The organism is Mobiluncus curtisii ATCC 43063, from assembly GCF_000196535.1.
In the GTDB taxonomy this organism is placed as follows: domain Bacteria; phylum Actinomycetota; class Actinomycetes; order Actinomycetales; family Actinomycetaceae; genus Mobiluncus; species Mobiluncus curtisii.
The window spans coordinates 460,404-518,074 of sequence record NC_014246.1 but is presented as its reverse complement, the minus strand read 5'-3'; the positions used below and the strand labels follow the sequence as shown (position 1 = coordinate 518,074).

46 protein-coding genes and 4 tRNA genes (2 of these 50 cut by a window edge) are annotated in these 57,671 nt (G+C 54.9%); 29 read left to right on the top strand and 21 right to left on the bottom strand.

The genetic code is table 11. The features are described 5' to 3' along the window. On the bottom strand, nt 1–656 hold the 5' portion of the coding sequence (locus HMPREF0573_RS02210) for an endonuclease/exonuclease/phosphatase family protein (RefSeq protein WP_013188763.1). It extends 391 nt beyond the left edge of the window; 656 of the gene's 1,047 nt are visible here — the first part of the coding sequence; its start codon is at nt 654–656; its stop codon lies beyond the left edge, outside the window. Beyond that, entirely contained in the window at nt 653–2,212 is a 1,560-nt protein-coding gene (locus tag HMPREF0573_RS02205; protein ID WP_004008453.1) for a mechanosensitive ion channel family protein, read from the bottom strand. Before HMPREF0573_RS02205 ends, HMPREF0573_RS02210 begins: the two co-directional genes overlap by 4 nt. Nucleotides 2,213–2,325: 113 nt before the next feature. Between HMPREF0573_RS02205 and HMPREF0573_RS02200 the strand changes: the two genes are divergently transcribed. The 4 genes from HMPREF0573_RS02200 to HMPREF0573_RS02185 all read left to right on the top strand — a co-directional run bounded on the left by HMPREF0573_RS02200 (nt 2,326) and on the right by HMPREF0573_RS02185 (nt 3,311). Beyond that, nucleotides 2,326–2,398, top strand: a tRNA-Glu gene (locus HMPREF0573_RS02200). Nucleotides 2,399–2,428: 30 nt separating this feature from the next. Next, nucleotides 2,429–2,502: transfer RNA gene (locus HMPREF0573_RS02195), tRNA-Asp, on the top strand. 35 nt (nt 2,503–2,537) lie between these two features. Beyond that, nucleotides 2,538–2,613: transfer RNA gene (locus tag HMPREF0573_RS02190), tRNA-Phe, on the top strand. Between the two features lie 101 nt (nt 2,614–2,714). Further along, nucleotides 2,715–3,311 carry an isochorismatase family protein gene (locus tag HMPREF0573_RS02185; RefSeq protein ID WP_004008452.1) on the top strand — a complete coding sequence of 199 codons (597 nt, stop codon included), beginning with the start codon at nt 2,715–2,717 and terminating at the stop codon, nt 3,309–3,311. Nucleotides 3,312–3,387: 76 nt separating this feature from the next. On the opposite strand, the gene HMPREF0573_RS02180 is transcribed toward HMPREF0573_RS02185, so the two are convergent. Both HMPREF0573_RS02180 and HMPREF0573_RS02175 read right to left on the bottom strand, forming a co-directional pair. After that, nucleotides 3,388–4,401 (bottom strand): DUF5692 family protein, encoded by a 1,014-nt coding sequence (locus tag HMPREF0573_RS02180; RefSeq protein ID WP_004008451.1) that lies wholly within the window; start codon nt 4,399–4,401, stop codon nt 3,388–3,390. Between the two features lie 2 nt (nt 4,402–4,403). Further along, nucleotides 4,404–5,456, bottom strand: coding sequence for a hypothetical protein (locus HMPREF0573_RS02175; protein WP_004008450.1), 1,053 nt, complete (start codon nt 5,454–5,456; stop codon nt 4,404–4,406). 247 nt (nt 5,457–5,703) lie between these two features. Here HMPREF0573_RS02175 and HMPREF0573_RS02170 point away from each other — a divergent pair, with 247 nt between their 5' ends. Next, nucleotides 5,704–7,068, top strand: coding sequence for a DUF5692 family protein (locus tag HMPREF0573_RS02170; RefSeq protein WP_013188762.1), 1,365 nt, complete (start codon nt 5,704–5,706; stop codon nt 7,066–7,068). A gap of 174 nt (nt 7,069–7,242) precedes the next feature. Continuing rightward, complete coding sequence (locus HMPREF0573_RS02165; protein WP_013188761.1) at nt 7,243–10,092, top strand: class I SAM-dependent DNA methyltransferase; 2,850 nt, start codon at nt 7,243–7,245, stop codon at nt 10,090–10,092. A 98-nt stretch (nt 10,093–10,190) separates the two neighbouring features. On the opposite strand, the gene HMPREF0573_RS02160 is transcribed toward HMPREF0573_RS02165, so the two are convergent. Further along, nucleotides 10,191–11,594 carry a sensor histidine kinase gene (locus HMPREF0573_RS02160; protein WP_013188760.1) on the bottom strand — a complete coding sequence of 468 codons (1,404 nt, stop codon included), beginning with the start codon at nt 11,592–11,594 and terminating at the stop codon, nt 10,191–10,193. A gap of 1 nt (nt 11,595) precedes the next feature. Then, complete coding sequence (locus tag HMPREF0573_RS02155) at nt 11,596–12,303, bottom strand: response regulator transcription factor (RefSeq protein WP_041797884.1); 708 nt, start codon at nt 12,301–12,303, stop codon at nt 11,596–11,598. A 206-nt stretch (nt 12,304–12,509) separates the two neighbouring features. On the opposite strand from HMPREF0573_RS02155, the gene HMPREF0573_RS02150 reads away from it, so the two are divergent. The 4 genes from HMPREF0573_RS02150 to HMPREF0573_RS02135 all read left to right on the top strand — a co-directional run bounded on the left by HMPREF0573_RS02150 (nt 12,510) and on the right by HMPREF0573_RS02135 (nt 15,246). Next, nucleotides 12,510–13,292 (top strand): ABC transporter ATP-binding protein, encoded by a 783-nt coding sequence (locus tag HMPREF0573_RS02150; protein ID WP_004008445.1) that lies wholly within the window; start codon nt 12,510–12,512, stop codon nt 13,290–13,292. Beyond that, a complete protein-coding gene (locus HMPREF0573_RS02145) occupies nt 13,289–14,014 on the top strand; it encodes an ABC transporter permease (protein ID WP_004008444.1) in 726 nt (241 codons plus the stop codon). Before HMPREF0573_RS02150 ends, HMPREF0573_RS02145 begins: the two co-directional genes overlap by 4 nt. Nucleotides 14,015–14,025: 11 nt before the next feature. Then, nucleotides 14,026–14,790: an ABC transporter permease gene (locus HMPREF0573_RS02140; RefSeq protein ID WP_013188758.1), complete on the top strand. Its 765-nt coding sequence runs from the start codon at nt 14,026–14,028 to the stop codon at nt 14,788–14,790. Nucleotides 14,791–15,033: 243 nt separating this feature from the next. Then, complete coding sequence (locus HMPREF0573_RS02135; protein ID WP_004008442.1) at nt 15,034–15,246, top strand: TOBE domain-containing protein; 213 nt, start codon at nt 15,034–15,036, stop codon at nt 15,244–15,246. Between the two features lie 196 nt (nt 15,247–15,442). Here the strand turns inward: HMPREF0573_RS02135 and HMPREF0573_RS02130 are convergent. Then, nucleotides 15,443–15,515 (bottom strand) — tRNA-Lys (locus HMPREF0573_RS02130). A 247-nt stretch (nt 15,516–15,762) separates the two neighbouring features. On the opposite strand from HMPREF0573_RS02130, the gene HMPREF0573_RS02125 reads away from it, so the two are divergent. The 3 genes from HMPREF0573_RS02125 (at nt 15,763) to HMPREF0573_RS02115 (ending at nt 19,992) form a co-directional block, all read left to right on the top strand. Further along, nucleotides 15,763–16,398, top strand: coding sequence for a hypothetical protein (locus HMPREF0573_RS02125; RefSeq protein WP_004008441.1), 636 nt, complete (start codon nt 15,763–15,765; stop codon nt 16,396–16,398). Between the two features lie 92 nt (nt 16,399–16,490). Further along, nucleotides 16,491–18,965, top strand: a complete 2,475-nt coding sequence (locus HMPREF0573_RS02120) for an RNA degradosome polyphosphate kinase (protein ID WP_013188757.1) — start codon at nt 16,491–16,493, stop codon at nt 18,963–18,965. 37 nt (nt 18,966–19,002) lie between these two features. Continuing rightward, on the top strand, nt 19,003–19,992 hold the full coding sequence (locus HMPREF0573_RS02115; protein ID WP_211581170.1) for an NUDIX hydrolase: 990 nt from the start codon (nt 19,003–19,005) through the stop codon (nt 19,990–19,992). Between the two features lie 72 nt (nt 19,993–20,064). On the opposite strand, the gene HMPREF0573_RS02110 is transcribed toward HMPREF0573_RS02115, so the two are convergent. Together HMPREF0573_RS02110 and HMPREF0573_RS02105 are read right to left on the bottom strand one after the other, a co-directional pair. Continuing rightward, the gene (locus tag HMPREF0573_RS02110) at nt 20,065–21,099 is read right to left on the bottom strand and encodes an inorganic phosphate transporter (RefSeq protein WP_004008438.1); all 1,035 of its coding nucleotides are present in this window, start codon (nt 21,097–21,099) and stop codon (nt 20,065–20,067) included. Nucleotides 21,100–21,111: 12 nt separating this feature from the next. Continuing rightward, the gene (locus tag HMPREF0573_RS02105) at nt 21,112–21,732 is read right to left on the bottom strand and encodes a DUF47 domain-containing protein (protein WP_004008437.1); all 621 of its coding nucleotides are present in this window, start codon (nt 21,730–21,732) and stop codon (nt 21,112–21,114) included. Between the two features lie 450 nt (nt 21,733–22,182). Here HMPREF0573_RS02105 and HMPREF0573_RS02100 point away from each other — a divergent pair, with 450 nt between their 5' ends. The 8 genes from HMPREF0573_RS02100 to ppdK all read left to right on the top strand — a co-directional run bounded on the left by HMPREF0573_RS02100 (nt 22,183) and on the right by ppdK (nt 33,399). Continuing rightward, nucleotides 22,183–23,133 (top strand): hypothetical protein, encoded by a 951-nt coding sequence (locus HMPREF0573_RS02100; protein WP_004010267.1) that lies wholly within the window; start codon nt 22,183–22,185, stop codon nt 23,131–23,133. Nucleotides 23,134–23,220: 87 nt separating this feature from the next. Beyond that, on the top strand, nt 23,221–24,285 hold the full coding sequence (ygfZ, locus tag HMPREF0573_RS02095; RefSeq protein ID WP_004008435.1) for a CAF17-like 4Fe-4S cluster assembly/insertion protein YgfZ: 1,065 nt from the start codon (nt 23,221–23,223) through the stop codon (nt 24,283–24,285). A gap of 1 nt (nt 24,286) precedes the next feature. Then, nucleotides 24,287–24,643, top strand: coding sequence for a DUF2516 family protein (locus HMPREF0573_RS02090; RefSeq protein ID WP_004008434.1), 357 nt, complete (start codon nt 24,287–24,289; stop codon nt 24,641–24,643). A gap of 50 nt (nt 24,644–24,693) precedes the next feature. Further along, nucleotides 24,694–25,176, top strand: a complete 483-nt coding sequence (gene dtd / locus HMPREF0573_RS02085) for a D-aminoacyl-tRNA deacylase (RefSeq protein WP_036325108.1) — start codon at nt 24,694–24,696, stop codon at nt 25,174–25,176. A 77-nt stretch (nt 25,177–25,253) separates the two neighbouring features. Then, nucleotides 25,254–27,908 carry an ATP-dependent Clp protease ATP-binding subunit gene (locus HMPREF0573_RS02080; RefSeq protein ID WP_004008432.1) on the top strand — a complete coding sequence of 885 codons (2,655 nt, stop codon included), beginning with the start codon at nt 25,254–25,256 and terminating at the stop codon, nt 27,906–27,908. A gap of 173 nt (nt 27,909–28,081) precedes the next feature. Beyond that, the gene (locus HMPREF0573_RS02075) at nt 28,082–28,582 is read left to right on the top strand and encodes an RNA polymerase sigma factor (RefSeq protein WP_004008431.1); all 501 of its coding nucleotides are present in this window, start codon (nt 28,082–28,084) and stop codon (nt 28,580–28,582) included. Nucleotides 28,583–28,738: 156 nt separating this feature from the next. Next, the gene (locus tag HMPREF0573_RS02070; RefSeq protein ID WP_013188755.1) at nt 28,739–30,382 is read left to right on the top strand and encodes a hypothetical protein; all 1,644 of its coding nucleotides are present in this window, start codon (nt 28,739–28,741) and stop codon (nt 30,380–30,382) included. Between the two features lie 284 nt (nt 30,383–30,666). After that, complete coding sequence (gene ppdK, locus HMPREF0573_RS02065; protein ID WP_004008429.1) at nt 30,667–33,399, top strand: pyruvate, phosphate dikinase; 2,733 nt, start codon at nt 30,667–30,669, stop codon at nt 33,397–33,399. A gap of 204 nt (nt 33,400–33,603) precedes the next feature. On the opposite strand, the gene HMPREF0573_RS02060 is transcribed toward ppdK, so the two are convergent. The 6 genes from HMPREF0573_RS02060 to HMPREF0573_RS02035 all read right to left on the bottom strand — a co-directional run bounded on the left by HMPREF0573_RS02060 (nt 33,604) and on the right by HMPREF0573_RS02035 (nt 43,101). Continuing rightward, nucleotides 33,604–35,073 (bottom strand): alpha/beta hydrolase, encoded by a 1,470-nt coding sequence (locus HMPREF0573_RS02060; protein ID WP_004008428.1) that lies wholly within the window; start codon nt 35,071–35,073, stop codon nt 33,604–33,606. Between the two features lie 121 nt (nt 35,074–35,194). Beyond that, a complete protein-coding gene (gene metX / locus HMPREF0573_RS02055) occupies nt 35,195–36,349 on the bottom strand; it encodes a homoserine O-acetyltransferase MetX (protein ID WP_013188754.1) in 1,155 nt (384 codons plus the stop codon). 29 nt (nt 36,350–36,378) lie between these two features. After that, complete coding sequence (gene metE, locus HMPREF0573_RS02050; protein ID WP_004008426.1) at nt 36,379–38,694, bottom strand: 5-methyltetrahydropteroyltriglutamate--homocysteine S-methyltransferase; 2,316 nt, start codon at nt 38,692–38,694, stop codon at nt 36,379–36,381. An 84-nt stretch (nt 38,695–38,778) separates the two neighbouring features. Then, a complete protein-coding gene (locus HMPREF0573_RS02045; protein ID WP_004008425.1) occupies nt 38,779–39,798 on the bottom strand; it encodes a methylenetetrahydrofolate reductase in 1,020 nt (339 codons plus the stop codon). Nucleotides 39,799–39,829: 31 nt separating this feature from the next. Continuing rightward, entirely contained in the window at nt 39,830–41,203 is a 1,374-nt protein-coding gene (locus HMPREF0573_RS02040; RefSeq protein WP_004008424.1) for an O-acetylhomoserine aminocarboxypropyltransferase/cysteine synthase family protein, read from the bottom strand. Between the two features lie 230 nt (nt 41,204–41,433). Continuing rightward, nucleotides 41,434–43,101 carry a D-alanyl-D-alanine carboxypeptidase/D-alanyl-D-alanine-endopeptidase gene (locus HMPREF0573_RS02035; RefSeq protein WP_004008423.1) on the bottom strand — a complete coding sequence of 556 codons (1,668 nt, stop codon included), beginning with the start codon at nt 43,099–43,101 and terminating at the stop codon, nt 41,434–41,436. Nucleotides 43,102–43,272: 171 nt separating this feature from the next. On the opposite strand from HMPREF0573_RS02035, the gene HMPREF0573_RS02030 reads away from it, so the two are divergent. Then, nucleotides 43,273–43,818, top strand: coding sequence for an inorganic diphosphatase (locus HMPREF0573_RS02030; RefSeq protein WP_081439163.1), 546 nt, complete (start codon nt 43,273–43,275; stop codon nt 43,816–43,818). Nucleotides 43,819–43,866: 48 nt separating this feature from the next. On the opposite strand, the gene HMPREF0573_RS02025 is transcribed toward HMPREF0573_RS02030, so the two are convergent. Next, nucleotides 43,867–44,304, bottom strand: coding sequence for a DUF3499 domain-containing protein (locus HMPREF0573_RS02025; RefSeq protein ID WP_081439162.1), 438 nt, complete (start codon nt 44,302–44,304; stop codon nt 43,867–43,869). Between the two features lie 89 nt (nt 44,305–44,393). Between HMPREF0573_RS02025 and HMPREF0573_RS02020 the strand changes: the two genes are divergently transcribed. After that, nucleotides 44,394–44,966: a metallopeptidase family protein gene (locus HMPREF0573_RS02020; RefSeq protein ID WP_004008420.1), complete on the top strand. Its 573-nt coding sequence runs from the start codon at nt 44,394–44,396 to the stop codon at nt 44,964–44,966. Between the two features lie 8 nt (nt 44,967–44,974). Here the strand turns inward: HMPREF0573_RS02020 and HMPREF0573_RS02015 are convergent, their stop codons facing one another. Genes HMPREF0573_RS02015 through HMPREF0573_RS01995 form a run of 5 tightly spaced genes read right to left on the bottom strand, consistent with a single transcriptional unit; the run spans nt 44,975 to nt 50,534 of the window. Next, the gene (locus tag HMPREF0573_RS02015; protein ID WP_004008419.1) at nt 44,975–46,309 is read right to left on the bottom strand and encodes a DUF58 domain-containing protein; all 1,335 of its coding nucleotides are present in this window, start codon (nt 46,307–46,309) and stop codon (nt 44,975–44,977) included. Nucleotides 46,310–46,361: 52 nt separating this feature from the next. Beyond that, on the bottom strand, nt 46,362–47,321 hold the full coding sequence (locus tag HMPREF0573_RS02010; RefSeq protein ID WP_004008418.1) for an AAA family ATPase: 960 nt from the start codon (nt 47,319–47,321) through the stop codon (nt 46,362–46,364). Beyond that, entirely contained in the window at nt 47,322–48,479 is a 1,158-nt protein-coding gene (locus HMPREF0573_RS02005) for a DUF4350 domain-containing protein (RefSeq protein WP_004008417.1), read from the bottom strand. It abuts the gene before it with no gap. Continuing rightward, the gene (locus HMPREF0573_RS02000; protein WP_004008416.1) at nt 48,479–49,216 is read right to left on the bottom strand and encodes a DUF4129 domain-containing protein; all 738 of its coding nucleotides are present in this window, start codon (nt 49,214–49,216) and stop codon (nt 48,479–48,481) included. The genes HMPREF0573_RS02005 and HMPREF0573_RS02000 overlap by 1 nt, the downstream gene beginning before the upstream one ends. Nucleotides 49,217–49,250: 34 nt before the next feature. Further along, nucleotides 49,251–50,534: a membrane protein gene (locus HMPREF0573_RS01995; protein ID WP_013188751.1), complete on the bottom strand. Its 1,284-nt coding sequence runs from the start codon at nt 50,532–50,534 to the stop codon at nt 49,251–49,253. A gap of 138 nt (nt 50,535–50,672) precedes the next feature. Here HMPREF0573_RS01995 and mtrA point away from each other — a divergent pair, with 138 nt between their 5' ends. The 6 genes from mtrA to secA form a co-directional block, all read left to right on the top strand. Then, on the top strand, nt 50,673–51,356 hold the full coding sequence (mtrA, locus tag HMPREF0573_RS01990; RefSeq protein WP_013188750.1) for an MtrAB system response regulator MtrA: 684 nt from the start codon (nt 50,673–50,675) through the stop codon (nt 51,354–51,356). Nucleotides 51,357–51,436: 80 nt separating this feature from the next. Continuing rightward, complete coding sequence (mtrB, locus tag HMPREF0573_RS01985) at nt 51,437–53,104, top strand: MtrAB system histidine kinase MtrB (protein ID WP_004008413.1); 1,668 nt, start codon at nt 51,437–51,439, stop codon at nt 53,102–53,104. After that, the gene (locus HMPREF0573_RS01980) at nt 53,098–54,774 is read left to right on the top strand and encodes an LpqB family beta-propeller domain-containing protein (protein WP_004010281.1); all 1,677 of its coding nucleotides are present in this window, start codon (nt 53,098–53,100) and stop codon (nt 54,772–54,774) included. Before mtrB ends, HMPREF0573_RS01980 begins: the two co-directional genes overlap by 7 nt. An 18-nt stretch (nt 54,775–54,792) precedes the next feature. Continuing rightward, a complete protein-coding gene (locus tag HMPREF0573_RS01975) occupies nt 54,793–55,572 on the top strand; it encodes a ComF family protein (RefSeq protein ID WP_013188748.1) in 780 nt (259 codons plus the stop codon). A 166-nt stretch (nt 55,573–55,738) separates the two neighbouring features. After that, entirely contained in the window at nt 55,739–56,362 is a 624-nt protein-coding gene (gene hpf, locus HMPREF0573_RS01970; protein ID WP_041797882.1) for a ribosome hibernation-promoting factor, HPF/YfiA family, read from the top strand. Nucleotides 56,363–56,610: 248 nt separating this feature from the next. After that, nucleotides 56,611–57,671, top strand: partial view of a preprotein translocase subunit SecA gene (gene secA, locus HMPREF0573_RS01965; RefSeq protein ID WP_041797880.1) — the 5' end (the start) only. The gene runs 1,786 nt beyond the window's last position; the window shows 1,061 of its 2,847 coding nt (coding positions 1–1,061); its start codon is at nt 56,611–56,613; its stop codon lies off the right edge, out of view.

Here is a 57,671-nt window from a genome sequence, read left to right as displayed (position 1 = left end):
CGCATCTGACCAAACCGTACCCCCGTCCCTTTTGCGGCCGCGGGAAGGTCACGTAACCCTTCGAGAAAGCCGTGAGAAAAGCCTTTCCACGGGTCGCTGCCCCAAACTATCCGCGCCCGGACTCTGCCAAGACGTTTAAAGTGCCAAGATTTCGCTGGCCAGCGTGAGAGCAGGGCGATACCGTACCCGCTCTCGGCCTTTAATTCGCTGTCCAAAGGGCGGCGGTGCAGGACTTGGGACTGACCCGCGTAGGACGCTCCGATACGCCAGTAGGGCAGGCGTAGCGCCTCTGCTAACACACGCGCTTGCCGGACGTAGCCGGAACGCCGCTGTCCTTTGTCGACTTCCTGCAGTGCCAAAATATCCGGTTTTAACTGTTGGAGTACCTGGGCGGTCTGTTTTAGGTTTTCTTCAGTCAGCTGGGTGCGGGTGTTGACCGAACCCGATTTGAACAGGCTGCGGCAGCGTTCGCCCAGTCCCCGGATAAACGCTTCCGCCCGCGAATTCGCCTTTTGGACATCAGTCCATCCCTCCGCGGGGGTGCCCCACTGCAGATTGCAGGTAATAACCCGCAAAAAATCCGGATTTGGCAAAGTTTGGGGCGTTGCGTAGCGGCGAGGCGGGGCGGACTTTCGAAAGCGTTTATTTCGGCTCATTTCTGAGTCTCCTCAGAAGACGGGGTGGTGGTGTCCGCGGTCGTGGTGTCGCTGTCAGCAGTTGTTTTTTCCTCAGATTGTTTGGGTCCCGTGACAAGTTTGCGACGTTCCTCTGCATCTGGAGTCCCGGAATAGAGCCGGTCACCAGTTATCGTGGCAGTGGTGCTCAGCACTCTGGTATCTTGCAGAGCGTCTCGGGAAGGGGGCAGCTGTTCCGATTTCTCATTATGAGTTTCATCTAGCCGCCGGGCCTTAAATCTCCAGGAGCGGCGTTTTTCTTGAATCTTCCGGGCATACTGATCCAAAAGTGGCTCCCCATAAGGGCTGGTCGGGGCAGCTTCAGTCGCTTGCTTTTTGGTGGCTGCGGCGTGACGGCTGCTGTTCGTTTTCCGGATGGTCGCGATAGCTAGTTCGCGAGCTTGTTTCTCAATCTCGATTTCATCGACCGGGAGGTGCACTTCTGTAACTTTGTCAGTTTCAACGCGGCGGCGGGGCAGAGCATAGGGAGCTTCCTTTTCAATCCACTCAATCAAGCGTTCCCGCAGGTAGCACTTGAGATCCCACAGATCTCCAGAGTTTGCGGCGCTGGCGACCAACCGCACCAGCATGGTTTCAACGGAACTATCTGTGACCTGCACGCTGGAAGTGCGCCCATCCCACAAGTCTGTTTCCGAGAGCAGTCGGTCGACTTCGTTGCGGAAAGCTGCCAAGGGCAGACGCCAATCCACGCGCAGTTCCACGACCCCTAACAGGTGGGTGTCTCGTTTAGTCCAGTTTTCAAAAGGTTCCTCGGTAAATTTCTTGGACGGTAGGATGAGGCGGCGTTCATCCCACAGATGAATCACTATATACGTCAGCGTAATTTCTTCAATCGTGCCTTGCTGACCTTGGACAACGACGACGTCACCCACTCGAATCGGGTCGGAGAAAGCAATCTGAAGCCCCGCGAACATGTTTGCCAACACCCCTTGGGCAGCAATACCAGCGATTAAAGAAATAATGCCCGCGGACGCCAGCACTGAACCCATGGCGGCACGCGCTTCTGGGAATGTCAATGCAATTGAGATAGCCCCGAACACCCCAAAGAAAACTTGTGAAACCCGGTGCATGACTTGGGCTTGCGTCACCAAACGATTTGGTTTCGACCCGCCCTCTAGCTGTGTCCGGGTCATGTCCTCCAGGACGGCACAGAGTTCAATCAGCCACACCGTCACGGCAATAATCATCAAAATCAGCAAGCCGTGCGAAATTGTGCCGTAACCGGGAACGTTGTGGTCGCGTACAGTCCAGTACCACCCAATCGTCGCCCCTAAGGCGATACAGGTCAAAGACCCACCTACGCGAGAGCGGCGCTCCATGTATTTAATCAGTCGGTGTTTGCGTCCCCAGCGTCGCAACAAAAATCCGATAACTTGGGCGGCTGCCAACAACGCCACGATACAGACCAAACTGGCAGCTAAAACCGCCATAATGTCCAAGGAAGTTTCCAAGACTTCCTTCACTGCTTTGTCTGGGGTTGGATTTGGTTCCGGGGTCGGACTGAACACAAAACTCATGTATCTAGCATAGGTTATCGTGCCTAAACTGGCCGAGGGGAAGCGAGGTTTTGCACTCTGAGCATTTTTCACTTAGACTATTTCAAGTCCTTAGCCCCCTGGGCTTAGGCGACGCTCCTATCGTCTAGCGGCCTAGGACTCCGCCCTTTCACGGCGGCAACACGGGTTCAAATCCCGTTGGGAGTACTGGCAAGCCTTCGGGCTTGCGCCTTGAATGGCCCTGTAGCGCAGTTGGTTAGCGCGCCGCCCTGTCACGGCGGAGGTCGCGGGTTCGAGTCCCGTCAGGGTCGCAGTTCGTCGATGGTCACAAGCTAAGACGAACGTTGGCTCTGTAGCTCAGTTGGCAGAGCGAACGACTGAAAATCGTTAGGTCACCGGATCGACGCCGGTCGGAGCCACCAGATCCTCGCGTCAGGCGGGGATTTTTGGTTTTTACGTGGCGGCTTACAATCGGCTTTTTTGGGTCATAATAGAGGTATCCCCAGAATCATACGGAGGAATTATGGCCGAAATGAAACGTGCATTGTTGATTGTCGATGTCCAACCGACCTTTTGTGAAGGCGGAGCCCTAGGGGTGGTTGGGGGCAACGAGGTTGCCGAGCGGATTGCGGACTTTGTCACTGAGCATGAGGACGAATACGAGATTATTGTCACCACTCAGGATTGGCATATTAACCCGGGAGCGCATTTCTCCGACCATCCAGACTTTATAGACACCTGGCCTCCTCACGGGATAGCGGGCACCGCAGAAGCGGAACTGCACGACGCTATTGCCTCCCTCCCTTTTGATGATTCCGTTAAGAAGGGTCAGTATGCGGCGGCTTATTCCGGCTTTGAAGGGGTGAACAAGTCGGGGGATACTTTGGAAGAGATTTTGCGTCGCGCCGACATTACCGATGTAGATGTGGTCGGTATCGCGGAATCGCACTGTGTGAAAGACACCGCTTTGGATGCCCTGGATTTGGGTTGGCCGACCCGCGTCTTTGAGGACCTCACCGTTCCAGTTTCAGCAGAGCTAGGGGAAGCAGCCCGTGAAGAGATGGCACAGGCTGGGATAGACGAAATTCCCAGCACCGACGCTTTTAAGGCAGTTGACTGAACTTCTGGCTGCCCGGAGGCGTAGATACAAATAACCGGCTCGAGAGAGTCTCCCGAGCCGGTTATTGACAGCCTTGTTAGTCCAGGTACCCCAGTTCTTGAGGAGTCTTTCCTAACCGAGCCGCGATACGAGATTTGACCTCGTCAGTTGCGGTGCGGCGGATAATCTTAACGTTTTGTGGCAAATCCGTGTACAGCTCGGTCTTAAACGGATTGCGCTTGGTTTTGACAATCTTCCACACGTGATAGACCGCCAGTCCCGCGTTGGCTGCCAGCGCCAGGAAAGACAGCAGGAACAGTGCGGCGTGGTTTTGACTCGCCACGTGAGTGAACATGGAGTCTTGGGTGAAGTGCGGGAACGAGAGCACAAACGCTGACCAGAACGTCAGGGTGTAGGCGCGATACTGAATCCAGGCGCCTCTGCCCATCGTCATAAATGCTGGAATCGTACAGGACAACAGCAGCGCTACGCCCGAATACCAGGCCCGATCTGAGAGACAGTTGTAGCAGTACGCCACATTCCACAGGTCGTAGGCAATAATCCAGCCAATCGTGAGGTCAGTCCAGATAATGTGACGGTTCGTTTTTGACACATAGATTCCGGTCCAGCCGGCAATCATCAACAGGTTCAGAATCCCCGCGATACCGTTCATGATGTTCCACGGACCGCCCCAGACCCACATACCGTTATTCACATTTCCGTGCAGGGAATAGCATTGGAAGTCTCGAATTACGGCTTCGAGGATGTTGATTGAGAGAATAATTGGAGGAATCAGCAGGTAGAACCGGTTGCGACGCAGCTTAGGGAAGTACTGCAAAGCGACTAAACACAGCGAGCCGGCTAGCGCCGAGTACTGTTTAGCGATGGCGAACCAGCCCTCACTTTGGGTGCCCGGAATCGAGTGTGGCCACCAGAAAATCGTGAGCAGCACCGGCACTACGATGAACAGCGCGATGGCAGCCCACTTAAAGCGAATAGCGAGCCAGGCGAGGGCGGCTAATACCGCGATGACCAGGAAAAGCATCGCGAAATCCCACCATTGCCCCACCTCAAAAAAGAACAGGTTGGGAGCCTCTGCAGGCATGACCATGATTAGTCACCCGCCTTCGACTGATGCTTACCCCATCCCGGCAGATAGGTACGTTCGCGCTTTTGGCGGATTTGTTCATCCCAGCTGAACTCCGGCTCGCTCCAGTCTACGTAGTAGTCCGGGTCAACAGTGTCTTCCCACGGGTTGCCCGGTTCGGTGGGTGGCCAGTTGGGGTTGTCGGTGACGGGAGGTCGGATTTCAGCCACCGCGGGGCTGCGGCGCCCGTAGCGGAACCATTGCGTATAGGTGTCCTCAAACAGTGGGGTTCCGTCCCAGCGACCTGCCGGGGTCCCGGAGCGGAAGAAGCGTCCACCCAAGGCTCCGCGCATGAATTTGCCGTGCCACTGCTGTTTCTTGCGGAACTCGGCGACTCGCTTGACGTAGATATTTTGCATGTGTGCCATCACGCCGCCGACCAGTTCGATATTAATCCAGTTGATGGCGCGAGTGTAGAGGTTATCTGGCTCGAAACCGACTCGCCAGTGGTTGAGCAGCCGGCACCGTTCGCCCTTGAGAGGAATAACGTAGAAACACCACGCCGCGGCGTAATGCTTCATGAACGGGAAACGGAAAGCATAGCTGCCGGGGGCAGCGGGAGGGTTCTTGGTATCGACCCATTGCACCAGGTATTTGCCGGGCACGACATCCGCCCATTCCATAGACATACCTTGGTAATCAAAACCGGCAATATCGCCGGGTTGAATAGCGTCCGGAGTTTGAAATTCTTCCTGAATTTCATAGTGATTATAAAAGGGAAGACGCGCGAAAGTCCTTTCGAGAAATTCGCTGCTGAATGAGCCTGATTTTTGCACCCCGATTTGTTTCAAAATGCGATAAACCGCATAAGCAGGGGCATCAATATCAATGGCATAAGTCGAGGATTTACCATTCTGGTAGTTCAGGTCAATAATGTCATCGGCGGGGTAGACCCAGTCCTGTTCTGCCCGAGTTGCTTTCCCGCTGAGCTGCGAAAACGCGAACACTCCTCCGAATATGGGAACTGCCGCGAGGCCGGCAAGTTTCCAGAAGCATTTTCCTTTAGGTGACGTAGCCATTGTATTTAACGAGTTCCTAACTCCTCGCGGAGTAATGCCGTGAGGACGAAGCCGATAGATGCAAAAAAGGATTCACTTCAGAATCATCCGAATATAAAACCTATTGACAGGAAACTAACACACTATTGCGAAAAATGGGTGCGTTTGAATCGAGAGATTTATAAAACTCATTTTGGGACTAACGTCCTAATGAAAACAATGATTGGGAGTTCTACACTATAAGGCAATAAGCCGTTACAAAGGAGCAGTGGTGAATACTTTCTTAGGATTGTGGGAAATCGGAACTCCGCGAGTCTATTTGTTCTGGATTGTGGTTTTATTGGCTCAAATTGCAATAGCTGAGATAAACCGTCGCTGGAACTGGACAATTTTTGTTTTGTGGACCGTAGGGGGCATCGCGGTAATGCCTTACGTGATTACCCACGGTATTCCCATGGTGGGATGGTTCCCCTTCGGAAAGTTCACCATCATGATTCTCACCGCCACTATGACCGGATTCTTGCTGTTCTATGGGAAACGCCATCCGCTTAAGGCGCACCGCTATGCTTTCTGGTTTGGTCTGGCGCTCTGGATTGGACTGGCGGTGAACATCATGGAGGCCAATATCCGTGATGTCACCATTTTCTTGCAGGCCAGTGAATACTATTCCTGCGCTGCCGACTGGCAGTGTCTGCAAGCCATCGACCAAGCGCACAGCATTCCCATGATTCCGGGACTGCCCGAGACACGCGGCGTCGCTGCCGCGGTGGGAACCGAGGCATGGTATCAGGCGGTGGCTGCCAACTTTGCGCAAGCCCATGTCGGTATCGATCCTGCAACCGGGTTCCGTACCATCGGGGGATACTGGAACTTGCTTTCAGCGCTGGCAGGAGTGCTGAACATCATCACCATCACCGGTCTGGGAAAGATTGCCATTACTTCCCAGCCGAACCAGAAAGTCAAAGGACTCATCTGGGTGGATATGGTGTGGCCCTGGATTATTGCCTACGACCTGTGGAATCACGCTTTCCTGTACAATTCGCTGGCTGATTACACCTGGTACTGTACGTTTGCCCTGTTGCTGGCGTGTACCATTCCCGCTTTCACGTGGGCGAAAGGTCAGTGGATATGGTTTAGGTGTTTCACCCTCATGTTCTGGATTGCGGCGAACAACATCTTGCCCGAACTGCTGGTGCAACCCTCCGGGATGTTCAACTACGCGACGATGAACCCGGTGGCAAACATTGTCTGTGCCTGGCTGGCGCTGATTTCCAATGTGGCTTTGTTCGGTTACTGGCTGTACAAGATTATCGGGCAGAAACGTAATCCCATCACTGGAGTGCTGTTCTGTGAACTCGGAGCGTTCCGCAAGGTCGTGCTGGCTCACTTCGATAATAAAGACAAGTACTTCATTGTCGATCAAATCCCGCAAACCCCCATGGAACTGGGATTTGAGCCGGATACCTTGGTTCCTCCCGAAGATGGCTGGGTGGGCATCATGCCGTGGTGGCGCCGGGATAAGCGCTACCTGGGCAAGCCGCATACCCCGCTCAGTGCTGATCCGGTTGCACAAGCGCGCCTAGAAAGGAAATCAGGGGATGAACCTAGTGAGAGCGCGAAAGCTGACTCCTGATACTGAGTAAACGGATGAGTCCGGTCGCCCCGGCTCTCACAAGTGTGGTCGGTGGCGGGCGTTTAGCGAGCCTGCGGTTCGTTCTGGTCTGTTTTCGATTTCTCAACTTTTGCTCTCGACGTGGTGGGATACTGAGGTGTTGGCACAAGGAGCGTTGGATAGGTTGGTTTGGTGATGGTTTCGGATTTGGCAGCTGCTCGGGAGTTCGCCGCCCAATGGGCGGGTAAAGGCTACGAGAAGGGCGAGTGCCAGAAGTTCTGGACGCTGCTGCTGCATGACGTTCTGGGATACGAGCGCATGGAATCGGTGCGGTTCGAGCATCGCGTCGCTGGTGGCGGCTTCATCGACGTGTGGATTCGCGACGCCTCCGTGATGGTGGAACAGAAATCTCTGGGGGTGGACTTGGACGCTCCCGAGATGCGGCAGGGGGTGCTAAAGACCCCGTTGGCGCAGGTGTGGGATTATGCCGAGGATTTGCCTCGCACCGAGCAGCCGCGTTTCTTGGTGACGTGTAACTTTGGCGAGTTTCGGGTTTATGACCGGGATCGCGGTGGTCGCCGCGATTTGGAAGGCGCACCGACTTTCGCGTTTACGCTTGCCGAGCTGGGCGAGCACCCCGAGTATCTCGGGTTCATCATTGACCCAATCAACTCGCGCTTAGAGAAAGAAAAACAAGTCTCCATTCAAGCCGGTGAGCTGGTGGGGCGCCTGCACGACGGGCTGCTTGCCCAATATTTGGAGCCGGACGCGCCTGAAACCCGCCACGCCCTAAACGTGCTGTGCGTGCGACTGGTGTTCTGTCTGTACTGCGAGGATGCGGGACTCTTCCAGAAGGATGCGTTCTATCGTTATCTGAAGGGCGTTGCCCCTGCTGATGTGCGTCCGCGCCTGAAACTGCTGTTCCGGGCGTTGGACACACCGGTGGAGCGGCGCGACCCTTATGACACGACGCTGCGGGAGTTCCCTTATGTAAACGGGGGTTTGTTCGCCGGTGATTTTGAGATTCCGAATTTTAGCCCCGAACTGTTGGGACTGTTGTTGGACGAGGTCTCGAGGGCGGTGGACTGGTCCCAGATTTCGCCCACGATTTTCGGGGGGATCTTTGAATCCACCCTGAACCCGGAAACGCGCCGAGCTGGCGGAATGCACTACACCTCCCCGGAAAACATCCACAAGGTCATCGACCCGCTGTTTTTGGATGACCTGAAAGCCGAGCTGCAAGCCATCGGTGACGCGGAGGGGTTGACTCCGCGTCAACGCACTAATCGTTACCGGGCTTTCCACGAGCGGCTGTGCAAGATGCGGTTTCTGGACCCCGCCAGCGGATCAGGAAACTTTTTGACCGAGACGTACCTGCAGCTGCGGCACCTCGAGGATGAAGTGTTGAGCCGGCTCAATGCTGGTCAAACGGCGTTTAGCCTCGCAGAGGTGGGCGCGAGCGTCACCAGGGTGTCCTTGGACCAGTTTTATGGCATCGAAATCAACGATTTCGCGGTGAAAGTTTCCGAGGCGGCATTGTGGATTTCGCGGCTAAAAGCCAACGGTGAGACGGAGATGTTGCTGGCTCTGGGGGATGATGATTTCCCCCTCCGGGAGAGCGCCCACATCGTGCAAGCTAATGCGCTGACTTTGGATTGGAACACGGTGCTGCCGGCGGACCAGTGCAGTTACGTCCTGGGGAACCCGCCGTTTATCGGCTATTCCCGTCTGGATGGGGCGCAAAAGGCCGACCGGCTGGCGATTTTCGGTAAGGTCGGCGGGGTACTCGATTATGTGGCGTGCTGGTATCGAAAAGCTGCCGACTATATGCGGGGTAACCGAGAGATTCAGGCGGCTTTTGTGTCCACTAACTCAATCGTGCAAGGTCAGCAGGTCGCGCCGCTGTGGCGGGGACTGTTTGAGTCGGGCATCGTGTTGAACTTTGCACATCGCACGTTTATTTGGGCAAATGAAGCCTCCGACCAGGCGCACGTGTACTGCGTGATTATCGGGTTTTCCTATACGGAACGGAAAACGAAATACGTGTGGGATTATGCGGTTAAAACTGACGAAGACACGGCGCGCGACGCGACACTGGGACGCGCTAGGCGGGGTGGCGTTGGGGTCCGCCATGAGGTGAACCATTTGAACGGATACCTCGCGGATGCGCCGGATGTGTTCATTGATAAGCGCACTAAACCGCTTTCTGCAATGCCCTCAATGACGTATGGATTTAAACCCGCTGATGGTGGCTTTTTACTCTTAAGTCCAGAAGATCGTGATGAATTTTTGGCGTCTGAGCCGGATGCTGAAAAATGGATATGTCCTTTTGTCACTGCAAAAGAATTTATTTCAGGTAAACAGCGTTATTGTCTTTGGCTGCCAGAGATTACTCCAGATCAGCTCGCAGCTCTACCAAAGGTACGTGCTCGTGTCCAGGCTTGCCGACAGTGGCGTCTAGAGCAGGTGCAAACGGGTGACGCTTATAAGCTGGCTGACAGACCTCACTTACTGCGACCTACAAGTAAGTTTAAAGAGGGAATTTATATCGTTATACCGCGCCATTCAAGCGAGCGCCGCAAATATGTACCTCTGGGCTTTTTAGATTCTCAAACTATCCCCGGAGACAGTGTTTCTATAGTGCCGAATGCAGATATTTATCTGTTTGGTGTTCTAATGTCTCAAACGCATAATGCCTGGATGCGGGCGGTTGCCGGTCGGTTAAAAAGCGATTACCGCTATTCCAGTGACATTGTTTATAACAACTTCGTATGGCCTGACGCTGCCCCCGCCGAGCGCGAGCGCATAGAGCAAAGCGCGCAGGGGATTTTGGAGGCGCGGGCGCACTATCCGGACGCTTCCCTCGCCACGCTCTATGACCCCGACTTAATGCCAGTCGAGCTGCGGGCGGCACACCGCGAAAATGACCGCGCGGTCGAGGCGGCTTACGGCTTGTCGGCTGATAGTGATGAAGCAGGCATCGTCTCGCACCTTTTCGCTCTCTACGCCACCAAAACCTGCAGTACGCCGGGAAAGTGCGGATGAGATGTCTGCTGATTGCACGGTGGGATGGTGAGGGTAGGAACACACAATGAAGCAAAAGCGGGTGCCGAGTAGCGAATAGTGAAAGTAGGGGAGGGGCACTAAATAGTCTGTTGCGGTATTGATAGAGTCACCTTTAAGCCGCCATGTTTGCTGGGGCTTATCGTGACCGTTCCTTTATGGGCGTCGATAATCTGTCGCACGATGAGCAGTCCTAAGCCATGTCGCTGTTCAGTGGTGCTGGTGTCACAAATCATATAATGCAGAGTATGGTTGAGCTTTTCTAATTCTGGAGCGGAAACACCTATTCCATCATCCTCGACGCAGATAATGCAATTATTGTGTTGTACAGAGACGGATACGTATATCGTGCAGCCATTTTCGTTATGGGAGATGCTGTTATAGAGCAGATTTGAGAGGGCTCGTTGCAGTAAATCCTGGTCTACATTGACATTGCAAGAGGCTAGATTTTCGTCAGTGAGCCATTTTATCGAAAATCCATCTGGCAGATCCATATTTATGAAATCTACGACTGTCTGTCGAACGATGGCAACAACATTGTGCGGTTGAATCATCAGTGGTTGCATATTGTAATCGAGCTTGGACGCGAGATTGAGGTCTCGGATCAAGTTCTTCATTCGTTCACTTTGTTTGATAATCATCGTCACTTTTTTACGGTCTGGAACCGAAAGCTGGGGTGAATTTTCTAACTGACCAGCAAAGCCCATAACCATCGAGAGTGGGGTCCGGATATCGTGAGAAACCCCGGCAATCCAGTTCGCCCTAGCGGTTTCTTTCCTTCTCAACTGTTCTTTTTGCTGCTGCAATATGTCAGAAGCAGAGTTGATGTTTGCGGCTAGTTCCGAAAGGACCCCAGTCTCAGGAACAGAGACACTCTCTCCCCTAGAAAGCTGTTGTATGCCCTTGGTGATTGGGTTGACGGACTTGAGGAACTTGGTGTTAGCAGTTAGATAAATTCCGAGGATCAACAGGACGTTGATAGATAATATGCTCAGGAGGATTTGCGGAAAGTTAGAAATTAAACTGTAGTTCCAGCTCGGTTGGGCATGTTTCCAAAAACTATGGTGTGGAAATCCGACTACAACCACGCCATGATTATTTCTGCCGGTATAGGTAGGGTAGCCGTCAAGATACCCGGTGCTCAAATCAGCTATATCTGGCAATGTGTAAGAATTTGGAATGGTCTGAGGAGTGTTTGGGGTTCTCCAGATGACTTTTAATGTCTCGTTATCTATTAAAATCGCCCACGCTCTCGCCTCGGTTAATTTTGTGGACATGCTATCTGATAAGGCATATTCCCCGCGGGGAGAAACCTGTAAGGCTTTTCCAGTCGCCCGGGCGATGGTGTAGGGAGAGGCATCTACACTGGGGGCGTAGTTTGCTACGAGTACGACAAACGCAATAATGTTCAGTAAAATTATCAGTACAGAGCTGAGCAGAAAAATGCTTATGAACCGGTGTATGAGCTTCGGTACGCTTTTCATGCTACTTCTCCTCTAGAATCAGCTTGTAGCCCAGTCCCCTTACCGTGACCAAAGAAACAGGCTGTGAAGGATAGCGTTCTATTTTTTCCCTGATGCGCCGTATGTGCGCCATCAAAGAATTTTCGTACCCAAAGGGATTGGTACCCCAGGCGGCTTCACATAATGCTTCAATCGTTACGATACGACCGGCGTTTCGGTATAGGGCGGAGAGGATGTCATGTTCTTTAGCGGTTAGGGGGATACGTTCATTAGCCTTTATTACTTCAGCCGAGGAAAAATCAATCTGACTATTTCTCAGTGCCACTATGGGATTTTCTCCGCGGTAGCTTCTCCTTAGTATAGCCATGATACGATACGTTAGCTCTTTGGGGTGAAATGGCTTTACGATATAGTCATCTGCGCCTAAACTAAATCCCTTAAACCTATCTTCATCCTCACCACATGCGGTGAGCAGCAAAATAGGGCAGTCGACGTATTGCTTTAATTTGTTCATTAACTCAAAGCCGGTGCCATCGGGAAGCATCACATCGATGATTGCTAATTCGGGTGTCGCCTTTTGAGCCACTTCGAGGGCTTCTTTCACACTTCTTGCCGTCATAATTTGGCGAAAGCCGGATTCTTTGAGAATTGATAAAACCATGTCTAACAGGTCTTGCTCATCATCAACGAGGAGTATGCGCTTGTTCAGTAAATAAGCATCCTGATTCATGGTCACGCCTCCTGGGTACCTATTCTGCATGTCATCGTATCCCTGCCATTTGTGTGGGATACCGGAATCTGGTGGCATTAGCTCCAAGTAAACGATACTCGGCTGTCGAGTTCATGGTGGGGATGTGGGGCGTCTGGATTGAAAAAGTAAGGTAAATGTAAGGTAGGGAGAATTTTGCCGTAAGGACAGGGCACTATGGTAAAACCATGGACGAAAAAATTGCTCATGACTATATTGTTACCACGGAACAGTTAACAAAAAAGTACAAATCATTTGTTGCTGTCGACGCCGTGTCACTGCATATTCGGAAAGGAAGTATTTACGGTTTCCTGGGTCCGAATGGGGCAGGTAAATCTACTACCATGAAGATGCTTTTAGGTCTCACGTCTCCCAGTAGGGGTACCTTTACGATAGATGGAAAACAGTTTCCTGGGGACCGCATATCCATACTGAAAGAAATCGGATCATTTATTGAGTCTCCGTCTTTTTATGCAAATCTGACCGGTAAGGAGAACCTTGAAATTATTCGCCGCATTTTGGGATTACCGAAAAGTGCAGTTGATGATGCGTTAGATTTGGTCGGGCTGTCCGAGTTCGGCGACCGTTTGGCAAAAAAGTATTCCCTGGGCATGAAACAGCGGTTAGGGCTGGCTGGAGCGTTGCTCGGCAGACCCCCGATTTTGATTTTGGATGAGCCGACAAATGGTCTCGATCCGTCGGGAATACACGAGATCCGAAATCTGATTAAGTCGCTGCCAGGTCTATATGCCTGCACAGTCCTGATTTCATCTCATATGCTGTCTGAGATTGAGTTGATGGCGGATGACATCGGAATACTTAACCACGGTCGCTTGCTGTTTGAAGGAAGTCTTGCCGAACTGCGAAAGTATGCCCTGAAATCCGGTTACGCTACAGACAATTTGGAAGAAATGTTCTTGTCCATGATTGAAACCGACAATGAGCACCGGAAGCAGAGGGCAAAACTATGACAGCGCTGGCAATCGAACTTAAGAAATGCAAAAGGACGGGTTTTCTCCCACTCATGCTGGCAGTGGGTATCTTGGGTGCAGCCTACGCGTTTCTAAATTTCACCTTACGCAAAGAAACATTATTGAGTCTGCCCCTCGCCCCGATGGATATCCTGCTGACCCAGCTTTACGGCATGATTATGGTATTAAATATGTTCGGTCTGATTGCTGCAGCCTGCATCATATACAATGTGGAATTTAAAGGAAATGCGGTAAAGAAATTGTATATGCTTCCAGTCAATGTCACTGCAGTATATGTGAGCAAATTTACCATTATGAGCGTCTTGTTCGCGATAGCTGTTTGCCTGCAAAACTGGGCACTTGCAGCTATTGGAGCGGTTGATTTGCCTTCCGGTGCATTCGACATCAGAATCCTGATTTCGTTTGCAGGCTATTCATTTCTCACTTCGTTGCCCGTTCTGTCCTTTATGCTATTTGTTTCGTCAAGAATTAAAAATGTATGGATCACCCTCGGAATTGGGGTGGTGGGATTTCTGAGTGGGATGGCTTTGGCGACTTCAGACATAGTCCTAAGCCTGGTGTCACCCTTTGTGGTCATGCTCAAACCCGCTGTCGCGATGAGCGCCCAACCGGATACCGCGGTAGTGCTCGTATCCCTGATAGAAACCATTCTGTTTTTCGCAGCCGGACTCTGGTGTGTTCGTCATCTGCGCTATGAATAGGGGAAATTACAATGAATTTTTCGGAATTGCTCAAAATCGAATTTTTGAAAACAAAACGCAGCCACATAACCCTTTTACTCTTTATAGCCCCGCTGCTCGTCGTTAGCTCCGGTGTGGCAAGCCTTCGTAGCTACTTATCGCCTGAGTATCCTAACGCTTGGGCAGCGATGTTCATCCAAAGTGCATTAATCTATTCCTATTACCTGCTCCCATTGAGCATGATTGTAGTATGTGTGATGATTGCGGGTCGCGAAACAGACCATAATGGCATACTAAAAATGTTGGCACTTCCCATTAGCCGCTATGCTCTCTCATCTGCAAAATTTTGCGTGTTGCTCGCTTATTTGCTTCTGGAAATGGTCGTGTTCATGGCTTGTTTCGTAATCGCCGGATGGATGGCGACCTTTAGTATGGGAATTCAAGAATCGCTCCCACTCGTGTTTCTATTAAAATGGTGCGGCGCGCTTTTCCTGACCATGATTCCCAGCTTAACGATTATGTGGGCGATTACGGTAGTGTTTGACAAATTGTTTTTATCTATTGGTATAAATATACTCCTGGTCATACCCGGTATCCTCATGGCAAACACACCACTATGGTTGCTCTATCCCTATTGCTACAGCGGGTATCTGGTTTCACTCTCGCTCCACAGCGATAGGATACTCACCATCGGTACAGGATTTACCCTCTGGCCATTTGTGCCCATTGCTGTTCTCATTACTGCAATTATGTGGTTCATTGCTCTCACGCAGTTTGGGAAAAAAGAAATGAGCTGAACGGCAGGTAGGGGTTACGCTCGGGATGCGAGAAATTTTCACCAATACGCGCCGGTAGCTATGTCCCCGACAGATACTTCCTCTCGACAGACCCGCCGAGCAGCACCAGAGGCTTAAAGTCCTTTATTTGCAAGCAAATGCGGATATAGCGCCATGATAGAATCAGATTGATTCGGGAGTGTATTTCCCGGAAATCGATGGCGTCTCGGGTTGGCTGGGACAGAACACAATGAAGAGGTAAAAATGAAAATTTCTGCACGCAACCAGTTCAAAGGCACGGTAAAGAACATTGAACGTGGTGCGGTCAATTCAATCGTTGAAATTGAAGTCGCTCCGGGGGTTTGCTTCGCGGCGTCCATCACCAACACTTCGGTGGACAATTTGGGGCTTTCTGAAGGCTCAGATGCTTACGCCATTGTGAAAGCATCCTCTGTAATGGTGGGTGTAGACGCTTAATCTCTCAGAGAAACTATAAAAAACGGCACTTCGGTGCCGTTTTTTAATGCTTTCGTGCGGTTGTATTGATGGGTCGAGGATTGGGTTGTGGGTAGACCCAGGGGGCTTTTTCTGTTTGGTGCTTCGGCGGCGCAATGCCCACTGGGCAGCGTTAAATGTTTGAGTGGGATGTCCAAAGCTCATCCCACTCAAAAAGTAGGCCCAGGGGGGCTCGAACCCCCGACCCACGGATTAAAAGTCCGCTGCTCTACCAACTGAGCTATAGGCCCGTAGGAAAGATTATAAGTAAAAAATCTCCGTAACGACAACTGAGCACGTGGTCCCCTGCTGAAAATCAGGTCTGCCAGCGGATTGACCGCCATCCTGAGACTATCTGGTGTGGGCGCTGCAGCTCCAGGTGTGCCCCGTCAGAATCCCTCGGATTGGGAACAGCGAGGGAAATGCTCTCTGCATCTCCAAGTTCGCACAAAAACCCGTGTGAACGGGGATAATTAAGGTAAACCGAAGGAGGAAACCATGGAAACCAGGAAACCGCGACGCCCGGCCATCATCGAACCAGAAACTTTGGAATATTTGGAAGGCGAGGAAGACCCGGCACTGTCCAGTGAATCCGCGCACACCTCGGCTCGGATCTTGGTGAAATCCCCCAACGGAGAGTGGTCTGACCCCGAGCCGGAGACCAAGGAACGCCTGCTGGCATTCATGCAAGGGAACGGCGTAGATGAACTCGCCGAGCTGTGGTCGCGTTCCCCAGTCAACACCCTGCCCGGTGTCCTGTGGCGACTGCTGCTGATAGACCAGTGGGTGAAACGCTACCCGGAAGGCGTGAATACGCGCTTCAAACAGGGACTCAATTCCCCGCAGCTTTCGGAATATCTCGATATTGACGGGGCGCATTCCCTGGATTTTCCCGCCTGGAAAAAACAGCTGGAACAAATCCTGAGCGGAAGTTTCGACGATAATTTCGCCGATTTTCTGGATAGGTCCCAGGCGGTGCTGCGAGTCTTGGCAGCCAGTGAATCGGTTTGGATGAAGAAAGATTCCGCGAACCCGCTGGCTAACGAAGTAACCCTGCGAGACAACGCCCTGCTGGTCACCGCCGACGAGCTGCTCGATGCGGCGGCAATGTATCGCGAAGGTCGCTTGGACTGAGGCGCTGCACCACTTGCCGCCCCCGCACGGGACAGCAAACTGCACATAAGCAATACATGAGCAACACTAACCAATAGTTGAGGGGACATAAGGTGTCGGATAACCAGAAGAACAACGCTAAACCGGAAACAAATGGGACAGAAATTCCCGTCCCACCTCCCTTGCCGGGAACAGAAAAGAAATCCCTGTTCGCGGGCGCTACGGCGGAGGAAATGTTTCCGAAAAACGATTTGAATCCCGGTGGTTCCCAAGAATACGACGATGCGGACTTTACGGAACCACAAGCCCCTCGAGAAGAAACCCTGCCCGACCCGGTCGCGATAGCTCGTGCGGACGCCTTAGGCTCAAAACTCAAAAAGAACAAATCCTCAAATAAGATTGACCACAAGCCCCTCACCCTAAAGAAAGAAGACGGGTTGACCCCCGACGGGCTGCCGAAACTGCCCAAGGGGCGTTTCGCCGACCGGGAACTGTCCTGGCTCGCTTTCAACCAGCGCGTCTTTGAACAAGCCCAAGACCCGCGTCTGCAACTGTTGGAACGGGCGTGGTTCCTGACGATTTACTGCTCCAACCTGGACGAGTTCTATATGGTACGGGTCGCGGGTCTGAAGCGCCGTATCGCCGCGGGATTCGCGACAGTTTCCGCATCGGGGTTGACTCCGCGTCAGCTGGAAGGCGAAATCAGCCGACGCTCCCACGAGATGACCGGTAACGTCTATCATTATTTCCAAGACGAGATTCGCCCAGCTCTGGATAAAGCCGGTCTTGTCATCACCGATTGGGATCGTCTGAACGAAACTCACCACGAAATTCTGCACCGATACTTCCGCAATCAGGTGTTCCCCATCCTGTCGCCGCTGGCAGTGGACCCGTCCCACCCCTTCCCTTACATCACTGGGCTGTCACTGAACCTGGCAATAATTGTGCGTAACCCCAACACCGGCAAAGAACACTTTGCGCGTATCAAAGTGCCACCCATCCTGCCGCGCTTCGTAGCCGTGACAGAAAACGGGGTCGAGAATGACCCCTCGAGCGTAATTTTGGCAGGGGAAAAGGTTAACTTCGTCCCCATCGAACAAATAATTTCTGCACATCTCGATCACCTGTTCCCCGGCATGGAAATCAAAGAAGCCCACGAGTTTAGGGTGACTCGTAACGAGGATTTGGAAGTCGAAGAAGACGACGCGGAAAATATTTTGACCGCGATGGAATCTGAGCTCGCGAAACGGCGTTTCGGACCGGCAGTGCGCCTGGAAGTGGCGGAATCTATGCCGGCGTTCCTGTTGGATTTCCTAAAAGAGAACCTCGAAATTGGGACTTCCGACGTGTTCCGACTCCCCGCGCCGCTGGACCTACGCGGTCTTAACGACCTGCACGACTTGGACATTCCCCAGTTGAAGTACCCGCCGTATGTGCCCGTGACCCCAGCAGGACTGGCAGAGAAAGAATCATCGAAACCTGCGGATATTTTCAGCTCAATTCGTGACCATGACGTGCTGATACACCTGCCTTATGATTCTTTCGCCACCTCGGTGCAGCAGTTCATCGTGCAAGCCGCGCAAGATCCGAACGTGCTGGCAATCAAACAGACCCTGTACCGGACCTCGGGTGATTCCCCAATCGTCCAGGCCCTGATTGACGCCGCCCGTGCCGGGAAACAGGTCGTGGCTATCGTCGAGATTAAAGCGCGTTTTGATGAAGAAGCCAACATCGGTTGGGCGCGCAAAATGGAACATGCAGGGGTTCACGTGGTTTACGGTTTGGTGGGGTTGAAAACGCACTGCAAGCTGTGCCTGGTGGTACGTCAAGAACCTGACGGACTGCATCGCTACTGCCACGTCGGTACCGGCAACTACCACCCGAAGACGGCACGTGGGTATGAGGATTTGGGTCTGCTGACCGATGATCGCGAAGTCGCTCAAGACCTGACCCGTTTGTTCAACCAGCTCAGTGGATACGCTCCCCGCTCGACTTTCCACCGACTGCTGGTCGCCCCCCGCTCCATTCGTGATGGCTTGATTGAGCGGATAAACCGCGAAATTGCTAACAAGAAAGCTGGCAAGAAAGCTGGAATCCTGTTCAAAATCAACTCGATTGTCGACGAGCGTATGACGGATGCGCTCTACCGGGCTTCCCAAGCGGGAGTACCGGTGATGGTCCAGGTCCGTGGCATTTGCTCCATCAAGCCGGGTATCCCCGGTCTGAGCGAAAACATTAGAGTGGTGTCTATCCTGGGACGATTCCTGGAGCACTCGCGAGTCTATGCGTTTAAGAACGACGGGGACCCCGAAGTGTGGATTGGTTCCGCGGACCTGATGCACCGCAACTTGGATCGTCGCGTCGAAGCGCTGGTGAAAATCGTGGACCCCGAACAGATTCAATATCTGATTGATTTGGTCAAACACGGCATGGCAGAAACGACTGCATCATGGCGATTGATGCCTGACCAACAGTGGGTGCGAGTCAACCGCAACGATGCCGGGCTGCGTCTAGAGGATATCCAGGAAACCTTGATGAGCCACACCTCCTCGCGGGTGGCAGGACGCGGTGGCGTCTCACGGCATTGAAACGGGTGCTGAGGACGATACCGGAAAGGGGAATCTGATGAGTAAAGTATTAGCTGCCGGCGGGGTGGTTTGGCGTGGCGGGGAACTGCGTCCAGCCCTGGAGGGCGTACCCACCCAAACCCCTTATGAATTTTTAATCGTCCACCGCCCAAAGTACAACGACTGGTCCCTACCAAAAGGAAAAATGGAACCAGGTGAACTGCTACCTGCTTGTGCGGTGCGGGAAATCGCCGAAGAAACGGGGGTGCAAGTGTGCCTGGGACCACAGCTCGGAGTCACGGCATACCCGGTGGAAGGGCGTCAGAAACAGGTGACTTACTGGCTGGCTCAGGTGCGCCACAGTGCGGCGATACTGGCCAGACCCTATGTGGAACCCGCCTCGACACGCGAGATAAACGAGACTCGCTGGGTCGACCAGACGCGAGCACAGGAACTTTTGACTCAAGAATATGACCGTCACCTGATAGCGCACGCGGAGGAATGCCTGCGACAGGGCTGGGGAGACTCGACACCCGTCATGCTCGTGCGGCACGGGAAAGCCAAGAATCGACTGAAATGGAACACCGATGATTCCTTGCGTCCGTTAAAGAAACGCGGCAGACACCAGGCTGAGAATCTCGTTTCAGTCCTGAGCGCTTTTGGAATTTCTCGCATGTTTTGTTCCCCGTGGAAACGCTGCGAGCAAACGATACGCCCCTACTTGAAAGCCAGTGGAATCAGGTGCGAATTTCCGGACGTGTTGAGCGAGGATGGTTACGCTGCCAATCCTTACGCCGGGCGGGAACTGTTGCGCGCACTGCTCCAAGCTGCCCCCGCGGAAGGACCGACCGCCCTGTGCTCCCATGCCCCGGTGCTGATTCCGCTGATGCGGTCTCTGGGCAACGACTTTTTGAGAGAAACCCTGATACCTCTGGAAACTGGAGAATCCCTAATCGTCCACGTAATTCCTGGCGTTGAAGCCGACCCGAAACTGATCGCTGTCGAACGGGCAGAAGCGGAACCACCCGCCGGTTACGCGCGGGATTAGTCAGAAATCCGCACAAGCCCGCTCGACCGGTTTTTGTGTTCGCTCGGCGCGCGGAGGGAGATGGTGCGCTGCCTAGATTCGCAGCAGGAATTCCAACAGGCTGTAGACCGCGGCAGCGACCACGGCAGCAGCGGGAAGAGTCAGCACCCAAGCCACCACGATGTTTCCTGCGGTTCCCCAGCGGACTGCGGAAAGCCTGCGAGTCGCGCCCACTCCCATGATGGCGGTGGTTACGGTATGCGTAGTGGAAATCGGGGCGTGCCAGATAAACGCGGTAAAGTACAGCACACCCGCGGCAACTGTCTCGGAGACAAAACCGTTAGCCGGATTGACATGAATCACCCGAGAACCCAAGGTCTTCATGATGCGAAACCCGCCCACGAAAGTGCCGGCGGCAATGGCGATAGCCGCCGCAAACTTGACCCACAGAGGAATGGGATCATCCAAGTCAACATGACCGGAAGCAACCAGAGCGATGAAAATGACCCCCATGGTCTTTTGTGCATCCTGCAAGCCGTGACCCAGAGCGAGCGCCGCGGAAGAGAACTTTTGACCGACCCGGAATTTGCGCATGGTCCGACGATAAGCCAGGTTCTTCATGAACATCATCACCAAGCTCATCAGCACATACGCGAAAGTGAAACCAATCAGTGGGGAAACCACCATCGGAATCAAAACGTGGGAAGTGATTGTCGACCAATTCACCGTGACTCCCGCTGCCAAGCCAGCCCCTGCCAGACCACCAATCAGTGCGTGCGAGGACGATGACGGCAGCCCAAAGTACCAGGTGATGATGTTCCAACAAATCGCCCCGATGAGACCCCCGAGAATAATCAACAGACCGTGGGCTCTCTCGGCGTGAGAAACAGCCGTGGCATATCCGGACATGTCGATGATTCCGGAACCGATAGTTTTCGCCACCTCAGTCCCCAGCAGAGATCCCACCAGGTTCATGACCGCAGCCATCGCTAGGGCAGTGCGCGGCGCCCAGGCTCGTGTGGAAATTGCGGTGGCAATAGCGTTGGCAGCATCGTGGAAACCATTGGTGAAATCAAAGACAACTGCGATGACAACGACGAGAACGACCAGTAGCAGAGAAATATCCATCGGGGAGCACCCTCAAGATTCCTTTATCGCAATGCCCTCAACCAGAGCAGCTAGATGCTCGAAAGCATCGCAAGCATCCTCAAGCCGTTCGGTGACGTCTTTCAGCTTGATGACCGCTATCGGGTCAGGATTGTGATTCACAATATCGGACAAGCAATGCATATAAATCTGGTCGGCTTGATTCTCTAAGCGGTTGACTTCCACCCAGTATTCGCGCAGTTCATCCAAGGTTTTCAGGCGTGGCATGGCGGAAGCCGTAACCTTGGCGCACTTTTGGAGGATGGCTGCCTGTTTATGCAAGCATTCGGGAATTTCTTGCAGCTGATAGACCACAATGAGATTTCCAGCTTCGTCTACTAAGTCCATGCAATCGTCCAGACGGTAAGCCAATTCGCTGAGATCATCGCGATCCAGAGGCGTGACGAAAGTCTGGTTAATTTTGTTCATGAACTCGTGGGTCAAATCATCAGAAGAATTCTCGACCGCGTGTAAATCGTTGCGCACCCCATCGCGCTGCGCAGTCGGGAGCGACATCAATTTTGCCAAGATATCGGTGCCCTCAATCAGGTTGTTGGCAATTTCGGTGAGCTGCTCGAAAAATCCCTCATCTTTGGCGCGATTGAACAGACCCATTTTTCACCCTTCTTAGTGATGGATTCGGCAAAACCTGACTAGCCTGAGAACCAGTTGCAACAGTTCTAGCGAATCGTGTTATGTCGGTCTCGTTTACTCTATCTGGTTGAGACCTACATTGTAAAAACAGGGTAAGTTTTAGGGCAAAGACAGGTTAATTCGGGTCATTACCAGAAGGTTTGTCAGGTTAAAGGGGAGATTAAAAGTTTTTTTCGTTAAAACCGGAGACAAGGTATCGCAGGTGTGGTAACTTAAATACAAGACATCGATGTCCGTAGAAGCCCCGGGCTCCATATACTGCCGCTACGAGCGGCCTTCGCGCCGACAGGCGCTTTACGGTTTCGGTGTCGTTGAAGGCTCCGCTTGTCGGAGCCTTCAGAGTTTAACCCCAGAGGAACGCCAGAACAGGCGCGTTCCTGGCAGCTCCCAAACTTATGAGAGAATCAGAGCATGACTTCCCAGCCTCACGCGGAAAAGCCGGACCCCTCCCTGACCAATACGGTAAAAATTACGCGTCGCGTGCGTCGGGAGGAACACCAGGCAGAACAGATTGAAAAGCTGCCGAAAGTTCCGGAGTCCCTAATCGGGCGGGTCATCTGTGCGCATCCGGAAATCATCACCGCCCTCGCGGCTTTGGGTATGTCCCTCATTTTTGTGCTCCCTGCGGATTTCTTGACCGTGGCAGGGGTTATCGCGGTAGTGTGTTTCGCCTTCGGCTGGGCGCATTTGGCGCATCTTCCCGCCCCCCGAGCCTCTTTCATTCTGTTGACTACCTTTGGGGTGTTGGCTGTACTGATGGGAAGAATCTTTGGAGATTTCTCGATAGTGGCAGAAGTCGTGGGCTTGGGCGTCATGGGGGCTTTCATCGTTGAAATGCTGCGTCGCCCCCGGACAGATTTGTTGAGCTCAGTGGCGGGCAATGTGACCGGAATACTCATCGTCTCCACCGCGGGGGCTTGGGTCATGCTAGAAGCGGAAACACTGTGGTATTTCCTGCTGGTGCCCGGCGCGGTCACTCTCATCGGGGGATGCATCGGCATGGCGATGAGCGCCAATTGGCAGTTGAAATGGAGAGTCTTTACAGGAATCCTGTTCTCGGTAATTTTTGGTTTGGCAGCCGGGGCAGCCATCCTCGTGATGGAAGGAACTTCGCGGGATCAGATGGTGCTTTTTGCGGGGGGACACCTTCCCAGCTTGACCGTGGCTTTGGTTTCCGGGCTGCTGCTGGGGGTCGTGTTCGGAATTGCGTTCGCGTCACTGACGGTACTTTTTAGTGGCGACCTGGCTCCATCAACAGTTTCGGCCGCGGTCAGCCAAGCTTTCATTCCCGTTCTCGCAGCGGCGGTGCCGCTCTATATTCTGGCGCGGCTTTTAGTGGGGGAGGGTCCTACACTTGCTTGAGGAATGTTCCCAGGTTCGCGCCCAAACTGTAAATAGGGGGTAAAAATGCAAGTCACCTATCCGAGCGTTGACCGAAGTTGGCCGGGGATGGTCACAGACACGGGCTGGAATCACGGGCTGGAACTGCTCGAAGGGCGTGGCTATGTCACGATTCCCTTGGGAGTGCTGAAAGTTTCCGGGACAGATCGCTGGACGTGGCTGAACTCTGTCAGTACCCAAGATTTTTCCAACTGGGAGACTGCCTCGTCACGAGAAGCCCTCATTCTCGACCCCACCGGACATATCGAGTTGAGTTTTTTCGCGGTAGACGATGGCACTAACGTATGGATTCTGACCGAAGAACCGCGAGGTGCCGTCGAGTTTTTCCAGTCGATGCGGTTCCGTTCCCGTGTGGAAATCGCCGACGTGAGCGCAGACTTTACCGTCATAGGCTATCTGAAAACCGGGGACAAGGACTCTTTGGCAGCCCAATTTTGGAGTGAGCAGGCGCGCGTGACCTGGACTGATCCCTGGCCCGGTCCGGTGGGAAACACGACCACATTCACCATTCCCGGCGCGAGCCACCCGGCGGACGACCCTGCCGCACCCCACCGTGAACTGGCGGTAGTTTCGCATCCTGACCTGCCGGCTCTCGAAGCAAAGGCGGCAACGAACGCCCTGATGAAAGCAGACTTAGGCGCTTGGGAAGCCGTAAGAATCTCCCTATGGCACCCCCGCCTGGGGCGCGAGGGCAAACCGGGGACCCTCCCTCATGAATTGGACTGGCTGCGGGTCGCTGTCAGTTTGCAAAAGGGCTGCTATCCCGGTCAAGAAACCGTGGCGAAGCTGACCAATCGGGGTCGTCCCCCGCGCCGCCTCACGTTTTTGGATATAGATGGGTCCCGCGAGGAACTCCCTGCCATAGGTTCTCCTCTCACCTTGGAATCTGACGGCTCCGAAGTCGGGGTGTTGACCTCCGTGGCTTATCACCCCACAGACGGTCAAATCGGTCTGGGCTTGCTCAAACGCCAGGTTAATCCCGCGGAAATACTGCTGGTGGAGGGAACGCGTGCGGCACAAAGCGTCATCGTGGACCCCAGCGGGGACAACCCGCGACGCCTGGACGACAGCAAGCTAAGCGGTTTACTAGGTTTGAGAGCGAGGAAAAAATAAAATGTCGGATATTTTCGCGGCGATAAACTCGGTGCAAACGTTTCTGGTGCTGGGATTGGTCCTGATTGTGGTGGGAATGAGCCTGTATGCCTTGCTCCACACCCTGACTACCCCCGCCCAGGCTTTTCCGACTGAAGGCAAACGGACCCGCAACTTTTGGGCTTTGCTGAACCTGCTGGCACTGGTGATTTCCTTCTTGGGGATAACGCCCAACGGTTACGTAGGTTTATTTGGCGTGATGATGGCTCTGATAATTCCGGCTGTGTACTTGGCAGATGTACGTCCCGCCGTGGCTTCGTGGCGCCGACGCGGCAATAACTCGCGAGGAATGGGGCAACGTCCCCCAACGCCCTGGTGAACCCGGAACAGACAGAACGAGACGGCGACGCAAATCGGAAAGGAAAATCGATGCGAGCAGTAATTCAGCGTGTTAACGGCGCAAAATGTGTAGTTAACGGTGAGGTCACCGGCGAATTTACGGGACCGGGACTGGTGGTCCTGTTAGGGGTAACTCACACGGACGGAGACGCGCAGGTCGAAAAAATGGCGCGCAAGATTGCGAATCTGCGTATTTTTGACGCTCCGGGTGCCTATGATGCGGCTGGGGGGTCTGAGAAACTTTCACAAGCGCGTGGTGCGGAAGCTTCCGCGGTCCAGTTGGGGCTGCCGGTGCTGCTGATTAGCCAATTCACGCTCTATGGAGACGCGCGCAAGGGCAATCGACCTTCGTGGGTGGCGGCAGCACCGGGAGAAGTGGCGCAACCGCTGGTCGACGCGGTGGGAGCCGCGCTGCAGGATCAGGGGATGCGAGTGGAACGCGGAATTTTCGGGGCTGACATGAAAGTGAGCTTCACCAATGACGGACCGTTCACGATTCTGTTGGAAGTGTGAGTTAGCCGGTAGTGAACACAGTCGCGTTTTCACGGCACGGGGGCATAAATTGGTAGCGAGTATTAAAGGGAGTGCGTATGTTTGAAAGATTTACCGACCGAGCCCGCCGGGTGGTGGTGTTAGCCCAAGACGAAGCCCGCCGGCTGAACCAAAACTATATCGGCACCGAACACCTGCTGCTGGGACTAATCCATGAGGGTGATGGCATCGCGGCGCGAGCTTTGGAAACGATGGGTATCTCGCTAGAGGCTGTGCGCGCTCAGGTGATTGAGATTATCGGTGAGGGAGAGCAGCCCACTACCGGTCATATTCCCTTTACCCCGCGAGCCCGCAAGGTGCTGGAATTTTCTATGCGTGAGGCGTTGCAGTTAGGGCATAACTACATCGGTACCGAACACATACTGCTGGGGTTGTTGCGGGAAGGCGACGGGGTCGCCGCCCAAGTCCTCATCAAACTCGGTGCTGACCTGAACAATGTGCGCCAGACCGTTATCGAACTGCTGTCTGGATACCAGGGCGGTCAGTCTCAACAGAGCGGTCGCGATACTGTGGGCGTCGGTGGCGGTCGTGCCGATAACCCCAACGCGGGGGGTAACTCGGCAATCCTGGACCAGTTCGGACGCAACCTCACCCAGGCGGCGCGGGAGTCCAAACTTGACCCGGTCATTGGACGCACCAAGGAAATGGAACGCGTCATGCAAATCTTGTCCCGGCGCACCAAGAACAATCCGGTCTTGGTTGGTGAACCGGGAGTGGGTAAAACCGCCGTGGTGGAAGGTCTGGCCCAGAGTATTGTCCGCGGAGACGTCCCGGAGACTTTGAAAGATAAACAGCTTTATTCTCTGGATATGGGTTCCTTGGTGGCGGGTTCGCGCTACCGTGGTGATTTTGAGGAACGTCTCAAGAAGGTGCTGAAGGAAATCCGCACCCGTGGGGACATCATCTTGTTCATCGACGAGATTCATACCCTGGTCGGTGCGGGCGCAGCGGAGGGCGCGATTGACGCTGCCTCCATTTTGAAACCGATGCTGGCTCGCGGTGAGTTACAGACCATCGGCGCCACCACCATCGAGGAGTACCGCAAGTACATCGAAAAGGACTCGGCTCTGGAACGACGTTTCCAGCCGGTCAAGGTCGAAGAACCCAGCGTGGAAGAAACCGTTGCCATCCTCAAGGGGTTGCGGGACCGTTACGAGTCGCATCACCGAGTCATGATTACTGACGCGGCTCTCGCTGCCGCGGCGCAGCTGGCGGATCGTTACGTATCTGACCGGTTCTTACCGGATAAGGCAATTGACCTGGTTGACGAAGCTGGAGCGCGTTTGCGGATTAAGCGCATGACGGCGCCGCCAGAGCTGAAGGAAGTCGACGAAAAAATCGCCAAGACCCGTCAAGCCAAAGAGGCTGCCATTGATGCCCAAGATTTTGAAAAGGCTGCCCAGCTGCGTGACGAGGAAAAGCATCTGACGGAAGAACGCGCAGCGAAGGAATCCCAGTGGCGCCAGGGCGAAGACACCTCTGAATCGGTGGTTGACGAGGAGCAAATCGCCGAGGTCTTGGCGATGTCCACCGGCATTCCGGTGTTCAAACTCACGCAGGCAGAGTCCTCGAAACTGCTGCGGATGGAAGACGAACTGCACAAGCGCATTATCGGGCAAGACGAAGCGGTCAAGGCAGTGTCCCAGTCCATCCGCCGGACCCGCGCCGGTTTGAAAGACCCGAAGCGACCCGGTGGCTCGTTCGTGTTTGCCGGACCCACCGGGGTGGGCAAGACCGAGCTCGCCAAAGCTCTGGCAGAATTCCTCTTTGGTGACGAAAACGCCCTGGTACAGCTGGATATGTCCGAATTTTCGGAAAAGCATACAGCATCCCGACTGTTCGGCTCGCCTCCGGGCTACGTCGGCTATGACGAGGGCGGTCAGCTCACCGAAAAGGTGCGCCGCAAGCCCTTTAGCGTCGTGCTGTTCGACGAAGTGGAAAAGGCACACCCGGATATCTTTAACAGCCTGTTGCAGGTGTTGGAAGAGGGACACCTCACGGACTCGCAAGGACGCCTGGTCGACTTTAAGAACACCATCATCATCATGACCACGAACCTCGGTACCCGTGAAATCAACAAGGGCGTGCTGACTGGTTTCCAAGCCAGCGGCGAGTTAGCCACGGACTATCAGCGGATGAAGGGCAAGGTTCAGGAAGAACTGAAACAGCACTTCCGTCCCGAGTTCCTCAACCGGGTGGACGAAATCGTGGTGTTCCCGCAGCTTGAAAAGGGCGAAATCCTGCAGATTGTTGACCTGATGATCGCCAAGCTCGATGACCGGATGCTGGATCAGGGCATGGCTTTGCAGATTACTCCCGCGGCGCGAGCTTTGCTGGCGCACAAGGGCTTCGACAAGACGTTGGGAGCTCGCCCGTTGCGTCGGGCGGTGCAGCGCGAAATTGAGGACGTTCTGTCCGAAAAGATTTTGTTCTCTGAGCTGGGCGAAGGACAGACCGTAACGGTAGACGTCGAACCGAGGTTCATCAAGCACGAGTCTGCAGACAAGGTGAATGGGACGGATTGGGAGTTCACTGACGACGCCGAATTCACATTTACCGGCTCGGACGGGCTGCCCGAAGGTCGAGCTCAACAGCGCCGCAAGCTCGAAGACGTGACCGCAGCGACCATTCGTGAAGCCGAATTGGCAGCTCGGGAAGCGGATGATTCTCCGGATAAAGAGCCGGCGGCATAAGCACCATAGACAACTTCGCGGGTCTGCCTTAGCAGACCCGCGAAGAGTTTAACCCCTCTCCGGAAGTCATCCTTTCTGAAACAGAGTCGTTATGGGTTCATGGTTGAGCCCGTTACGGGGTATATTCATAAGAGTCATATTTGTTGCGTCGCGTCAAGGGAGAGGCCGAATCTATGTCCACCGCCAGCCACGATGAACAGTGGTTTGAGCGAGTATTTGCGGAACACGGCACGGCTATAGTGAGATTCCTCTATCGTCGTGGAGCCTACAGTGACGCTGAGGATTTGGCAGCAGAAGTCTTTACCGTGATGTGGAGGAAAAAAGCCGAAGTCCCCGACGGCGCCGAACTGCCCTGGCTGTACAAAACCGCGGGCTTGACCTTGGCTAACTGGTATCGCAAAAAGAAGTCCCTACCGATGGGGGATAACCAAGAAAGCCTGGACTCTACCGATTTTTCCGACCCTGCCCAACTCGTCGTGGAGGACCAGGGCATGCGAGCCGCCCTGCTGAGTCTCAGCGAAAGAGACCGAGAAATCATCCTCGCGGTCGCCTGGGAAGGCTTGAGCGGCAATGCCTTGGCACAATATTTGGGAGTGAGTCGCTCGGCAGCGGATGCAGCCTTATCACGAGCGCGGAAACGGCTGGAGGAAGCGATTGAAAATAATACTTCTTAGGGAAGTGTAAGAAACGCCAGGCAGGTTACATGTATATGTTGCAAGGTCGAAACTGTGCCGGGCCTGAGGACGGTTTCGACCAGCTAAAACTTTTATTGATATGAACGACGAAATTCGGTAATCACAACGATTGCCGTACAGGAGAAGGACCAGGAAGTGGACAACCACAAAGTCGAGATGAGCGGGCTGGAGGCTCTGCGCTCACTCGACCCTGCCTGGAACCTGCCCGTTGATTTAGACTCGTTGCGCGCCAAAGTTTCCGCCCAGATGGAATCTGAAGGTTTGACTTTTGCAGCGCAGCCACCCGCGCATGTGGTTGCGACGGAGACTGCGGATACCCAAACTCCGGTAGCGGAAGTTGTTTCTCTGGCGGTGCGCCGGCACACGCTGGCAGTGCGTCGTAACTGGCTGGTTGGCTTGAGCGCGGCGGCGGCGGCAACAGTGGTCGGTTTTACGGGATGGAGTGCGCTTTCCCCCGATGAACGTGGCGCCGTGCCCATTTCAGACGACGGCGTGGTGATTGCAGACGGACCGCGTATTACTGCCGCGGGCTCCGAGATTGTAGTGCCCGGAGCCAGTGAACGTTTGGAAAATGTCGGCGATGTCGAGTTCGTAGCGGCGGGTCATTTTTCTACCGTTCCAACTAAAGCCCCGATTTTGCGTGTCGGGAAAGGAGCCAGTGTTTCTGCTGATCAAGTCCAGAAAGTCGCGAACTCTTTGGGCATGAGAGGCTCCGTTAAAAAGAACGGCGCCGGATTCACGGTCACGGATACCAAGGGGGCGACCTTGACGGTCACTGTGGGTCAGCTGACTTCTCTGACTTTTGATAACCTCTCGGCGGTGCGGATGGAATGCGTACCGGTGAAACCTGGAGATGGCAACGTAGAACTGCCGAACCCTGACGCGACCAAGAATCCGACCGAGAACTCTGGCGCTAGCTCCAATAGCTCTCCAGCTCCGAGCACTTCGACCGCTCCCGGCTCCACGCCGCTGGAACCTGGTGAACCGACTGAACCGAGCGTGGCGCCGACCCCGAAGTGGACTCCAACCCCGACCGAGACGCCGACGGAAACTGTTCCTCCGGCGGTACGCCCGGAAATTCCAGAACCAAGTCATCCCGCCACCAAGGGAGCTACGCAAAACGTTGACACCGCAGATAACGTTAACGTACCTGGCGCAGTGGTCGAGGTTGGTCAGCTGCAAGTCCTGCTGGTCGTAAACCAAACCACGGATCCTTCCGGGAATTCGCCCATAGAGACCGTTGAACCGCAGGCGACGCAGAACCCGTCTCCGGGACCAACTCCTTGTGTCATGAAAGTGGCAGGAAACGCGCCCTCTCCCCAAAACGCTATCGCCCAAGTTGAGAAAGTTGCGGCTTCTCTGGGAGCTACCGTGATGAGCCGCTCGGCAGGAGCCAGCCAGAAAGATGGTCTGACCACGGTAACTGTTCCGGTGAAGATGCCTGGTCAATCCTCAACCCAAAGCTGGAAAGCTGTAGTTTCGGAAGCTGGGGTGGCTTCGATTCGAGCCAACTTGGGTAAGGAAACGAAGATTGGCGAGTACAAGGTTATTTCTGAGGCTCAGGCAGTGGAGCGTCTCAACAATCCGAAGTACGGTCCTTTGGATGTGCATAACCAGAAGGGTCTGCCCACCAAGATTGATGGTCGAATCGACTTGGTGAGTGCCCGGCTGGTCAGTCAACCAGTCAGACAAAAGGACGGCTCCATCCTGGACATGCCGGTCTATCTGTTGACTGACTCTCAGGGGCGGGTTTGGACAGTCCTGGCAGTGGCGGAGTAAGCCCGCTACAAACTCTCCCACCTCTGTTCCTTTCATATTCAGCAGGTTCCGCGCTCGTTTTTCACGGGGAAGGGGAACCTGCGCTGCGTACCGGAGTTCCCTCCCTTTTGCACCACGAAAGGGGAGACGATTGAACCGTGGAACGTCACGCGGTAAGGGGCTTGAAACCTGGCAAAAACCCGTGAAGTGACGAGAATGCACGGTGTGAGTGAGGGCGGAAATATTGCTAGGATAGTTCTGGCGCGTGGTGCGCAGATAGTTCGAAAAAGTTGGAGGCTTAACACATGCCCAAATTCGTTTACCGTTTTGCAGAAGGCAATAAGGATCAAAAAGACCTGTTGGGTGGCAAGGGTGCAAACCTGGCGGAGATGAGCAACCTCGGGTTGCCGGTTCCCCCCGGATTTACGATTACCACCGATGCTTGCCGGGCTTACCTAAAGGAAGGTAAAGTCCCCGAGGAAACTACCGTGCAGGTCACCAAGGCTTTGCGTGAGGTGGAAGAGACCGTTGGTCGCGAGTTGGGTGCGGCTGAGGATCCATTGTTGGTGTCGGTGCGTTCCGGCGCAAAGTTCTCTATGCCCGGCATGATGGAAACAGTTTTGAACGTCGGTCTAAACGATAAATCCGTAGAAGGTCTGGCTAAGATTGCTGGCAACGACCGTTTCGCTTGGGACTCGTACCGCCGCTTGATTCAAATGTTCGGTAAGACCGTGCAAGACATCGACGGCGACCTGTTCTCTGATGCGCTGGATAACATGAAAAAGAACCGTGGAGCTAAGGCAGACACGGATTTGAATGCCAGTGACCTGAAAGAACTCACCGCGCAGTTCAAAGAAATCGTTAAAGAGCAAACCGGTAAGCCGTTCCCCCAAGATCCGCGCACCCAGATGGACATGGCGATTGAAGCCGTGTTCCGTTCCTGGAACTCGGAACGCGCCCGCATCTACCGTCGCCGGGAACGGATTCCCCACGATTTGGGTACCGCCGTCAATATCGTGACCATGGTGTTTGGCAACATGGGCGCAGATTCCGGCACCGGGGTGTGCTTTACCCGTGACCCCTCCTCGGGTCGTCCGGGGGTGTACGGAGACATTCTGATGAATGCCCAGGGTGAGGACGTCGTGGCGGGTATCCGCAACACCGAAACCCTGAAAGACCTGGAGGGACACGATAAAAAGTCCTATGACGAACTGTTGGGTATCATGCGGAAGCTCGAAACTCACTACGAGGACATGTGTGATATTGAGTTCACCATCGAACGCGGCAAACTGTGGATGCTGCAGGTGCGCGTGGGTAAACGTACCCCGGCAGCGGCTTTCCGAATCGCTACGCAGCTGGTTGATGAAGGCTTGATTACCACCGACGAAGCCCTACTGCGGGTCACCGGCGAACAGCTGCAAAACCTGATGTTCCCGATGTTTGACATGTCTGGCAAACCAGAGGTGTTCACCAAGGGGATGGCAGCATCCCCCGGTGCCGCGGTGGGCAAGATTGTGTTCGATAACGACGCTGCCGAGGCTTCCGCTAACGCTGGGGTGCCGTGTATCCTGGTGCGTCGCGAGACGAACCCCGATGACTTGCGGGGCATGGTCGCAGCGGCAGGCGTGTTGACCAGCCGTGGCGGCAAGACTTCTCACGCCGCAGTGGTGGCTCGCGGCATGGGCAAGACCTGTGTGGTCGGGGCAGAAACCATCGTGGTTGACCAAGCTGCCAAGACCGCGACCGTGGGGGACACCGTCCTGCACGAAGGTGACGAGATTTCCATCGACGGTGGTACTGGCGAGGTATTCCTTGGTGCGGTTCCGGTGCAGGATTCTCCGGTGACCACTTACCTTTCTCACGGTTTGCAGGCCGGTCTGGACGCCTCAGACAGCGAAGATGAAAAGGACTTGATTAGGGCAGTCGACCGCCTGATGACTCATGCGGATGAGGTTCGTCGCCTGGTGGTGCGCACCAACGCGGACACCCCGGCAGACACGCAGCGGGCCTTGGATTTCGGTGCAGAAGGCATCGGTTTGTGCCGTACTGAGCACATGTTCCTGGGCGACCGTCGTCCCCTGGTAGAAAAGCTCATTCTCTCTCCGGAAGGGTCCGATGAACGTCAGCGTGCCCTGGATGCCTTGGAGCCATTGCAAAAGGGCGATTTCAAGGAAATGCTGAAGATCATGGACGGCAAGCATATGACCGTTCGTTTGATTGACCCGCCGCTGCACGAGTTCCTGCCGGACTTGACGACTCTGGAGATTAAGAACGCGGTGGCAAAAGCTCAGGGCGAATCGCTCTCGGAGGAAGACCAGCACATGCTGGAGGCGGTGCGTCGGATGCATGAAGAAAACCCGATGCTGGGTCTGCGCGGGGTTCGCTTGGGCATTTACCTGCCGGGCTTGTTTAAGATGCAGATGAAGGCGCTGGTCTCGGCGGCTTGCGAACTAAAGAAGGACGGCTTGGATCCCCATCCGGAGATTATGGTTCCGTTGATTGGTTCCATCCGCGAGCTCCAGTTGGTCCGCGATGAAGCTGAGGAAATCATTGCTCAGGTTCAAAAGGAATACGGTGTCACCTTTAACGTTCCGGTCGGTTGCATGATTGAGCTGCCGCGTGCCGCCATGACTGCCGAAACCATCGCCAAGGAAGCCGAATTCTTTAGCTTCGGCACCAACGACCTGACTCAAACTACCTGGGGATTCAGCCGTGACGATGTGGAAGGCGTGTTCTTCCCGCAGTATGTAGAAGCCGGAATCTTTGGGGTCTCCCCGTTTGAATCTATCGACACTCACGGGGTGGGTCGCGTTGTCGCCGAGGGCGTAAAGCGCGGACGGTCCACCAAGCCGAATCTGCCGATGGGTATTTGTGGTGAGCACGGTGGTGATCCGACTTCGATTCACTTCTTCCACAAGGTCGGATTGGATTACGTGTCCTGTTCGCCGTTCCGGGTGCCCGTGGCACGTCTCGAGGCGGGTCGTGCCGCTGCAGAACATCTGAAGTGGGACGAGTCCGCAACACAGGGTGTTGAGTAATCCTCAACGTCGCATCTAAATAAAAAGCATTTGGTGCCGGGTTCTATAAAGAGCCCGGCACCAATTTTGCGCCAGGGTCTGGCACACCGGGAAACGTGGACACCAGGAGCGTCCCGCAGCGTCGCCATCGTGGTAGTTGACCTCTCAGACAGCTTTAGAATAAGCGTATCATCGCAGGTAGTAAGCATTTAAAGGAAGATTTGCTTATTTGTTAAGGATGCCAGAATGAGAAATCCAAGCTGCCACTTCCGCGAAAAACTCTGCCCGTTCCAAAGGCTGGGACAGAGTTAAATCATGTAAACCGGACATTTGTCGCAGCGTTAATCCGCTGCCCACTCGACCGTAAAGGGTATTGATTCGATCTGCGATGAGATTTCCATTCAACACCGTGTCAATGTGACGTGCCGCTTCGGTCCAGCCTACCAGCGCAGTTTTATAGGGGTTTTCCATCTCTAAAGCTTTGCTGCTACCGCTAGTTAACCTTGACATGGTTGACAGATATAGCTGATGTTTCAACAGGTTCTGACGGCGCGGTGAAAGCCCAAGAGACTTCCACCTCTGAGCGATGAGCTTGTCAATCCGAGCAATCTCCGGCTGGTAAAAATCATCCGGGTCATGCGCTGCCGTCAAGCAGAGTACAGGTTGGTCAGAAAAACGCGCATAATCGACCAGCCACTGCTGGGTGCTCAGGATAGCGGAAAGCCAACCAAACAAAAGGGGAGTCCCGCTGCTCATGCGCCAACGCGAGTTTGTGGTCCAACCGCACACCGCCGGATCATTGCGAAATGGAACTAGGCGGCGAGGCAGCGGCGAACCAATAGTGCGGTATCCCACCAAAGAGTCTTGGTAAACCGTAGACCCTGGTCCCAGCATGGGGATATGCAGCTTCTTTAGATATTTCGCGATGAAGCTACGGACCGTATTCCCGGCAGGAATTCCGGATATGTCATGTACCACCCAGGGCGAAATAAAGATGAGACCGTCATAGGCATCGTGGTGACGCGAAGCCCACCCGGAAACTACGGCACCCCCATTGGAATGCCCCATCACAACTACCGGCAAATCAGGGTGTTCCTGGCGAGCTGTAGCGATAGCCCAATCTATCTCACAGTCATAAGAGGCGTAATCATCCTCGTAACAGTTAAACGAAACTAAACCGGACCAGGGTGGCATATTCCGACCGTAACGATGCAGGTCAAGACCGTAAAATGCGGCTCCCAGACGCGCCATCATCCGCGCCAGATGAGCTTGATAAAAATAGTCATTCCAGCCGTGAACGTACACGGCGATAAAACGGGGAGCCGACACCGCGTCAAGTTCTGTTTCGACTTGGATTTCGCGCCCTCGCAGCTCTGAGCTGAGGTAATCCTGAAGGTAATCCAGATTTCGGGTTGATGAGCTGTCCCATTGAGCCGATATGTCGGAATTGGAAACGTAGCCCTCGGTATGCTGTTGGGGGCTGGCTGGTGGCGGGAGAATCCGGAAGCTGCCCTGGTTAGGACCCCCACCGGGTTTCACATTTACCGGTACTACTCGATCGGGCAGCTGTGATTTTGGATCCTTCGAGGGAATATAGCGCACCAACGTGGCTGTGCGTGGAGAAATCTGATCGGGTTCCAACTGAAGTTTCGCAGCCTCGAACCCAGGACCCAGTACGTCAGGAAGGTATCGCATCCTTAAATTCTAACGTGTGTGACGATTCGTGACGCAGAAATGACTGAATTTTCAAGGTTTTCCGGGCAGGAATAACAAATTTGAAACCTGTCCCACTCAGGTTCCTGATGGAATCAGTCCCTCAGCAGCCAATGGTGGTGTCCTCGGTGGTGAGGAACTCACCGATTGCCTGACCGACCGCATCATTCTCAATCAAGAAGCCATCATGCCCGGAATCGGAATGAATAATGACCGCCTGGCTGCGCCGGGTCAATCGAGCCAACTGTTGCGTTTGAGAGGGGTAAAAGAGCCGGTCAGAGTCTACTCCCAGTGCCAGAACACGAGCCTGTACCTGGGAAAGTGCAACTTCTAAACCGCCTCGGCCCCGCCCTACGTCGTGCGTCAGCATCGAGCGAGTCAACACCCGATAGGACCCAGCATCGAAGCGTTTTGCCAATTTCACTCCGTGATGGTCCAGATAAGACTGCACCGCCAAGCGACCTCCCGAAAGGGGATCTTCCTGGTATCCCGGATCGCGTCCGAACCGCTCCTGCAGTTCCTTGGGGCAACGGTAGGTAGTATGCGCGACCTCCCGGGCTAAAGCTAACCCACGGAATGGTCCCTGACCAGGAGGATTATCGTAATAGTCGCCGTTGTGAAAATTCGTGTCCAGTTCCAGCACATGCATCTGGACATGGCACCAAGCAGCTTGTTCGGCAGTGGTGGCGCAGCCGGTAGCTACTGCCACCAGCCGCTCCACCTGTTCGGGATAGGTCACTGCCCACTCCAGAGCCCGATGCCCCCCATGGGAGCAACCAATGACGGCAAACCAGTGGGGAATGCCGAGCTGATTCATGAGGATTTTTTCTGCCGCCACCTGATCGCGAGTCGTCAACAGGGGAAAACGCGACCCCCAAGCACGCCCGTTCGGTGCCAAAGTGGCAGGACCGGTCGAACCTTGACACCCTCCTAACACGTTGGGGCAAACCACAAACCATCGGTCCGTATCTACCGCGGCACCAGGCCCGACCACCTCGTTCCACCATCCAGGAGTGACGTGACCCGGCCCGGCTGCGCCGTAGACATGAGAATCTCCGGTGAGCGCGTGATCGATGAGGATAGCGTTGGATTTGTCAGCGTTCAATGTGCCGAAAGTCTCAAAAGCGAGCCGGGCACCCGGCAGAGTCGATCCGCTCTCGAGCTTCAGCATCCCCAGGGCTGCAAACTGACGATTTCCCTTGGGGTCAGTAGGTTTCCAAGCCCCACTGACAGGTAACAACTCATTCGTCTCTGGCATCGCTATCCTCGGCTCTCCGGTGTGCAGGTTCAGGCTTCGAGCTTCGCTCGCACCGCCTTCGCCGCCCCGACCAAGTTCTCTAAGGTGGCGACTGTTTCCGCATAAGCGCGGGTCTTTAACCCGCAGTCCGGGTTGACCCAAACTTGCTGCGGATCCAAAGCGGCAACGGCCTTTTCCAACAGTCCGACTTCCTCATCAAGTTTAGGCACTCGGGGTGAGTGAATGTCCCAAATCCCCGGTCCTAACCCACGCTCGAAACCGTGCTCGTGCACCGCCGGCAAAATGTCCATCTTTGAGCGGCTGGCTTCAATCGAGGTGACGTCCGCATCCAGGTGATCGATTGCATCTACCACCACATTGAACTCGGAATAACACAAGTGGGTGTGGATTTGCAGCTCTTTGGGAGCCCCGCCGGTGGCGAGGCGGAATGCCCCCACCGACCATTGCAAATATTGTTCTCGTCCGGCTGCCCGCAATGGCAACAGTTCGCGAATCGCTGGTTCGTCGACCTGCACGATCTTAATGCCGGCAGCGTTGAGGTCAGCGATTTCGTCTCGCAGCGCCAACCCCAGTTGATCTGCGACCTCCGCCCGAGACTCATCATCACGGACGAAAGACCACGCCATGATGGTGACAGGACCGGTCAGCATTCCTTTCATCGGCTTTGTGGTGAGAGATTGAGCATAGGTAGACCATTCGACCGTAATGGGGTGAGAACGCGTGACATCTCCCCACAGAATCGAAGGGCGAGTGCAACGTGAACCGTAGGACTGCACCCAGCCATGTTCCGTGGTGGCGAAGCCCTCCAAGTTTTCGGCAAAGAACTGCACCATGTCGTTACGTTCAGCTTCTCCGTGTACCAAAACGTCCAAACCGAGATCTTCCTGCAGCTTTACGACCCGAGCAATCTCATTGCGGATTTCCTCGTCATATTGCGCCTCGTCGATTTCGTGGCGGCGGAATGCGGCGCGAGCCTGTCGAATCTCGGTGGTTTGTGGGAAAGAACCAATCGTAGTGGTGGGCAGCAGGGGCAACTGCAGAATCTCCGCTTGTGCCGCCAAACGCTGCGGATACGGGTCACGAGTCCGGTCTGCCACCGTCACGGCCGCGGTAGCCTGACGCACCTCGGCACGCTTTACTCCCGGATGGTTAGCTCGAGAAGCCAAGATTTCGGCATTTTCTGCCAGCTCAGCGGTAATAGAATTGGGATCTGCCAAACCACGCGCCAAGGTCTGTACCTCGGCAATTTTTTGGTCCGCAAAAGCCAACCAGGAACGCACTTGTGGGTCCAGGGACGTCTCTACCGCCGCATCGTGTGGAACATGCTGCAGCGACGTGGAGGTGGACACGCTGAGATTAGGGACGACCTGGTGAATCGCCTGTAAAGTCGCGAGAGCCTGCCGCAAGTCGGTGCGCCACACGTTGCGACCGGACACGATGCCCGCCACCAGGGTCTTGTCGCCGATAGTCTTAAGGTCAGCAGGGCTGGGCACGGGACCGGCTACCAAATCCAGACCAATAGCTTCCACGTCGGTGGCAGTCAGCACGTTCAGTCCATCGAGACCCAGTGGTCCGTACGGAGCGTTAACAAAAATTTGCGGGCGATTGGTCAGTTTGCTCAAAAATTCGTAAGTTTTCCGAGCCACCTCCAGCACTTCCTCGCGGGAAGTGGACCAGGTGTCACACACCAAAGCTGGCTCATCCAGCTGGACCCACGTCACCCCGGCTGCCGCGAACTGGCTGAGGAAAACCTCGAATCCAGCCAACACTGCGTCCAATCGCTGCAAGGGCTGGAAATGGGTCGGGGCGTCCGCGCTCGCTTTTGCACCCAACAGATAGGTAACGGGACCGATGAGGACCGGTCGCAGCGCGCTGCCCCCCACCTTGACTTGTTCCAGCCAGGGGTTAGCCACGGCAGAAATCTGCGTGTAGGGACCGATTTCGGGAACCAGATAGTGATAGTTCGTGTCAAACCATTTGGTCATTTCCAAAGCAGCTTTATCATCGACGCCCCGCGCCAGGGTGAACTCTCCGTCCACATCCAGAGAGCCGTCGGGGCGTACCAAGTTACCAAAACGCTGGGGTACTGCTCCCAGGGCGCAGGTCAGGGTCAATACTTGGTCATAGAGCACAAAGTCTCCGGGATTTGATCCCGGTTCGGTCAGTCCCAAGTCTTTGAGATGGTCGATACGGGTCGTTAACTGCTGGTTTATCTGGGTATCAAAAGTGGCGCGATCGATTTTTTGACCCCAGTAGTGTTCCAGGCTGCGCTTCAGTTCGCGGTTTGCGCCAATCCTCGGGTATCCCGCTACAGTGGCGGCGGGAAAAGTTTGCTTTTCAGTCATTTTCGACAGTCCTTTCCATAGGTCATAATTTGTGATTTTTGATTAAATTCGATTTGTCTCGCTGAGCTTTCTTGGTGAGGAAACTCAGGGAGAGATACGGTGCATGGTGGCATTCATCAGACCGAGCAAGTCTTGGGAGTCCTCCTGATCCACGTGGGTAAAGCCGCGTGAACGGAGATGCTCCACCAAGTCCAAGACCGGTCGGGGGCGGTTAAAGGTATAGAAGTGAATGCCGGGGGCATTGGCTTCAATGAGGTCGTTGACGAAGTTCAGAGTGGCACCTAAGCTCTCCAAGATTCGCTCGGCTGGATCAGAGATATTAGCTATGCTCTTAATCCTTTCCGGAACTGGAACCCCGGTGAGACCTTCGAGTCGTTGGAGGCGGTGCATGTCTGTAAACGGAATTATTCCCGGAACGATGGGTATCGTCACGCCTTGGTACGTTGCTGATTGAACTAGCTCGGCATAGTCCCGAGCCTGGTAAAACACTTGGGTGATGGCAAAGTCGGCGCCAGCCGCTTGCTTTTGCACCAGGGCTTGAACTGCATCCGTGCGAGTCTGGATACTTCCCGCTGGATAAGCTGCCACCGCGATGCTAACGGCGTGGGCATCCCCCAGATAATCAGCGGAAACTTCCCTGATTAACTGCACAAGTTGGAACGCTCGGTCAAATTCGTTTGGCTCGGCTGCTCCTGACGCACTATCGGGAGCTTCATCTCCGCGCAACGCGAGGAAATCACGCACTCCCAAGTCCATCATGTCCTGGATGATTCCCACCAGTTTCGTTCGGGTTTTCCCCAAACAGGTCAGGTGCGCCAGGACAGGGCGTCCCGAACGCTTCAAAGCGTGCCAGAGGACGGATTGTGAAGCATCCGGTGTTGTACCGCTCGTTCCAAAAGTAACGGAGACATAATCGGGACGAGAATCTAGCAGCCGGTCTATTCCTGCCCATGCCTGGGAAGTCAGGCGGGAGTTACGCGGCGGATACAGCTCGTACGATACTCGCAGGTCTCGCCCCGACCCGGTCCGGCGCGAGGTCGCGCCGGACTCGGGGAGAGACGAAACCGCGGGACGCGGAGCCGCATAGAGGTCTTTGATAGTCATCAGTATTCCTAAGTAAGTGAGAATTATTTAACTATGCGACGTTTACCTGCTGTGCCGCGGCCAGACCGCGTTCAATATCTGCCAAAATATCCCGAGGAGCTTCGATACCAATCGACAGTCTGACGGTGCCGGGGGTGATGCCCTGCGCTAACAGCTCGGCTGTAGTCAGCTGAGCGTGCGTGGTGGAGGCAGGGTGAACCGCTAAGGAACGTACGTCTCCGATATTTGCGACATTCGCCAGCAATTCCAGGGAATTGATGAACGCCTTACCGGCTTCCAGACCTCCTGCCAAATCAAAGTTCAACAGGGAACCGCAGCCCTTTGGGGTGTATTTTTGTGCCAGCGCATAGAACGGAGAGGAAGGCAGCGAAGACCACCGCACCGTCTCTACTAAGCCCTTGCCCACTTGGGACTCCAGGAATTCAGCGACCTGACGCGTGTTGGCAATGTGTCGTTCCATCCGTAGGCTCAGCGTATCCACACCCAGTCCTACCGTCCACACCGCGAAAGGTGAGGCTACAAAACCGAGATCCCGCTGACCTTCCACTCGTGCTTTCAAGATAAATGCCAAGTTTGCCCCTAAGGACCCCTGTACACCGAAATCGCGGGCATAAACAACGCCATGATAAGAGGAATCAGGAGAGTTGAAACCGGGGAAACGTGGAGCCGCTTTTTCCGCAGCATAGTCGAACCGACCGGAATCAACCACGACACCGAGCATGGCTGAACCGTGCCCGCCCAGGTACTTGGTGGCGGAATGCACCACGATGTCAGCCCCAAACTCAATGGGACGGCACAGATACGGGGTGGGAACCGTATTGTCGACAACGAGTGGAATCCCGACCGCATGTGCGGCTTGAGCCAAAGGCTCCAGGTCCAGCACATCGCCCTGTGGATTGGGCACCAGCTCCCCATAGTAAGCTGCCGTGTTCGCGTCGGTGCGGGCCGTCCACTGACTAATGTCGCGAGGATCGTCAACAAAACGCACCTCGATACCGAGACGATCCAAAGTATGACCCAACAGGTTAAAGGTGCCCCCATAAATCGAGTTTGAAGCCACCACATTTTGCCCCTTCGAAGCCAAAGTCAAAATGGTCAGCGTAATGGCAGCTTGACCCGAGCCGGTCGCAATCGCCCCAACACCGCCTTCCAGCGCGGCAATCCGAGCTTCCAAAGCATCGTTGGTGGGATTACCCAGTCGAGAATAAATGGGACCCAGCTCCTGCAGAGCAAATCGGGCAGCTGCCGACTCCGCACTCGGAAAATGAAATGCGTTCGTGGCATAAATCGGCACCGTTTGCGTGCCCGTGGTCGGATCGCCGGCATATCCGGCATGAATCTGCAGTGTATCGAAGCCCCATTCAGGGTGGTCGACCCAGTTGGGTCCAATAGTAGTTTTAGACATAGTAGTTTCCTTTGCGTGAGTTGTGGTTGTACAAACTTGTCCCCAAAAGATTTTGGCTCTGACGGGCACGCAGGAACATAAAGATACGAATGCTCAGCACCGGACGCGGCGCGGGACGTTTAGAGGCTGACGTGCACGTCAGCGAGGCATTCGTTTAATCATGCTGTGATTGTAGCAACCTCGCGACCAAAATGCGAAACCGACATTTCAAAGCGCAGGTCAGCGCGGTTTTACTCGGCGGACGCGTCTGGACTCGACGAGGCAGGAGCGCCAGGAGGAGAATCCGGAGGTTGGCTCTTGGGGTCAACTTTCGAGAAAGACGTTTTCGCGCCGAGCAATCCGTTGATGAACATCTGTTTAGCTTCAATACTGGGACCACCTTGAGACTCCGGGTAACCAGAGATGACCAGGGCATAAATAAACTCCTGGTTATCGCGCACGAAAGTTCCTGCCAGCGAATTCGTAATCGCTAACGTGCCGGTTTTGCCACGCACGACTCCTGCAGCCAGAGTTCCCTGATAAGTGTGCTCCAAAGTGCCATCTGCGCCTGCCACGGGGACATTGGCAGTAACCGAGTGCAATTCGGGATGGTCTCGACTCGTCGTCAGCCGTACCACGTCTGCCAAGACTCGCGCCGGAATCCGCGTCTCATAAGCCAGCCCTGAACAGCCCTTCAGCTCGGTTTTGCCCAGGTCCACACCCAACTCTCGCAGTGAATCCATGACCGCTGCTCCCGAGCCTGCAAATGTCGGTTTCGCGTTGCGGTGCAGTGCCACCAGTCGACCGAGACTCTCCGCTAAAGTATTATCCGAAATCTTTAACATTTGCCGTTCCACCTGGGCGAGCGGCGCCCCTTGTGCGTAAGCAATCGGAACGGGACCGTGACTGGCAGAAACCTCGGTACTCACTTTCGGTAAGGGGGAGAGCGGATCAAGGAGCTCTTTTGACGCCAGACCCGATTTACCTACCTCGACTTTGGCTGGTCCAGCCCCACCCAAACGGCTTAAGGCTTGCGCGAAAGCCTGACCCGCGACCCCGGCTGGGTCAGATTGGTACCCCCGGTAAGCATTCGGATCGACCAGCCCAGTGTTAATGGCCATGCCTTGAATGGGGCCAACCCAGCGGTCGTCCCCGTCGCGCCAAGAAGGAGAGGCAGTTTGAGAGCCAAACCAGGAGGTGTCCAGCACCAAAGTGTAGGGCTTTCCATTCAATAGGCTGCCCGCGGGTGATTTGTCCCGAGAAGCCGGTGAGTTCGAGGTCGCAGATTTAGATTTTTTCGCGGAGGAGGGCGGGGGACCTCCGGCAGCCGGTTTAGTGTTTCCCGGAGTTTGGGCAGAAAGCGCCACTATGGTGTCTGCTGCGAGAGTATCCAGACCGGCATAGCCTTTTACGGAACGCGGTGTGTCCGCGCCTGCCCCCAGCAGCATGTCTCCACCGCCGATTAAAAACAGTTTGCGTTTATCGTTATCCCATGCCACGACCGTGCGGGCCCGTGCGTCCGGACCAAATTCGTGCAGCGCCGCTACCGCAGTGAGCAGTTTTGTCGTCGATGCGGCAGTCAGCGCGCTTTGGGGTTCATGAGACGCCAGTTCCACACCGTCGCGGTCGCCTACCCAAAACGATAGCTTTGCGTTGGCGAGGCGGTAATCGGTGGCAAACTCGCGCACCAGGGCTTTATACGTATTGGCGTCGAAATTAGTGGACTTGGCAAAGAGCGGAATCTCGGCTGGCTCGGGACTCAGCGCAGGAGAATCAGGAAAAGGAGCTACTCGCGGCAGCGGTGCTTTGAAGGTCAGAAAACCGGGCACTAGGTCTGCCCCGTCAGCGCCGACGTAAGCACCGCCGAGAACCAGGGCGCCAGCAATTAACGTAGCGCTTACTCGTCCTTTGGTATGCACCGCGACCCCCTGTCACACGGTCCGTATATCTGGAAACAACCCTATCTAGTATAGAAGATGTCGCTCTGGGGTGGGGTGTGGCACAATAGTTTACAGCGATGTTCACCAAAGCAGGTGACGTCGATGCCAAGTAACGCCAATCCGGAGACACCGGTGGCACAAAAAGTAAGGATGCCGAAGAAAATAATGGCTGAGGATTTTTTGACGTTCAATGTGACCATTGAGATTCCGAAGGGGAACCGAAACAAGTACGAAGTCGATCACGAGACGGGGCGTATCGTTTTGGATCGAATGCTGTTCACCTCCACTCGCTACCCTGATGACTACGGTTTCATCGATGATTCTCTTGGTTTGGATGGCGACCCGCTCGATGCCTTAGTCTTGTTGGAAGAGCCAACCTTCCCCGGCTGTGTCATCAAGTGCCGGGCACTGGGGATGTTCCGCATGACTGACGAGCACGGCGGTGACGATAAAGTCTTGTGCGTTCCCGCCACTGACCAGCGAGCGGCGTGGCGTACGGAACTGGAGGATGTTTCGGAGTTTCATCGCCTGGAAGTCCAGCACTTCTTTGAGGTTTACAAAGACCTAGAACCCGGCAAATCCGTAGAGGGAGCTAACTGGGTCGGGCGTGAAGAAGCCGAGAAAGAAATTCATGCCTCGTGGCAGCGTTTCCGCGACAAGGAAGGTCCGGACGCTCATACCTACATTCACCTGTGAAAGACTTACGGCGAGACCGGTCAACAGTTTGGTTGACCGGTCTCTGCTTTAGCTGACTTGTTTCGGGGGCGGTACCAGGGTTAGGTGACCGTGACGTTTCCCGGTGGCGGGAGGCGGTTCGGACGCGGTTGCGTCCGAACCGCTGGATGAGTGAGCGTCTCTTCCTAGGGGACCGCGATACCCTTCGGGATGCACGGCTTGACGGGGGGCAGGATTTTGCGCCGCTGCCTTTACAGCGTTGGCTAAAGCCATTAGTTCTTCATCGTTGGGGGGAGGAGGCGTAAAAGAATTCGTCAAATGTACGACTTCCCAGCCCCGTGGTGCGGTCAGCTTTTCCGCGTGTTCGCGACAAAAGTCGTAGGCTCCTGGATTTCGATGGGCAGAGAGTGGACCAATAATTGCGCTGCGCTCCCGGTAATCAAAAGTCATCGTCGCCACCGCCGGGTTGGGGCAGCTTGGTTTGGAACAACGGCGCGTATAAGTCACCCCTCCAGCATACTGTTACCCCGTCCGGGATACGGTCAGGCTCGCTTGCTAACATCGATTCTGAGCCGAATTCGAGAGAGCTGCGACAAATGCTTAAATCTCGCAGCGATGACTTCTTTCGGACGTCCTCGACCCCGCTGCCGTCACGGGATAAGCTAGAGACGATGAGTGGAAAAACTAGAACCGATCGGGTTCGTGTCTTGGATTTGGGTGGCGAGATTCGCTGGGACGTCAACAGCGGACCACGGCTGCGACGTGCCTATGTCCGTCGCGATCGCCACGGCCGCGGTAACCGTGGAGTCTTGGTTCCAGCGATGTTGCCGCGTTACCGAACCCGTCGGGAAACATTTGACGAACTGGTCATTCAGGAAGTCCGATCCCTGGTGGCAGCCTGCCCGGAACTGGCTGCTATCCAGTACGGGGTAGAGGATGTCCCGCCTTCGGATCCGGCACCCTGGGAGAGCGAGTCTGTGGTCCTAGGCAGGGGCTTCGGCGCCGACCCAGGCAAAAGTTTGCCTGCTCAAGTAGTCGTGTATCGGCGTCCTTTGGAACAGCGCGCTCGCTCCACGGATGATTTGCGTTACCTCATTCACGGGGTGGTGCTGGAGGAATCTTCCCAACTCATCGGCAAGCATCCCGAGGACATTGACCCGCATTGGTAGAACGCGACTCAAATCTGTCCGCGCCGCTTTAACGAAATATAGGCATCTGCCAAATTTGGGGGCAGATTTTCGGGGGTGGCATTTAAGATGTGTCCCCCCAACAGGGGTATCAGATTCCCGGCTTCTTCGTGTTCGTTCAACTCCGCCATCGCAGCTGCCGCCAGGAACGCATCCCGGGGATTGAACCGACCCAGCGACTGCTTAGCATCATTGAGGTTCCATTGGCTGGGAAGTTGAGCCAAGCGTTCCAATTCGGGATCTAAAGAGTTTGCCACCAGGACGTGATGCCGGGAGGACAACGCCTCTATCATCGGCATCAGACCGGAACGTTCCGCCCCACCTTCCAAACCCGTCAGAATCACCACCAGCGAACGCTGCCGCAGCCCGGAAAGCAAAGTGTGGCTGAGCCCTGACCAGTTCGCTTCAGTGAGAGAAACTTGCAGGTCAGCCAGAGCTTGCGCCATCTCAGTTATCAGCCCTGCACCGCGATCCGGTTGGATATGGAAACGAATCTGATTGTCGAAAGCAATGAGATGAACCCGATCTCCGGCACTGCCAGCCAAGGCTCCGAGCAGCAAGGCTGCCTCCATAGAGGCATCCAAACGGGGATATTTATCGAGCCGCACTGCGGCGCTGCGCGAAGAATCTAGGCAGATGATAACGTTGCGGTCGCGTTCTGGGCGCCAAGTCTTGACCACGGGGGTACGCAGTCGCGCGGAAGAATGCCACTCAATATCGCGCACGTCGTCGCCAGGGACATATTCCCGCAAGGAATCAAATTCCGATCCCTGCCCCCGCTGCATCACCAGGGAATTGCCCTCCAAACGTCGTAACGTTTTTAGGCGTGAAGGCAGGTATTTGGCGCTGCGAAACTCGGGTAGAACTTGCACTTGCTGCACGATGGGTGCGGAGAACTGACGAGCCCCCAGTCCCAAGGGTCCATAAGAACGCACGGTGACGGCATCGCTACGCAGAGTGCCTTTGCGTTGGGGGGTGAAGCTGGCTTGTAAAGTGGTCGTGCTCTGCGCGTCCAGCGTCACTCGTTGCCGGCGTGGCAAGGCTTGCAGTGAAGGTGGCCACGCGTCGCGTATCTGGGCATGATATTTGCGTTTGGTGGGATTTTTCACGCTCACGGTGTAGGGCGTTTCGGCACGTTGACGCAACGTGTGGGGCAGAGAACGGGTTATCGCCAGATGTCGGGGACTGGGGGCAGCGATGACATCAAACAGCCACACCAGCAGGCACACCAACAACCAAAAAAAGGCGCCAGTTTTCCAGTGAGTCAGCAGCACCAGTGGAATACCCAGCGCTATCAAAAACGCTAGGCGTTTGGAAACTGCCATGTTTTCGCCTCTCCTCTATCTTTGCAGCTTGAAAACCCGGATTGCGTCGCGTTTAGCGAGGCACCGGGGTGGTGGCCAGGACACTATCCAAGACGGTCTTGGCGTTGACCCCTTCCATTTCAGATTCGGGACGCAGCCGGAGACGGTGTCGGAACGTGGGCAAGACCAGGGACTTTACGTCGTCCGGGGTGACGTAGTCGCGTCCGGACAGCCATGCCCAAGCCCGTGAAGTTGATAGCAGGGCCGTCGCGCCACGGGGTGACACCCCCAACTCGACCTGGGGTAAAGAGCGAGTGGCGCGCACCAAGTCGACGATATAGCCCAACACTTCACTGCTGGCTTTAACGTCCTTGACGGCGTGACGAGCCGCTGCGATGTCCGCTGCGTTGGCAGCTACGTTCACTCCCGCTGCATCGAGGTCACGAGTGTTGAAACCGCTCAAATGTAGCTGCAATACCTCCAGCTCAGTTTCCCGCGTCGGCAGAGGAACATCGAGTTTCAGCAAGAATCGGTCGAGCTGAGCTTCAGGCAGGGGATAGGTACCTTCGTATTCCACCGGGTTCTGGGTCGCGATTACCGTGAAAGGTTTAGGCAGCGGACGACTCACTCCGTCAGCGGTGACTTGGTGTTCCTCCATAGCTTCCAACAAGGCAGCTTGAGTTTTCGGAGGGGTGCGGTTAATCTCATCCGCCAGCAGCAAGTTCGTAAACACGGGACCTTCCCGGAAGGTGAACGATGACTCTTTGGCATTAAAAATCAGCGAACCGGTCAAATCGCCCGGCATCAAATCCGGAGTGAATTGCACCCGTTTGTGGCTCAGGTCCAGCGATTTCGCCAAAGCTCGCACCAGCAGGGTCTTGGCAACACCGGGGACACCTTCCAGGAGCACATGCCCTTCCGCCAACAACGCGATTACCAGCCCGGTTACCACCGCATCCTGGCCTTTCACCACCTTGTTGATTTCGGTACGCAACGCGATGAGCTTGCGCAAAGTCGGATCTTGCATATCCATTTAGCTTTCCTTTCGCGGATTTAATTTAGTCAGGAGATAAAGGTCGTGCATTAGGTTCCCCAACCCGCGGGCGGTAGTGGGAACCTCGCCATAGAGCAGTTCGTGAATCTGTGACTCGGCAATTCCGGTGTAGCGAGACACTTCCCGCACCATTACCGGGGGAGTCGTCGGGGTCGGAATGTGTAGAGCTGAGCCTATGCGTCGAGCCGTGTATTCCCGCGCCTTGTGGGCAGCCGCCGCTACCGCTCCAGACTTTTCGTAGAGATGCCCCCGACCGTAAACCGCCTCGGCACCGTGCACCACCACCGGTAACTCTTCGGGAACCACGCGACCCAAGCGACGCCCTTGTGCCAACGTAAACACGAAAGCCGCCACGAATAAATACACTAGGGCAATGAGGAAGAAATCGGGTAACAGAGGCTGATCCTTACCGTTTTGGTCAGAACCCTGCTGGAATGTGGTGCCGTTGACCCAACCAACCTGGGGACTGGAACCCAACAGATTCAACAGCAAAGCGGCATTACCGGCAGAGGCGATAGTGTCGTTGCGTGCCAGGCTGTCCTCAGACAGCAAAGCTAAGTGGAATCCCTCAGGACGCTTAAACGATACGTAGGCAAAAGCGTTATCTTGTACCGGAAAACATGCAGCTTCGGGCTGGCGCAAAGGGCGCAGCGAACCGCGGGTAGAGGAAATCGTCTGGGCTGCTTTCGCGCCGGGGAAATCGCATTGAGCCTCGATTCCGTCGGGAGTTCCTGCCGGTACGGATTGCACATAGGGATCGAAACGTTTACCTTGCGCCAAAGTTCCTATAATCAACAGGTTCGTGGGAGTGTGCAGAATCTCTCGCAGGGCGACGTCGTCAATCTCATTGGTGTTGGTGATTACGACGGTGTCTTTGGAAGTGAAGTTATCCAAGTCTCGCATTGAATAGACGTCTTTGACCATGACTCCCCGGTGGCGCAGCACTTCAGCCAGAGCCATCGCCCCGCTGCCTTTCGGGTTGCGGATGGACAAATCGACATCATCAGTGGGGGCACGCAGCACCGCGCTGAGGAAAGAAAAAACTGCCAACAATATCAGACCGCCGATAACCCAACGACTCCGAAAAATCGCTTCCGAGATACGTGGAGTGGCAGTAGGCGGGGTCGCGCTGCTCATCAGGCAGTACCTCCCGCCGTTACCAGGGCTTCCTGCGGTGTATCGGTGGCGTCACCGCGGACGTGGGAACGATTTGAAACGAAAGACTCCAGCCGAGAATCTAGGGAAATAAGCCTTTGTACTTGGGCAGTGTCCGATTTTCGACGCCCATACCGCAAGGCATTAAATACGTTGGCTGCCCAAGCCAATTCTTCTGATTCTGCAGGAACTGCCTGACTGAGGGCGGTGCTGCCTTCACCGGCGGTGAGTCCGGGAGTGATTACCAGCAGTTCATTGGCTTCGCAAAGACGCAACAGGTGACGGAATTGCTCCAGGAAAGCCGTGGAGTAGTCCCCGCGGGCGAGGGCATTTTGTGCTGCCGCCAAGTATTGCACCGCGCTGCGGTTATCCTCGAAAACCGCAGCCTCGTCGGCGAGAGTGGGCTTGATTTGCTCCCCGAACTTCCAGTTTCCAGTGAACAAAATCATGATGATGATGACCAGCAGCGCCACTACCAAAGCGGCAATTAGCCACAGCCAGGAAGGCAGGACGGGATTGACGCTGGTGGAAGAAAAAGTGTCGGCAAACCACTCTAGGATTTTTTTCAGAAGGGAGGGGCGTTCCTGGTAAACCGGTTTGGACAGTTCCTCTTCGAGCGTGTCGCGCCCCTCCCGGTCTGATACGTCCGCCAAAACTAGGCTGGACAAATCAACATGATGGAGCCACAAGCTCCCCAGTTGCGTTGAAATGTTCAGCATCCCTACCCGAAAGTCCTTTCCGCAGTGTCGTTAATTAGCCCTGTTGAGCCGCCTGGAGCAGGCTTACCGCCAGACCCTCGCGACGCATTCGCGTATCAATGTAGAGCAGACCTAAAACTGCCCCATAGAACGGCATCGCCAGTCCAGTAATGATGGTGCTTAAGACGGCGGAGAGAGTCATTAGTGCCGAGAAATTCTGACTGACCATCATTGACGCGGAGATAATCAGGCTGATTACAACATTCAATCCGTTGGCTAGGAATGAAACGATCAGGGAAGTGAGCAAGATGACGCCAAAAATCTTCCAGAAGCTGCCTTTGGTCAGCTTCCAAGAGCGCTTCAATGCCGGGATGATGCCAATATCTTCCATGACGGCAGTGGGGATAGCGAAAACTAGCTTGATATAGAGCCAGGCGGAAAATACAGCGACGGCTATGAGAGTGAGAAAAGTCAGACCCAGTAAGCCCAGAGATGCCCCGACATCTTTGATGTTAATCAGGAAAAACCCACCCAGCGGGAGCAGACCCAGCCCCAGCAACACGACTGACCCCAAGATGAGCAACAGAGAATAGCCAACGATGCCCCAGACGTGACCTTTCAAAGTTTGCCACACATCAGCTACCGAGGGGCGGCGTCCCAAAACCAACGGCCCCAGTCCAGCCACGCAAATCCCCAAGGTCATAAAGACGATAAACATCTGGAGCAGGCTGGTGATGACGCCTATGAGCATCGTTGATTCCGTAAATTCCAGCAAACCGTCCATCGGGGCGTCCGTGCTGTCAAGATTGAAGTCGTTAGCCATGTAGGTATTGAGGTCGGGAGTGAGGAGATGAAGCAGCGCTCCCGTCAACCCTCCGAGCACCGCCCAGAGAGCCAAAACCAGACCGAACATGACAGCGGGGGCCTGACGGATTGCAGAGAAAGCGCCGTTATAAATATCGCCAAGTTTTAGCGGGCGCAGCGGAATAATTCCGGGCTGAACCTGTTGATAGTTCAAACCATAGGGGTCGAATCCGGCACCGTTGGTGCTGTTCATAGCGTTTGTACTGTTCGTTCCAAAGTTGGGAGCGGAGGTCTGTGGGGCAGCCGCGGCAGGGTCTGGGGTCGGAAGAGGATTTGGGAAAGACGGCGGTTTGCTGGTGCTGTCCTCAGGGGTTAGTGTCCACGAACCAGTCTGGAAACTACCGGGGGTAGGCGGGGTCGGGGGCACAAACGAAGACTCAGGAGATATTGGGCTGACCTGACCCGGTGCCGGGGCAGTTTCGCCGGAATTACTTCCGGGAGGAGTGTCTTGGGGGGAGTAAGTATTGTTGCTCATGGCGCCTTTCCTATAGCTCGTTCACTTAATATTGCCACGATGAGGCGCAGATGCGCTCGTTCAAACCGAAAAACCCTTTTAATGCCGAGCTTCGCTGCGGCTTCCCCGCAAATTGCTAAATCGTGTCAAAATAGGGGTATGAGTGCAAAAATCCTGGTAGTAGATGATGACCAAGCCCTGAGCGAGATGATTGGCATTATTCTGGAATCATCCGCCTATGAACCAAGTTTTTGTGCCGACGGTGCAAAAGCCGTGGATAAGTTTCGGGAAGTCGAACCTGATTTGCTGCTTCTCGATTTGATGCTGCCGGGTATGGACGGTATCGAGATTTGCCGCCGAATCCGCGAGTTCTCTAATGTGCCCATCATCATGCTGACCGCAAAATCGGACACTACCGACGTAGTGGCAGGGTTGGAAGCGGGAGCGGATGATTACATTCCCAAGCCTTTCAAGCCTAAGGAGTTATTGGCACGGGTCGCTGCTAGGTTGCGCAACCTGGATGCAGCTGAACATGACGTCTTGAAAGCTGCGGGGGTGGAAATTAACCTCGCTTCTCACGAGGTGAGTCGAGGGGGAAAGCCCTTGAACCTCACTCCTCTGGAGTATGACTTGTTGGTGGCGCTAGCCACAAAGCCAGGGCGCGTCTTTTCCCGCGAAGAATTGTTGGAACAGGTCTGGGGGTTGCGTCATGCCTCCGACACGCGCCTGGTGAACGTACACGTCCAGAGGCTACGCGCCAAGGTCGAACTTGACCCGGATAATCCTACTGTGGTTCTTACAGTCCGCGGCGTGGGCTATCGGATTGGGACTGAACCTCAGTGAGTTCCTCGCAATACACGACGTTTCGGCGGACGCGCCGGCAGCGCAGAATCTCGCAATTCTTAGGCAGCGCCACCCGCTATTTGATTGGATTTAATCAATCTACGTGGGTGCCGAAACGATTGCGGCGCTCGTTGGCGCTGCGGATGGCGATCATCATGCTGGTCGCCACACTGGTGATTCTGTTCGCAGTAGGGATTTACGCTTCTACTGCCATCAAAAACGGTATCTTTCAAGAGCGACTGAATCAGGTCTTAGAGGAAGCTGCTACCCAAGCACGGGCAGCGCAAAATCGTTTCGATCAGGCTCCGGCTTCGACTGTGGAACAGGTACAGTCTCTCGCTCAGGATGTGGTCACTTCCATCTCTACGCTCACGTCAGGATCCAGTGCTCCAGCGGTGCTAATTTTGCGTAACCCCAGCGAAACTTCCTCCTTCGTAATTAACGAAATCGCTACCCAGAACATGCGGGAAGTCATTACTTCCCAACTGCGTCAAGCGGTACAGCAAAAGACCGGTCAGCATTGGCAGTCCATTGAGATTACGGACGCGCAAGGCAAACGGCATCCCGGTATTGCGGTGGGGACCGCCGTAAGCCTGCCCCTCGCGGGGGCTCACGAGCTCTACCTGGTGTATTCCCTAGCTGACGAACAGGCGGCAATAAACCTGGTGATGGGGGTTTTAGGCGGTGGCGGTCTCGCTGTTCTGGTGCTGGTGGCAGGGATGACCTGGGTGGTGGTTTATTCCGTGCTGGTGCCGGTGCGTCGCACGGTGCGCACCGCAGAACGTTTGGCAGCTGGGGATTTGAATGCGCGAGTACTCTCCCAAGGTCAGGATGAAACCGCGCAGCTAGCTGATTCTTTTAACAAAATGGCGAATTCCCTGCAATCCAAGATTGATACTTTGGGGCAAATGTCCCGGCTGCAGCAGCGTTTTGTCTCCGATGTGTCCCACGAACTGCGCACCCCGCTGACTACCATGCGAATCGCCGATGACGTTATTTATGATGCTCGTGAAGAACTCGACCCTGCCGCTTTGAGAAGCGCGGAACTGTTGCATGATCAGATTGAACGCTTCGATGCCATGCTGGCGGATTTGCTCGAAATTTCGCGTATCGACTCCGGGTCTGCCCGGCTTGATTTTGAGATAGTGGACCTGAATAAACTTGTCGCGCAAGTGGTGGAGGACAACGCCACTTTGGCTGAAAAAGTGGGCTGCCGAGTCATCTTTAACCCGCCAAAATATCCCTGCGCAGCCGAGCTTGATACCCGCCGAGTGACCCGTATCGTGCGTAATTTGCTGGTTAACGCCATTGAGCACTCTGAAGGAAATCCCGTGATAATTACTACCGATTCCAGTGAAACCGCCGTCGCGCTGCGGGTTTCTGATCACGGGGTGGGGATGTCTCCGGAGGTAACTAGTCGCGTGTTTGACCGTTTCTATCGTGCAGATCCAGCACGAGCGCGGACCACGGGGGGGACCGGATTGGGGTTGGCCATTTCTCTGGAGGATGCCCGCCTGTCCGGAGGGACCCTGCAAGCCTGGGGCAAGACCGGTTACGGCTCATCTTTCCTGCTGACTTTGCCGCGGCGGCATGACATGGAACTTGGTCCTTCACCTCTGGATATTACTGACTATGTCGAACCGACCTTGGATAGTTACGTTCCCCCCCAATCCACGCCGGAAAAGGCTAACGCGCCCATGAACGTGACGGACGACCTTGGGAACAACGGGGAGGTGCAACCATGCTAAGTGAATATCGAACCCGGTGGTGGCGCGCTGTTCTGGTGGCAATATGTGCCCTCAGCCTGGTCGGCTGCGCTACGTTACCAACTGCCGGTCCCGTCAATGATTCTAAAGTGCGAGTCGGTGCGAACCAACCGCTTCTGGGTTTGAGTGCCCCCGGACCGGTCCCTAATGCAACCGTGGAACAAATCGTGACCGGTTTCATTCGTGCCTGTTCGGCGGGATACTCCGATGACTTTACCGTGGCACGTTCCTTCCTGGCTCCCAAAGCCGCGATGGATTGGCGCCCCGATGCCCAAGTTGAAATTTTTGATACGGATTCTGCACTGGAAACTCGTGAACTGGGAGATGGCTCGGTCGAAGTCACCGCCCGCGCGCTTGGAAGTGTCGACGAAAATGGAAACTATACCGTGGCGGGAGCCGCCGAAAAGGTTCGTACCGTGTTTTCCCTCGTGAAGCCTGCCGATAACCAGTGGCGTATCGCGGCTCTGGAGGACGGGGTGATGCTGTCGCAGTCGGCTTTCAGCTCGATTTACGCTTCGGCTCCAGTGTATTTCCTCACTAACGATGCAGGAGCCCTGGTCCCAGATTTACGTTGGTATCCGCGCCGCCGGCTGCCGACCTACCTGGTCAATGCCCTCTTGGCAGGACCGCAAGACCCGTTTAAAGGGGCGGTTCGTTCCGCTTTCCCTGCCGGCAGTACTTTGGCAGGAGGCGCGGTGGATGTCTTTGATGGGGTTGCTAATGTGTCTCTAAATGTCACGGATCCTCTCAACGATCCCACCACGATTAACTTGGCGTACTGGCAGATGGAATCAACCCTGCGAGATGTTTCGGGAATTTCTACTGTCAGTTTGAGTGTTGGCAAGGTTCCCCTGGAGAATACGAATCCAATCACGCAGAGCACCACACCACAATTCCCCATCATGGTTAAAGACGGTAATGTGGTGCGTCTCAACGCCGGAGCTACCGAGGTCCTGGTCCCTGCCGGGGCGGTGGGTTCCGGAGTCATCACGAATCCGGCTATCTCTACTGCGGGCAATGAAATCGTATTTACAGATTCCAGCTATCGTCGACTGTATATGTGGGGGCACGGTACAGTGACGCAGCTGTATAGCGGTCGAGAACTGCTGGCTGCTTCCATCGACCGAAACGGTTGGATTTGGACCCTGGACACGGCGGATTTGCACCATCTGATTGCGCTGCGTCCCGATGGAGCCAGGGTGAATTTGGAAGTGCCGTGGGAAAGCGGAGACCCCGTTCATACTTTTACCGTCAGCCCTGACGGAACGCGGGTTGCTTTCGTGCGCCACGTCGGTCAGGCTGACATCGTTAGCGTCGCGGTGGTAATCAGGGACGCTTCGGGGGCTCCCAAATCATTTTCCGCGCCGGTAGCGCTGCAGACCGGAAATGAGGTTGTTCCCGCAATCGCGTGGCTACAAGGGGATTCCTTGGTGCTGCTGACCGGCTCTGGAGATAACACTGCCGTTCGAATTGCTCCGCTATTCGGACCTATTTCGTCTTTGCCGGGGGTTAAGAACGCGGTGGATTTGGCTGCTGGTGAGGAGGAAAATCAGATTTATTTGATTACCTCGGGTGGCGATTTGTATAAGCGTTCCGGGAGAAACTGGCAGCAAGTCCTTGACGGTGTCTCTGACCCAAGCTATCCCGGATAGCGCTGCAGGAAACACGCTATGGTGGACTTTTCGGGTATCTGGGACGCTGCAGGAGAGCTGGGAAAGGTATTGCTGCCTACGGAATGTGTGGGCTGCGGGGCTTGGGATGAAGAAATCTGCGACACCTGTCTGGCGCAGATGCTGGGATGCCCTTTCCCCCTGCAAATCAGCGAGGACGACGATAATGTAACGGATGTTCCAGTATTTGCCATCGCAAAATATGACGGTCCGATGCGGCGGGTAGTTTTGACCGGTAAGCACGACAAACGGCGGGATTTGCGCGCGTATTTCAAGGCGGCGGGTCAGTCGGCGGTGCAGGGGCTGAGGTCGGAGAACTTGCTCGATACGGGCAAATTTGGAACAGGCGGTACAATCCGGGGGGAAATGTTCGTCGTTCCGGCGCCTTCCACCCATCTGCAAGACCCGTCTGAAGTTGCCGCAGCCTTTGCCCAAGGTGCGGCGCGCGGATTGGTCGCCGCGGGGCTGTGCCGTCAGGCATCCGTGCTAGAGATCCTGGAACTGGCGACGGGCTCCACAACTCAAGCCGGTCTGGGGTGGGAGGCTCGTAACTTGAATCGGCACGGCAAAATGCAGGTTCGGGGCAGCACGGTAGTGGCGAAACGTGAACTTGCCGGTAAGGACCTGCTGATTATCGATGATGTCAGTGCCACCGGAGCGACGTTGAGGGAAATGATTAGGGTTTTGTCCGGTTTAGACGCTACCGTCCTTGCGGGGCTAGTTTTCGCTTCATCGCGCCGCGAAACGCCCGTATCAGGTACGCAGAATTTTGAAAAATAAGTGGAAATCCTGCAGGTCCTTGCAGTGTGTTCTAAAATAAAAGTACATGCAAAAATCGCAGGTGACACACTGGAGTGTGCCTGCGTTAGAAAGAGGTGAGAACCGAACACTCCGTCCCAGCAACTGATAGTTGGAACTCAAAATTCATAGCCCTAAGGAGGCCATCATGGAAATCACCGTGAAAGCACGTAATGCTGAAATTCACCCGGACTTTCGGGAATACATCGAAGAAAAAATAGCAAAGGTGGAGCAGCTAGCGCCCCGCACGCAGCGTGTCGATGTGGAACTGACGCATGAAAAAAATCCGCGACAAGCTGATACTGCCGAACGCATCGAACTGACTGTTCTGGGCAAAGGGCCGGTGGTGCGAGCGGAGGCATCTTCGTCAGACCGCTACGCTGCCGTGGATATCGCTGCCGGAAAACTGTTTGAACGTTTGCGCCGGGCTCGGGATCGTGCCAAGGATCACCGTAAGTATGAGATTCCGCCGGATGTAGAACTGGATGTGCAGATTCCGGAGGCAAGCGAGGCTCCTGCCGCGAAACCGCCCTTGAAACTCGGTGAATCACGTGAGGAACAGTTGGGTGATTCCCCTGTCATCGTGCGCGAAAAGCTGCATGAGAGCCGGGCTATGAGCGTCGAAGAAGCCCTGGACGAGATGGAATTGGTGGGTCACCCGTTCTACCTGTTTATAGATTCGGAGACTGCGCAGCCGGCGGTGGTTTACCATCGAAAAGGTTGGACTTATGGCGTGATTCGCTTGAACGCGACCTGCACGCAAAACGACTAAGTTAAGACTGGGTCCTGGGGCGCTGTCCTAGGACCCGTCTTTATTTAATTTCCGATTGGTCACGGTGTCTGTCATCGGGAACCGAAGTTTTGTCGTCGCTTTCGCGAAGATAGGCGCTTTCAACTAAAATGGTCACGGCTGAGTCATCGCGTTCAGGTCAATTTCCTGGCAAACGTGGATAAAAAGCTGTTGACCTCAATGGATAGCCCCCTAAGGCCATCCCATAGACCTGAAAAGGAAGGCAAAACGTGTCCTTACTTGATAAGTTCATGCGCATCGGTGAAGGTAAAGTCCTCAAAAAACTGGTGAAAGTAGCTGACGCGGTGGATCGGCTTGAAGACGAATACCGCGAGTTGAGCGAGAGTGAACTGAAAGCGAAGACCGACGAGTTCAAACAACGTCTCGAAGAGGGCGAGAAACTCGATGACATCATGATTGAAGCCTTCGCCACGGTTCGGGAAGCCTCCGATCGGGTACTCGGACTGCGTCACTTCCGCGAACAGATTATGGGCGGGGCCGCCTTACACTGGGGCAACATTGCCGAAATGAAAACTGGTGAAGGCAAGACCTTGGTAGCTACGCTGCCGTGCTACCTGCGGGCATTGAGCGGCAAAGGTGTCCACGTCGTCACGGTGAACGACTACCTGGCGTCTTACCAGGGTGAGCTGATGGGACGTGTGTACCGTTACTTGGGGCTGAGCACCGGTATCATCATGGCTCAGATGGATCCGGAAGAACGCCGGAAACAGTACAACTGCGACATCACCTACGGCACCAACAACGAGTTCGGTTTCGACTACCTGCGAGACAATATGGCGCAGCGAGTGGAAGACTTGGTGCAGCGGGAACACAACTACATCATCGTCGACGAGGTGGACTCCATCCTGATTGACGAAGCCCGTACCCCTCTGATTATTTCCGGTCCGGCGCAGGGTGACGTCAACCACTGGTACACGGATTTCGCCAAGATTGTCCAGGATCTGCACCCCGGCGAGGATTACGAGGTGGATCAAAAGAAGCGTACCGTGGGGGTCCTGGAACCGGGCATTGACAAAGTCGAGGACTACCTGGGTATCGACAACCTTTACGAAGTTGCCAACACACCCTTGATTGGATTTTTGAATAACGCTATCAAAGCTAAAGAACTGTTCAAACTGGACAAAGACTACATCGTGACCCCGGAAGGTGAAGTGCTAATCGTCGATGAGCACACCGGGCGTGTTCTGCCGGGAAGGCGCTACAACGAAGGGATGCACCAGGCGATTGAAGCCAAAGAAGGCGTGGAGATTAAGGCAGAAAACCAGACCTT

Coding starts and splice junctions, on each gene's coding strand:
- HMPREF0573_RS02045 (WP_004008425.1), bottom strand. CDS start 39,798: ATGACTATCAAAGACCTCTATGCGGCTCCGCGTCCCGCGGTTTCGTCT.
- dtd (WP_036325108.1), top strand. CDS start 24,694: ATGCGAGCAGTAATTCAGCGTGTTAACGGCGCAAAATGTGTAGTTAAC.
- metE (WP_004008426.1), bottom strand. CDS start 38,694: ATGACTGAAAAGCAAACTTTTCCCGCCGCCACTGTAGCGGGATACCCG.
- HMPREF0573_RS02080 (WP_004008432.1), top strand. CDS start 25,254: ATGTTTGAAAGATTTACCGACCGAGCCCGCCGGGTGGTGGTGTTAGCC.
- HMPREF0573_RS01980 (WP_004010281.1), top strand. CDS start 53,098: ATGCTAAGTGAATATCGAACCCGGTGGTGGCGCGCTGTTCTGGTGGCA.
- ygfZ (WP_004008435.1), top strand. CDS start 23,221: ATGGTCACAGACACGGGCTGGAATCACGGGCTGGAACTGCTCGAAGGG.
- HMPREF0573_RS02060 (WP_004008428.1), bottom strand. CDS start 35,073: ATGCGATACCTTCCTGACGTACTGGGTCCTGGGTTCGAGGCTGCGAAA.
- HMPREF0573_RS02115 (WP_211581170.1), top strand. CDS start 19,003: ATGAGTAAAGTATTAGCTGCCGGCGGGGTGGTTTGGCGTGGCGGGGAA.
- HMPREF0573_RS02020 (WP_004008420.1), top strand. CDS start 44,394: ATGCTTAAATCTCGCAGCGATGACTTCTTTCGGACGTCCTCGACCCCG.
- HMPREF0573_RS01975 (WP_013188748.1), top strand. CDS start 54,793: ATGGTGGACTTTTCGGGTATCTGGGACGCTGCAGGAGAGCTGGGAAAG.
- HMPREF0573_RS02100 (WP_004010267.1), top strand. CDS start 22,183: ATGACTTCCCAGCCTCACGCGGAAAAGCCGGACCCCTCCCTGACCAAT.
- HMPREF0573_RS02185 (WP_004008452.1), top strand. CDS start 2,715: ATGGCCGAAATGAAACGTGCATTGTTGATTGTCGATGTCCAACCGACC.
- HMPREF0573_RS02165 (WP_013188761.1), top strand. CDS start 7,243: ATGGTTTCGGATTTGGCAGCTGCTCGGGAGTTCGCCGCCCAATGGGCG.
- ppdK (WP_004008429.1), top strand. CDS start 30,667: ATGCCCAAATTCGTTTACCGTTTTGCAGAAGGCAATAAGGATCAAAAA.
- metX (WP_013188754.1), bottom strand. CDS start 36,349: ATGCCAGAGACGAATGAGTTGTTACCTGTCAGTGGGGCTTGGAAACCT.
- HMPREF0573_RS02205 (WP_004008453.1), bottom strand. CDS start 2,212: ATGAGTTTTGTGTTCAGTCCGACCCCGGAACCAAATCCAACCCCAGAC.
- HMPREF0573_RS02155 (WP_041797884.1), bottom strand. CDS start 12,303: ATGAATCAGGATGCTTATTTACTGAACAAGCGCATACTCCTCGTTGAT.
- hpf (WP_041797882.1), top strand. CDS start 55,739: ATGGAAATCACCGTGAAAGCACGTAATGCTGAAATTCACCCGGACTTT.
- HMPREF0573_RS02010 (WP_004008418.1), bottom strand. CDS start 47,321: ATGGATATGCAAGATCCGACTTTGCGCAAGCTCATCGCGTTGCGTACC.
- HMPREF0573_RS02160 (WP_013188760.1), bottom strand. CDS start 11,594: ATGAAAAGCGTACCGAAGCTCATACACCGGTTCATAAGCATTTTTCTG.
- HMPREF0573_RS02180 (WP_004008451.1), bottom strand. CDS start 4,401: ATGGTCATGCCTGCAGAGGCTCCCAACCTGTTCTTTTTTGAGGTGGGG.
- HMPREF0573_RS02000 (WP_004008416.1), bottom strand. CDS start 49,216: ATGCTGAACATTTCAACGCAACTGGGGAGCTTGTGGCTCCATCATGTT.
- HMPREF0573_RS01995 (WP_013188751.1), bottom strand. CDS start 50,534: ATGAGCAACAATACTTACTCCCCCCAAGACACTCCTCCCGGAAGTAAT.
- HMPREF0573_RS02075 (WP_004008431.1), top strand. CDS start 28,082: ATGTCCACCGCCAGCCACGATGAACAGTGGTTTGAGCGAGTATTTGCG.
- HMPREF0573_RS02150 (WP_004008445.1), top strand. CDS start 12,510: ATGGACGAAAAAATTGCTCATGACTATATTGTTACCACGGAACAGTTA.
- HMPREF0573_RS02090 (WP_004008434.1), top strand. CDS start 24,287: ATGTCGGATATTTTCGCGGCGATAAACTCGGTGCAAACGTTTCTGGTG.
- HMPREF0573_RS02145 (WP_004008444.1), top strand. CDS start 13,289: ATGACAGCGCTGGCAATCGAACTTAAGAAATGCAAAAGGACGGGTTTT.
- HMPREF0573_RS02110 (WP_004008438.1), bottom strand. CDS start 21,099: ATGGATATTTCTCTGCTACTGGTCGTTCTCGTCGTTGTCATCGCAGTT.
- mtrA (WP_013188750.1), top strand. CDS start 50,673: ATGAGTGCAAAAATCCTGGTAGTAGATGATGACCAAGCCCTGAGCGAG.
- HMPREF0573_RS02175 (WP_004008450.1), bottom strand. CDS start 5,456: ATGGCTACGTCACCTAAAGGAAAATGCTTCTGGAAACTTGCCGGCCTC.
- HMPREF0573_RS02125 (WP_004008441.1), top strand. CDS start 15,763: ATGGAAACCAGGAAACCGCGACGCCCGGCCATCATCGAACCAGAAACT.
- HMPREF0573_RS02040 (WP_004008424.1), bottom strand. CDS start 41,203: ATGTCTAAAACTACTATTGGACCCAACTGGGTCGACCACCCTGAATGG.
- HMPREF0573_RS02140 (WP_013188758.1), top strand. CDS start 14,026: ATGAATTTTTCGGAATTGCTCAAAATCGAATTTTTGAAAACAAAACGC.
- HMPREF0573_RS02105 (WP_004008437.1), bottom strand. CDS start 21,732: ATGGGTCTGTTCAATCGCGCCAAAGATGAGGGATTTTTCGAGCAGCTC.
- HMPREF0573_RS02015 (WP_004008419.1), bottom strand. CDS start 46,309: ATGGCAGTTTCCAAACGCCTAGCGTTTTTGATAGCGCTGGGTATTCCA.
- HMPREF0573_RS02005 (WP_004008417.1), bottom strand. CDS start 48,479: ATGAGCAGCGCGACCCCGCCTACTGCCACTCCACGTATCTCGGAAGCG.
- HMPREF0573_RS02030 (WP_081439163.1), top strand. CDS start 43,273: ATGCCGAAGAAAATAATGGCTGAGGATTTTTTGACGTTCAATGTGACC.
- HMPREF0573_RS02135 (WP_004008442.1), top strand. CDS start 15,034: ATGAAAATTTCTGCACGCAACCAGTTCAAAGGCACGGTAAAGAACATT.